At 58.9% G+C, this 55,045-nt stretch carries 58 protein-coding genes and 3 tRNA genes (1 of these 61 cut by a window edge); 30 read left to right on the top strand and 31 right to left on the bottom strand.

Going from position 1 to position 55,045, the window contains the following annotated elements:
• Window positions 1-78: 78 nt before the first annotated feature.
• Window positions 79-303: a DUF1127 domain-containing protein gene (locus I9182_RS07900; RefSeq protein WP_209504538.1), complete on the top strand. Its 225-nt coding sequence runs from the start codon at window positions 79-81 to the stop codon at window positions 301-303.
• Between the two features lie 370 nt (window positions 304-673).
• The gene (locus tag I9182_RS07905; RefSeq protein WP_209504539.1) at window positions 674-964 is read left to right on the top strand and encodes a DUF1330 domain-containing protein; all 291 of its coding nucleotides are present in this window, start codon (window positions 674-676) and stop codon (window positions 962-964) included.
• A 4-nt stretch (window positions 965-968) separates the two neighbouring features.
• Here I9182_RS07905 and I9182_RS07910 read toward each other — a convergent pair whose 3' ends face one another.
• Window positions 969-3,365: a UvrD-helicase domain-containing protein gene (locus I9182_RS07910; protein ID WP_209597802.1), complete on the bottom strand. Its 2,397-nt coding sequence runs from the start codon at window positions 3,363-3,365 to the stop codon at window positions 969-971.
• A 180-nt stretch (window positions 3,366-3,545) separates the two neighbouring features.
• On the opposite strand from I9182_RS07910, the gene I9182_RS07915 reads away from it, so the two are divergent.
• The 4 genes from I9182_RS07915 to I9182_RS07930 all read left to right on the top strand — a co-directional run bounded on the left by I9182_RS07915 (window position 3,546) and on the right by I9182_RS07930 (window position 10,542).
• Window positions 3,546-5,321 carry a diguanylate cyclase gene (locus tag I9182_RS07915; RefSeq protein WP_209597804.1) on the top strand — a complete coding sequence of 592 codons (1,776 nt, stop codon included), beginning with the start codon at window positions 3,546-3,548 and terminating at the stop codon, window positions 5,319-5,321.
• Between the two features lie 39 nt (window positions 5,322-5,360).
• The gene (locus I9182_RS07920; protein WP_209597806.1) at window positions 5,361-6,488 is read left to right on the top strand and encodes an alpha-hydroxy acid oxidase; all 1,128 of its coding nucleotides are present in this window, start codon (window positions 5,361-5,363) and stop codon (window positions 6,486-6,488) included.
• 154 nt (window positions 6,489-6,642) lie between these two features.
• Window positions 6,643-10,080 (top strand): pyruvate carboxylase, encoded by a 3,438-nt coding sequence (locus tag I9182_RS07925; RefSeq protein WP_209597809.1) that lies wholly within the window; start codon window positions 6,643-6,645, stop codon window positions 10,078-10,080.
• 78 nt (window positions 10,081-10,158) lie between these two features.
• Window positions 10,159-10,542 (top strand): MAPEG family protein, encoded by a 384-nt coding sequence (locus tag I9182_RS07930; RefSeq protein ID WP_209597811.1) that lies wholly within the window; start codon window positions 10,159-10,161, stop codon window positions 10,540-10,542.
• Window positions 10,543-10,557: 15 nt separating this feature from the next.
• Here the strand turns inward: I9182_RS07930 and I9182_RS07935 are convergent, their stop codons facing one another.
• Window positions 10,558-10,710 (bottom strand): hypothetical protein, encoded by a 153-nt coding sequence (locus I9182_RS07935; RefSeq protein WP_209597812.1) that lies wholly within the window; start codon window positions 10,708-10,710, stop codon window positions 10,558-10,560.
• Window positions 10,711-10,860: 150 nt separating this feature from the next.
• On the opposite strand from I9182_RS07935, the gene I9182_RS07940 reads away from it, so the two are divergent.
• The 3 genes from I9182_RS07940 to I9182_RS07950 all read left to right on the top strand — a co-directional run bounded on the left by I9182_RS07940 (window position 10,861) and on the right by I9182_RS07950 (window position 11,985).
• Window positions 10,861-10,935 (top strand) — tRNA-Gly (locus tag I9182_RS07940).
• Window positions 10,936-10,968: 33 nt separating this feature from the next.
• Window positions 10,969-11,043, top strand: a tRNA-Gly gene (locus tag I9182_RS07945).
• An 81-nt stretch (window positions 11,044-11,124) separates the two neighbouring features.
• A complete protein-coding gene (locus I9182_RS07950) occupies window positions 11,125-11,985 on the top strand; it encodes a GNAT family N-acetyltransferase (protein WP_209597814.1) in 861 nt (286 codons plus the stop codon).
• Here the strand turns inward: I9182_RS07950 and I9182_RS07955 are convergent.
• A complete protein-coding gene (locus I9182_RS07955) occupies window positions 11,982-12,221 on the bottom strand; it encodes an Lrp/AsnC ligand binding domain-containing protein (RefSeq protein ID WP_209504547.1) in 240 nt (79 codons plus the stop codon). The two genes, I9182_RS07950 and I9182_RS07955, sit on opposite strands and share 4 nt — an antisense overlap.
• Before the next feature lie 154 nt (window positions 12,222-12,375).
• Here I9182_RS07955 and hisB point away from each other — a divergent pair, with 154 nt between their 5' ends.
• Window positions 12,376-12,963 (top strand): imidazoleglycerol-phosphate dehydratase HisB, encoded by a 588-nt coding sequence (gene hisB / locus I9182_RS07960; RefSeq protein ID WP_209597816.1) that lies wholly within the window; start codon window positions 12,376-12,378, stop codon window positions 12,961-12,963.
• Window positions 12,964-13,602, top strand: a complete 639-nt coding sequence (gene hisH / locus I9182_RS07965) for an imidazole glycerol phosphate synthase subunit HisH (protein WP_209504549.1) — start codon at window positions 12,964-12,966, stop codon at window positions 13,600-13,602.
• Window positions 13,603-13,605: 3 nt separating this feature from the next.
• Here hisH and I9182_RS07970 read toward each other — a convergent pair whose 3' ends face one another.
• Entirely contained in the window at window positions 13,606-14,007 is a 402-nt protein-coding gene (locus I9182_RS07970; protein ID WP_209504550.1) for a DUF2147 domain-containing protein, read from the bottom strand.
• A 134-nt stretch (window positions 14,008-14,141) separates the two neighbouring features.
• Here I9182_RS07970 and hisA point away from each other — a divergent pair, with 134 nt between their 5' ends.
• On the top strand, window positions 14,142-14,861 hold the full coding sequence (gene hisA, locus I9182_RS07975; protein WP_209597819.1) for a 1-(5-phosphoribosyl)-5-[(5-phosphoribosylamino)methylideneamino]imidazole-4-carboxamide isomerase: 720 nt from the start codon (window positions 14,142-14,144) through the stop codon (window positions 14,859-14,861).
• Window positions 14,862-14,865: 4 nt separating this feature from the next.
• On the opposite strand, the gene I9182_RS07980 is transcribed toward hisA, so the two are convergent.
• A complete protein-coding gene (locus tag I9182_RS07980; protein WP_245220427.1) occupies window positions 14,866-15,312 on the bottom strand; it encodes a DUF302 domain-containing protein in 447 nt (148 codons plus the stop codon).
• A gap of 117 nt (window positions 15,313-15,429) precedes the next feature.
• Between I9182_RS07980 and hisF the strand changes: the two genes are divergently transcribed.
• From hisF to I9182_RS07995, 3 genes are all read left to right on the top strand, one after another.
• Window positions 15,430-16,191 carry an imidazole glycerol phosphate synthase subunit HisF gene (gene hisF / locus I9182_RS07985; protein ID WP_209597820.1) on the top strand — a complete coding sequence of 254 codons (762 nt, stop codon included), beginning with the start codon at window positions 15,430-15,432 and terminating at the stop codon, window positions 16,189-16,191.
• A complete protein-coding gene (locus tag I9182_RS07990; protein WP_209597821.1) occupies window positions 16,188-16,505 on the top strand; it encodes a phosphoribosyl-ATP diphosphatase in 318 nt (105 codons plus the stop codon). Before hisF ends, I9182_RS07990 begins: the two co-directional genes overlap by 4 nt.
• A 69-nt stretch (window positions 16,506-16,574) precedes the next feature.
• Window positions 16,575-17,147: a hypothetical protein gene (locus I9182_RS07995; RefSeq protein ID WP_209597822.1), complete on the top strand. Its 573-nt coding sequence runs from the start codon at window positions 16,575-16,577 to the stop codon at window positions 17,145-17,147.
• Here I9182_RS07995 and I9182_RS08000 read toward each other — a convergent pair.
• The 4 genes from I9182_RS08000 to rlmB form a co-directional block, all read right to left on the bottom strand.
• On the bottom strand, window positions 17,144-17,614 hold the full coding sequence (locus I9182_RS08000) for a CoA-binding protein (protein WP_209597823.1): 471 nt from the start codon (window positions 17,612-17,614) through the stop codon (window positions 17,144-17,146). The genes I9182_RS07995 and I9182_RS08000 overlap by 4 nt on opposite strands.
• A gap of 196 nt (window positions 17,615-17,810) precedes the next feature.
• Window positions 17,811-18,269, bottom strand: a complete 459-nt coding sequence (locus I9182_RS08005) for a YHS domain-containing (seleno)protein (protein ID WP_209504556.1) — start codon at window positions 18,267-18,269, stop codon at window positions 17,811-17,813.
• A 98-nt stretch (window positions 18,270-18,367) separates the two neighbouring features.
• On the bottom strand, window positions 18,368-18,538 hold the full coding sequence (locus tag I9182_RS08010; RefSeq protein WP_348540323.1) for a hypothetical protein: 171 nt from the start codon (window positions 18,536-18,538) through the stop codon (window positions 18,368-18,370).
• Window positions 18,539-18,664: 126 nt separating this feature from the next.
• On the bottom strand, window positions 18,665-19,435 hold the full coding sequence (gene rlmB, locus I9182_RS08015) for a 23S rRNA (guanosine(2251)-2'-O)-methyltransferase RlmB (RefSeq protein ID WP_209504557.1): 771 nt from the start codon (window positions 19,433-19,435) through the stop codon (window positions 18,665-18,667).
• A 116-nt stretch (window positions 19,436-19,551) separates the two neighbouring features.
• Between rlmB and I9182_RS08020 the strand changes: the two genes are divergently transcribed.
• Window positions 19,552-19,635 (top strand) — tRNA-Tyr (locus I9182_RS08020).
• A 231-nt stretch (window positions 19,636-19,866) separates the two neighbouring features.
• Here I9182_RS08020 and I9182_RS08025 read toward each other — a convergent pair.
• From I9182_RS08025 to I9182_RS08045, 5 genes are all read right to left on the bottom strand, one after another.
• Entirely contained in the window at window positions 19,867-20,388 is a 522-nt protein-coding gene (locus tag I9182_RS08025; RefSeq protein WP_209597824.1) for a DUF2478 domain-containing protein, read from the bottom strand.
• 70 nt (window positions 20,389-20,458) lie between these two features.
• Window positions 20,459-21,124 carry an NnrU family protein gene (locus tag I9182_RS08030; RefSeq protein ID WP_209597825.1) on the bottom strand — a complete coding sequence of 222 codons (666 nt, stop codon included), beginning with the start codon at window positions 21,122-21,124 and terminating at the stop codon, window positions 20,459-20,461.
• A gap of 106 nt (window positions 21,125-21,230) precedes the next feature.
• On the bottom strand, window positions 21,231-23,297 hold the full coding sequence (locus I9182_RS08035; RefSeq protein WP_209597826.1) for an ABC transporter permease subunit: 2,067 nt from the start codon (window positions 23,295-23,297) through the stop codon (window positions 21,231-21,233).
• Complete coding sequence (locus tag I9182_RS08040; protein ID WP_209597828.1) at window positions 23,294-24,343, bottom strand: betaine/proline/choline family ABC transporter ATP-binding protein; 1,050 nt, start codon at window positions 24,341-24,343, stop codon at window positions 23,294-23,296. Before I9182_RS08040 ends, I9182_RS08035 begins: the two co-directional genes overlap by 4 nt.
• A 10-nt stretch (window positions 24,344-24,353) precedes the next feature.
• Window positions 24,354-25,304 carry an ABC transporter substrate-binding protein gene (locus I9182_RS08045; RefSeq protein WP_209504562.1) on the bottom strand — a complete coding sequence of 317 codons (951 nt, stop codon included), beginning with the start codon at window positions 25,302-25,304 and terminating at the stop codon, window positions 24,354-24,356.
• Between the two features lie 418 nt (window positions 25,305-25,722).
• Here I9182_RS08045 and I9182_RS08050 point away from each other — a divergent pair, with 418 nt between their 5' ends.
• Together I9182_RS08050 and I9182_RS08055 are read left to right on the top strand one after the other, a co-directional pair.
• Window positions 25,723-26,385, top strand: a complete 663-nt coding sequence (locus tag I9182_RS08050; RefSeq protein ID WP_209597830.1) for a DNA-3-methyladenine glycosylase I — start codon at window positions 25,723-25,725, stop codon at window positions 26,383-26,385.
• Between the two features lie 42 nt (window positions 26,386-26,427).
• Entirely contained in the window at window positions 26,428-27,114 is a 687-nt protein-coding gene (locus I9182_RS08055) for a hypothetical protein (RefSeq protein WP_209504564.1), read from the top strand.
• Here the strand turns inward: I9182_RS08055 and I9182_RS08060 are convergent.
• Window positions 27,111-27,524 (bottom strand): cytochrome c, encoded by a 414-nt coding sequence (locus tag I9182_RS08060; RefSeq protein WP_209504565.1) that lies wholly within the window; start codon window positions 27,522-27,524, stop codon window positions 27,111-27,113. The genes I9182_RS08055 and I9182_RS08060 overlap by 4 nt on opposite strands.
• Window positions 27,525-27,621: 97 nt before the next feature.
• On the opposite strand from I9182_RS08060, the gene I9182_RS08065 reads away from it, so the two are divergent.
• Window positions 27,622-28,059, top strand: a complete 438-nt coding sequence (locus I9182_RS08065) for a DMT family transporter (protein ID WP_209597831.1) — start codon at window positions 27,622-27,624, stop codon at window positions 28,057-28,059.
• On the opposite strand, the gene I9182_RS08070 is transcribed toward I9182_RS08065, so the two are convergent.
• Together I9182_RS08070 and I9182_RS08075 are read right to left on the bottom strand one after the other, a co-directional pair.
• Window positions 28,043-28,729, bottom strand: a complete 687-nt coding sequence (locus I9182_RS08070) for an ABC transporter ATP-binding protein (protein WP_209504567.1) — start codon at window positions 28,727-28,729, stop codon at window positions 28,043-28,045. The genes I9182_RS08065 and I9182_RS08070 overlap by 17 nt on opposite strands.
• Window positions 28,722-30,017 carry a lipoprotein-releasing ABC transporter permease subunit gene (locus I9182_RS08075; RefSeq protein ID WP_209597834.1) on the bottom strand — a complete coding sequence of 432 codons (1,296 nt, stop codon included), beginning with the start codon at window positions 30,015-30,017 and terminating at the stop codon, window positions 28,722-28,724. The genes I9182_RS08070 and I9182_RS08075 overlap by 8 nt, the downstream gene beginning before the upstream one ends.
• A gap of 50 nt (window positions 30,018-30,067) precedes the next feature.
• Between I9182_RS08075 and I9182_RS08080 the strand changes: the two genes are divergently transcribed.
• Both I9182_RS08080 and I9182_RS08085 read left to right on the top strand, forming a co-directional pair.
• Window positions 30,068-30,355, top strand: a complete 288-nt coding sequence (locus tag I9182_RS08080) for a hypothetical protein (RefSeq protein ID WP_209597836.1) — start codon at window positions 30,068-30,070, stop codon at window positions 30,353-30,355.
• Window positions 30,356-30,372: 17 nt separating this feature from the next.
• On the top strand, window positions 30,373-30,732 hold the full coding sequence (locus I9182_RS08085) for a hypothetical protein (RefSeq protein ID WP_209504570.1): 360 nt from the start codon (window positions 30,373-30,375) through the stop codon (window positions 30,730-30,732).
• A gap of 128 nt (window positions 30,733-30,860) precedes the next feature.
• Here I9182_RS08085 and proS read toward each other — a convergent pair whose 3' ends face one another.
• A complete protein-coding gene (gene proS, locus I9182_RS08090; RefSeq protein WP_209504571.1) occupies window positions 30,861-32,201 on the bottom strand; it encodes a proline--tRNA ligase in 1,341 nt (446 codons plus the stop codon).
• 169 nt (window positions 32,202-32,370) lie between these two features.
• Here proS and I9182_RS08095 point away from each other — a divergent pair, with 169 nt between their 5' ends.
• The 5 genes from I9182_RS08095 (at window position 32,371) to I9182_RS08115 (ending at window position 38,156) form a co-directional block, all read left to right on the top strand.
• Window positions 32,371-33,735, top strand: coding sequence for an FAD-dependent oxidoreductase (locus I9182_RS08095; protein ID WP_209504572.1), 1,365 nt, complete (start codon window positions 32,371-32,373; stop codon window positions 33,733-33,735).
• Window positions 33,735-34,709 carry an isopenicillin N synthase family oxygenase gene (locus I9182_RS08100; protein WP_209597838.1) on the top strand — a complete coding sequence of 325 codons (975 nt, stop codon included), beginning with the start codon at window positions 33,735-33,737 and terminating at the stop codon, window positions 34,707-34,709. The genes I9182_RS08095 and I9182_RS08100 overlap by 1 nt, the downstream gene beginning before the upstream one ends.
• An 89-nt stretch (window positions 34,710-34,798) precedes the next feature.
• A complete protein-coding gene (locus I9182_RS08105) occupies window positions 34,799-35,872 on the top strand; it encodes an AI-2E family transporter (protein WP_209597840.1) in 1,074 nt (357 codons plus the stop codon).
• Window positions 35,873-36,562, top strand: coding sequence for a DnaA/Hda family protein (locus I9182_RS08110; RefSeq protein ID WP_209597842.1), 690 nt, complete (start codon window positions 35,873-35,875; stop codon window positions 36,560-36,562).
• 49 nt (window positions 36,563-36,611) lie between these two features.
• Window positions 36,612-38,156 (top strand): Ppx/GppA family phosphatase, encoded by a 1,545-nt coding sequence (locus tag I9182_RS08115; protein ID WP_209597844.1) that lies wholly within the window; start codon window positions 36,612-36,614, stop codon window positions 38,154-38,156.
• Between the two features lie 12 nt (window positions 38,157-38,168).
• Here I9182_RS08115 and I9182_RS08120 read toward each other — a convergent pair whose 3' ends face one another.
• The 6 genes from I9182_RS08120 to scpA all read right to left on the bottom strand — a co-directional run bounded on the left by I9182_RS08120 (window position 38,169) and on the right by scpA (window position 43,631).
• Window positions 38,169-38,543: a hypothetical protein gene (locus tag I9182_RS08120; RefSeq protein WP_209597846.1), complete on the bottom strand. Its 375-nt coding sequence runs from the start codon at window positions 38,541-38,543 to the stop codon at window positions 38,169-38,171.
• 37 nt (window positions 38,544-38,580) lie between these two features.
• The gene (locus I9182_RS08125; RefSeq protein ID WP_209598091.1) at window positions 38,581-39,582 is read right to left on the bottom strand and encodes an endonuclease/exonuclease/phosphatase family protein; all 1,002 of its coding nucleotides are present in this window, start codon (window positions 39,580-39,582) and stop codon (window positions 38,581-38,583) included.
• A gap of 4 nt (window positions 39,583-39,586) precedes the next feature.
• On the bottom strand, window positions 39,587-40,267 hold the full coding sequence (locus tag I9182_RS08130) for a molecular chaperone DjiA (protein WP_209597848.1): 681 nt from the start codon (window positions 40,265-40,267) through the stop codon (window positions 39,587-39,589).
• A gap of 45 nt (window positions 40,268-40,312) precedes the next feature.
• Window positions 40,313-40,801: a GNAT family N-acetyltransferase gene (locus tag I9182_RS08135; protein WP_209597850.1), complete on the bottom strand. Its 489-nt coding sequence runs from the start codon at window positions 40,799-40,801 to the stop codon at window positions 40,313-40,315.
• Window positions 40,798-41,400: a VOC family protein gene (locus tag I9182_RS08140; protein WP_209597852.1), complete on the bottom strand. Its 603-nt coding sequence runs from the start codon at window positions 41,398-41,400 to the stop codon at window positions 40,798-40,800. The genes I9182_RS08135 and I9182_RS08140 overlap by 4 nt, the downstream gene beginning before the upstream one ends.
• Before the next feature lie 104 nt (window positions 41,401-41,504).
• On the bottom strand, window positions 41,505-43,631 hold the full coding sequence (gene scpA / locus I9182_RS08145; RefSeq protein ID WP_209504581.1) for a methylmalonyl-CoA mutase: 2,127 nt from the start codon (window positions 43,629-43,631) through the stop codon (window positions 41,505-41,507).
• Between the two features lie 168 nt (window positions 43,632-43,799).
• Between scpA and I9182_RS08150 the strand changes: the two genes are divergently transcribed.
• Entirely contained in the window at window positions 43,800-44,246 is a 447-nt protein-coding gene (locus I9182_RS08150) for a DUF4174 domain-containing protein (protein ID WP_209597853.1), read from the top strand.
• 76 nt (window positions 44,247-44,322) lie between these two features.
• On the opposite strand, the gene I9182_RS08155 is transcribed toward I9182_RS08150, so the two are convergent.
• Window positions 44,323-46,368, bottom strand: coding sequence for an acetyl/propionyl/methylcrotonyl-CoA carboxylase subunit alpha (locus tag I9182_RS08155; protein WP_209504583.1), 2,046 nt, complete (start codon window positions 46,366-46,368; stop codon window positions 44,323-44,325).
• A 116-nt stretch (window positions 46,369-46,484) separates the two neighbouring features.
• Window positions 46,485-46,688 (bottom strand): hypothetical protein, encoded by a 204-nt coding sequence (locus tag I9182_RS08160; RefSeq protein WP_209504584.1) that lies wholly within the window; start codon window positions 46,686-46,688, stop codon window positions 46,485-46,487.
• A gap of 650 nt (window positions 46,689-47,338) precedes the next feature.
• On the opposite strand from I9182_RS08160, the gene I9182_RS08165 reads away from it, so the two are divergent.
• A complete protein-coding gene (locus I9182_RS08165) occupies window positions 47,339-48,490 on the top strand; it encodes a DcaP family trimeric outer membrane transporter (protein ID WP_209504585.1) in 1,152 nt (383 codons plus the stop codon).
• Between the two features lie 86 nt (window positions 48,491-48,576).
• On the opposite strand, the gene I9182_RS08170 is transcribed toward I9182_RS08165, so the two are convergent.
• The 3 genes from I9182_RS08170 to I9182_RS08180 all read right to left on the bottom strand — a co-directional run bounded on the left by I9182_RS08170 (window position 48,577) and on the right by I9182_RS08180 (window position 51,195).
• Window positions 48,577-48,930: a hypothetical protein gene (locus I9182_RS08170; protein ID WP_209504586.1), complete on the bottom strand. Its 354-nt coding sequence runs from the start codon at window positions 48,928-48,930 to the stop codon at window positions 48,577-48,579.
• A gap of 133 nt (window positions 48,931-49,063) precedes the next feature.
• Window positions 49,064-49,549 carry a DUF6497 family protein gene (locus I9182_RS08175; protein ID WP_209597855.1) on the bottom strand — a complete coding sequence of 162 codons (486 nt, stop codon included), beginning with the start codon at window positions 49,547-49,549 and terminating at the stop codon, window positions 49,064-49,066.
• A gap of 113 nt (window positions 49,550-49,662) precedes the next feature.
• The gene (locus tag I9182_RS08180; RefSeq protein ID WP_209597857.1) at window positions 49,663-51,195 is read right to left on the bottom strand and encodes an acyl-CoA carboxylase subunit beta; all 1,533 of its coding nucleotides are present in this window, start codon (window positions 51,193-51,195) and stop codon (window positions 49,663-49,665) included.
• A gap of 183 nt (window positions 51,196-51,378) precedes the next feature.
• On the opposite strand from I9182_RS08180, the gene I9182_RS08185 reads away from it, so the two are divergent.
• Window positions 51,379-52,599, top strand: a complete 1,221-nt coding sequence (locus I9182_RS08185) for a multidrug effflux MFS transporter (RefSeq protein ID WP_209597859.1) — start codon at window positions 51,379-51,381, stop codon at window positions 52,597-52,599.
• A 47-nt stretch (window positions 52,600-52,646) separates the two neighbouring features.
• Window positions 52,647-54,047, top strand: a complete 1,401-nt coding sequence (locus tag I9182_RS08190; protein WP_209504590.1) for a helix-turn-helix transcriptional regulator — start codon at window positions 52,647-52,649, stop codon at window positions 54,045-54,047.
• Window positions 54,048-54,119: 72 nt separating this feature from the next.
• On the opposite strand, the gene I9182_RS08195 is transcribed toward I9182_RS08190, so the two are convergent.
• Entirely contained in the window at window positions 54,120-54,359 is a 240-nt protein-coding gene (locus I9182_RS08195) for a YdcH family protein (protein WP_209504591.1), read from the bottom strand.
• Between the two features lie 255 nt (window positions 54,360-54,614).
• A protein-coding gene (gene betA / locus I9182_RS08200; protein WP_209597861.1) for a choline dehydrogenase crosses the window boundary here: on the bottom strand, window positions 54,615-55,045 show its 3' portion. Its footprint extends 1,228 nt past the window's final position; 431 of the gene's 1,659 nt are visible here — the last part of the coding sequence; its start codon lies off the right edge, out of view; the stop codon is at window positions 54,615-54,617.

A 55,045-nucleotide genomic window follows, 5' to 3' on the forward strand; every position in this document is an offset into this window, starting at 1 on the left:
ATTGCAGCATTTGCCTATCTTCAATCTCAAGCAAGGGCCGGACGATACCGGCAAGACAAAAAGATACGGATGATGAGCATGGCAGTCGCAAGCACGCATACAGCAGTAAAGAACGCACCGGCGTTCGGTTTTGGCGCAGTTCTGGAAAACGCAAAGACCCGGTTCGTGCGCTACCGCCTGTACCGCCAGACCGTCAATGAACTGTCCGCTCTGTCGAACCGCGAGCTGGCCGATCTTGGCCTGCACCGCTCGATGATCCGCCGTGTTGCGCTGCAGGCGGCAAACGAACAAACCGCGCGGTAAGCGCGACACGTATACTGAGATCAGGCCCTTCCTCCTCCCTTAGGGTCTGTAATCAGCGGCAACGTCTTCCTCCTCCCTGACGTTGCCGCACCTTATACCGGCCTCAACCTGCCGGACACGGATACATCGGGGCGTCCTCCTCCCTGCCTTGATGTTGAAAGCGCGCGGCGATGTCTTCCTCCTCCCTGACATCGCCGCGTCTTCCTCATACCGGGTTCAAACCCGGGCTCGCATACATCAGGGCTCTCCTCCTCCCTGCTCTGATGTTGACAAGACGGCGGTTCCCTCTCCTCCTCCCTGGGAACCGCCGTTTTTTGTTTTTCGGACACTGGTGTAGGATGGCGTCCTGACTTCTGATGCGGAGGATGCCATGGCCGCCTATTTCATTGCACAGATCAACATTCACGACCCGGACGGGTACCAGGCCTATCTGGCGGGTTTCATGCCGATCTTCGACCGCCACGGCGGTCGCCTGCTGACGGTCTCATCCAAACCGGTCGAACGGATCGAAGGCGATTGGCCCGAAGGCGGGATTGTGTTGATGGAGTTTCCGGATCTTGCAGCAGCGAAAGCCTGGAAGGACGACCCGGATTACATTGATCTGGCGAAGATCCGACAGGCCACCGCAACCACCAATCTGGTTCTGGTCGACGGGATATGACGGTTCAGAACGGGACGTCATCCTTGTTGGTCAGAAAACGCGAGACCACTTTCTTGATACCCGCCTTGTCAAAATCGACCTCGACCTTGTCGCCTTCGATCCCGATCACCGCGCCATAGCCGAATTTCTGGTGAAACACCCGCTCGCCCAGCGTGAAACTGGCCAGTGCGGTGGCGTCGATCACCGTGTTGCGGCTTTCGCGGGGTTGCGACATGCCATATTGGCCCTGCCGCGCCTGCAACCGTCTCCAGCCCGGCGAGTTATAGACATTGGCTTCGGCCGCGCGGGTTTCTATGCCCGCCGTCTGATGACCGCCGCCATAAAGGCCCGGAGGTGTCAGCACATCGACATGGTCCTCGGGCAACTCGTCAATGAAGCGCGAGGGCATGGAATTCTGCCATTGCCCAAATACCCGCCTGTTGGCGGCGAAGGAAATCGTACAAACCTCTTCGGCACGGGTTATGCCAACATAGGCCAGACGGCGTTCTTCCTCGAGCCCCTTGAGGCCGGTTTCGTCCATCGACCGTTGCGAGGGGAACAGCCCGTCTTCCCAGCCCGGCAGGAAGACGACGGGAAACTCCAGCCCCTTGGCCGCGTGCAGGGTCATGATCGAGACCTTGGCCCCGTCACCGTCCTGTTCATTGTCCATGACCAGGCTGACATGTTCCAGAAACCCTTGCAGGTTCTCGAAATTGTCAAGTTGGTTGACCAGTTCCTTGAGGTTTTCCAGACGCCCCGGCGCTTCGGGGGTCTTGTCGTTCTGCCAATGGGCCGTGTAGCCGGATTCGTCGAGGACGATCTGTGCAAGCTCAATATGCGTATGCTCGGGCGCGCCATAGCGGATCGGCGAAACCCCGTCATCAATAACCGTGTCATCATCGACTTCAATCCGGGGACCGCGTGTCATCGCATTCCACCGGGCCAACCCGTCGATCAATTCGCGCAGGGCTTTGCCGCCCTTGCCCTTAATCAGCCCGTTTTCGACTGCAATCCGCGCACCTTCGACCAGAGACACGCCATTCTCACGCGCCACAATCTGAATGGTCTGCTGCGCCTTGTCGCCCAGTCCGCGTTTCGGCGTGTTCACGATCCGCTCGAAGGCCAGATCATCTTCGGGGCTGACCACCAGCCGGAAATAGGCCATGGCATCGCGGATCTCCATCCGCTCGTAGAAACGCGGGCCGCCGATCACCTTGTAGGGCAGACCGATGGTCAGGAACCGGTCCTCGAAGGCGCGCATCTGGTGGCTGGCGCGCACGAGAATTGCCATCTCATCAAGGTTCATCGGACGGATACCGCGCGTCCCGCCCTGCATGGCGTCGATTTCCTCTCCGATCCAGCGGGCCTCTTCCTCGCCATCCCAATGACCGATCAGGTTGACCTTGTGGCCGTCTTTGGCATCGGTCCAAAGCTCTTTACCCAAGCGGCTTTCGTTGCCCCGAATGACGTTCGATGCAGCCGCCAGAATATGCGGGGTCGAGCGGTAGTTCTGCTCCAGCCGCACCACATACGCACCGGGAAAGTCCTTTTCGAACCGCAGGATGTTGCCGACCTCGGCCCCGCGCCAGCCATAGATCGACTGATCGTCATCGCCCACGCAGCAGATGTTCTTGTGTCCACCGGCCAGCAGGCGCAACCACAGGTACTGGGCGACGTTGGTATCCTGATACTCATCCACAAGGATGTAGCGGAACCAGCGCTGGTATTGTTCCAGAACATCCGGGTGGGTCTGGAAAATCGTGACCATGTGTAGCAGCAGGTCGCCAAAATCCACCGCGTTCAGCTCGCGCAGGCGAGTTTGGTACTGAGCATAAAGCTCAATGCCCTTGTTGTTATAGGCCCCGGTATCCGCCGCAGGCACCTTGTCGGGCGTCAGCGCCCGGTTTTTCCAGTCATCGATAATTCCCGCCAGCATTCGTGCCGGCCAGCGTTTGTCATCGATATTGGCAGCCCGAACCAGTTGCTTGAGCAGGCGCAGCTGATCGTCGCTGTCCAGAATGGTGAAGTTCGATTTCAGATCGACCAGTTCCGCGTGGCGGCGCAGCAGTTTGACGCAAATGGAATGGAAGGTGCCCAGCCATGGCATTCTTTCGGCGGGTTGACCCAGCAGGCGGCCCACTCGTTCCTTCATCTCGCGCGCGGCCTTGTTGGTGAAGGTCACCGACAGAATCTCGTTCGGGCGCGCGCGCGCCGTGTTGAGCAGATGCGCAATCCGGGCCGTCAGCGCCTTGGTCTTGCCGGTCCCCGCCCCGGCCAACATCAGAACCGGGCCGTCCAGATGTTCGACCGCGTCACGTTGCGCCGGGTTCAGCTCATCCAGATAGGGCGAAGGGCGCACGGCCATAGCCCGCGCCGACAGGGATGCGCCTTCGAAGGCGTCCATTTCGTCAAAACTGCTCATGACCCCAAACTACGCCGGATGGAGGCCGAGGGAAAGAGTTTGTTCACGGCTTGTTCGCGGAGTTTTTTCACGTCTTTTTGCATTCAATTCTAAACAAAGATGCCGCTGCCCTGTGGGGCTGTTAACCCTCTGTCAAGTCCTGGCCCGGATGCTGACCCCATTGCTGCGGGAGTGGAACAGATGGAAGCGAAGGAACTGACGGGCGGGTCGTCACGGCTGAGACTTGTGGGCGTTACCCTGATTCTGATCGCGCTGACAGCGGCAGCGGGATGGGGCATCTATGCGGCCCCTGCCCCGGTTGTGGACCGCATGTTGGAATCGGATTTGCGAAAAGACGCCATGCAGCTAAGCCGTCAGGTCGAAAGCCATCTGGACGATCTGGATGCAACGTTTCGGTACCATGAGCTGCACGAGCATGACGCGGAATTCCTGATGCTGCTGCCCGAAACCTCGGACATCTACCGGTTCAAACTGTTTGATGCGTCCGGTCAGGTGTTCTGGTCGACCCGTGCCAGCGATGTGGGGGCGGTGAATACAAAACCGTACTTTCAGTCGGTCGTCGCCGCCGGAAGCATTTATTACAATCACGCGGAAAAACCCGCGGCAGAGGTTGACTCGATCGACAATGACCCAGCCGGACATGCAGGCCCAAACACCCGACATGTGGCCGAGGTTTATACACCAATCGTCAGGGACGGCGTTTTCCTTGGCGCTATCGAATTTTATTCGGACATCACCAATCTCAGAACCCTGTTCATCACGCGCGTGCGCCTGTCGCTGGCGTTGCTGAGCAGTGTCGCGTTGCTGGCGCTGGCCACGGTCATCCTGATCGTCCACCGCACCAACCGCCGTCAGATGCGTGATCTACACAAGCGCGCCGTGAAAGAACGCGAACTGATGGGAGAGCAGCTTCGCCTGGCGCGTGAGGTGCGCCTGCTGGGCGAGTTGAACGAGTGGCTGCAATCAAGCCGCTCACTGGATGAGCTTTTCGACATGGTAGCGCGCTTTATGACCCATATACTGCCTAAGGCCGAGGGGAGCGTGTACGTCTATTCCAACTCGCGCGATGTGCTGGACGGGTGTGCCAGCTGGAACGGGGGAACGCATAAATCCCATATCCATCCGGAAGGATGCTGGGGTTTGAGGCGCGGCCGGACTTACGAGTTCGGTGCATCCGAGATCGATTTTGTCTGCGAACATGCCGAACCGCATGACGGGCGGCCCTATTTCTGTTTTCCCATTCTGGCCCACGGGGAAACCGTTGGTCTGTTGCATCTGCGCGCGGCTGAGGGGCGAGAGGCCTGTTTCCACAAAAGCCGCAAGCTGGCGCAGCTGTGCGCCGAACAGATCAGCATGGCAATCGCCAATGTCCGTATGCGCGATCAGCTGCATGACCAATCGGTGCGCGACCCGCTGACCGGGCTGTTCAACCGCCGCCACATGACCGAGACATTGCGCAAGGCCATCAGCCGCAGCCAGCAGACCGGTGCGGCGCTGAGCCTGATTGCTGTGGACGTGGATCACTTCAAGAAATTCAACGACACGCATGGTCATGACGCCGGAGACATGGTGTTGCGCGCGGTCGGCGCGGCGCTGGAACAGGGCTGCGACCGGGACGAGATCGCCTGCCGCATCGGCGGTGAGGAATTCATGCTGATCCTGCCCGACAACAGCCCCGAAGATGCCATGACCCGGGCCGAGCAGTTTCGCCAGTCGGTCGAGGCGGTCATTGTCCGCTATGGCGAAAAGGCCCTGCCCCGTATCACAATCTCGGTCGGGGTCGCGCATTACCCCGCCCACGGCACCATGCCGCAGGATCTGATGCGTGCCGCGGATGATGCGCTGTATGTCGCCAAGGACAAGGGGCGCAATCAGGTTCACGTCGCCGCCGGGGCGCTGGAGCAGGCCAGGCGCGTTCCCGCAACGGGTAAACGCCCATCGCCGGAAGTCGCTTGAAAACCTTGCCGAATCGCCCCGCAGGTCCGATCAATCCTTATGGACCTGCACAGTACCTATCCCGGTATTCCCGATCTGAAACGCCGCGCACGCCGTCGGCTGCCGCACTTCGTATGGGAATACATCGACAGTGGCACCGGGATAGAAACGACGCGGCATCGCAATCGAAAGGCGCTGGATGATGTCCGTCTGAGCCCCTCGATCCTGCATGGGGAACTTGAATTCGATACGTCGGTGAAATTCTTGGGCGGCACCTGTCCTTTGCCCTTCGGTATTGCGCCGATCGGGATGTCCGGCCTGGTTTGGCCCGATGCGGAGCGGTTGCTGGCACAGGCCGCCGCCAAGGCAGGCATTCCCTATTCGCTGTCGACGGTGGCCAGTCAGAGCCCCGAAGACCTGGCCCCCTATCTGGGTGAGACCGCGTGGTTCCAGCTGTATCCGCCAAGGGACCCAGATATTCGCATGGACATGCTGAACCGGGCCCGCCGGGCGGGATTTCGAACTCTGGTTCTGACCGCTGACGTCCCTGTCGCCTCACGCAGGGAACGGCAGACGCGCTCGGGCCTGCGGCAGCCGCCGAAACTGACACCGCGCCTGCTGGCACAGATCGCCCAAAGACCTGCATGGGCCCTGGGCATGCTGCGCAGCGGCGTTCCGCACATGCGCACACTGGACAAGTATATCGATGACCCTGGTGATCTGCCGCCGACGGCCCATGTCGGATACCTGCTGCGAACCTCGCCGGATCTGGATTACGTCAAATGGCTGCGCGATCATTGGGATGGACCGTTCGTCGTGAAAGGCATACTGCGCCCCGAGGACACAGACAGGCTGGAACAGGTGGGTGTGGACGCCCTGTGGGTGTCGAATCACGGGGGCCGACAGTTCGATGCAGCCCCGGCCAGCGTCGAGGTTCTTCCCGCAATCCGGAGCACGACCCGCCTGCCGCTGATTTTCGACAGCGGTGTCGAAGGCGGGCTGGATATCCTGCGTGCGCTTTCGCTGGGCGCAGATTTCGTCATGTTGGGACGCGCATTTCTGTACGGTCTTGCGGCACTTGGCGCAAAAGGCCCCGCGCATGTGATCGATATCCTGAGGCAGGATCTGCACGCGAATATGGGTCAGATGGGACTGGCCGATCTGTGTCAGTTTGAGACGAAATGCTAAATTATTGATGCTGCAACGCGGCATCCCTATAAGTGTGCCGAGGCCAAAGGGCGTTTGCGAGCGATAACATGCCGGTTCTACCCAGAAGAACGGATGTACCTGTGCGTATTCTCCGCCCATTAAGACGCCCAAACACCAAAGACCGGGACCTGATATGACAGACTTCAACAAGATCCTGATCGCCAATCGCGGCGAGATTGCCATCCGCGTCATGCGCGCAGCAAACGAGATGGGCAAACGCACCGTCGCTGTTTACGCTGAAGAAGACAAACTGGGCCTGCACAGGTTCAAGGCGGATGAGGCCTATCAGATTGGCGAGGGCATGGGTCCGGTCGCGGCGTACCTGTCGATTGACGAGATCATCCGCGTGGCCAAGCATTGCGGCGCGGACGCGATCCATCCGGGCTATGGCCTGCTGTCCGAAAACCCGGATTTCGTGGATGCCTGTGTCAAGAACGGCATCACCTTCATCGGCCCCCGGGCCGAGACCATGCGCGCATTGGGTGACAAGGCCAGCGCGCGGCGCGTGGCCATTGCGGCCGGTGTGCCTGTCATTCCGGCCACCGAGGTCTTGGGTGATAAGATGGACGCGATCCGCAAGGAGGCCGCCGAGATCGGATACCCGCTGATGCTCAAGGCGTCCTGGGGCGGCGGCGGACGCGGGATGCGCCCGATCCAGTCGGAAGACGAGCTGGAAGAAAAGGTTCTGGAAGGCCGCCGCGAGGCTGAGGCCGCCTTTGGCAATGGCGAGGGTTATCTGGAAAAGATGATCACCCGTGCCCGCCATGTCGAGGTTCAGATTCTGGGCGACAAGCATGGTGAGATTTATCACCTTTATGAACGCGACTGTTCGGTCCAGCGCCGGAACCAGAAGGTCGTCGAACGCGCCCCTGCCCCTTACCTGAGCGAAGAACAGCGCGCCGAAATTTGCGAACTGGGCCGTAAGATCTGCGCCCATGTGAATTACGAATGCGCAGGCACTGTCGAGTTCCTAATGGATATGGAGACCGGCAAATTCTACTTCATCGAGGTGAACCCCCGCGTACAGGTCGAACACACGGTCACCGAAGAAGTCACCGGGATCGACATCGTTCAGGCGCAGATCCTGATCGCCGAGGGCAAAACGTTGGCCGAGGCCACCGGCGCCGCCAGTCAGGCCGAGGTGCATCTGAACGGTCACGCACTGCAGACACGGATCACCACAGAAGACCCGCAGAACAATTTCATCCCCGACTATGGCCGGATCACCGCTTATCGCTCGGCCACGGGCATGGGCATTCGTCTGGATGGCGGAACCGCGTATGCGGGCGGTGTCATTACGCGGTATTACGACTCGCTTCTGACAAAGGTCACCGCCTGGGCGCCGACGCCCGAGAAGGCGATCAGCCGGATGGACCGCGCCCTGCGCGAGTTCCGTATTCGCGGCGTCAGCACCAATATCGATTTCGTCATCAACCTGCTGAAGCACCCGACCTTCCTGTCGAATGAATACACCACCAAATTCATCGACACGACGCCGGATCTGTTTGCCTTCAAGCGCCGCCGCGACCGGGGCACCAAGGTTCTGACCTATATCGCCGATATTACGGTGAATGGTCATCCCGAAACCAAAGGCCGCCCCGAGCCGCGCGCCGACCTGAAAGTCGCCAAGCCCCCCGCGCAGAAGGCCGAGCCGCGGATGGGCACGCGCAACCTGCTGGAGCAGAAAGGCCCGCAGGCCGTGGCGGACTGGATGAAAGCGCAGCGGCAGCTGCTGATCACCGACACCACCATGCGCGACGGGCACCAGTCGTTGTTGGCGACCCGGATGCGGTCGATCGACATGATCAAGGTGGCGCCAACCTATGCCGCGAACCTGCCGCAGCTGTTCTCGGTCGAGTGCTGGGGCGGTGCGACGTTTGACGTGGCCTACCGGTTCCTGCAGGAATGCCCCTGGCAGCGTCTGCGCGATCTGCGCGAGGCGATGCCGAACCTGATGACGCAGATGCTGCTGCGGGGCGCAAACGGGGTTGGGTACACCAATTATCCCGACAACGTGGTGCAGGAGTTCGTGCGCCAGGCATCGAAAAACATCGACGTCTTCCGCGTCTTCGACTCGCTGAACTGGGTCGAGAACATGCGCGTTGCGATGGATGCTGTAATCGACAGCGGCAAGATCTGCGAGGGTACCGTTTGTTATACCGGCGATATTCTGGACCCTGACCGCGCCAAGTATAACCTGAAATACTATGTCGGAATGGCCAAGGAGTTGCGCGACGCAGGCGCGCATGTTCTGGGTCTGAAGGATATGGCGGGCCTGCTGAAACCGGCCTCGGCCAAGATTCTGATCCGGACGCTGAAGGAAGAGGTTGGACTGCCGATCCACTTCCACACCCATGACACGGCCGGTATCGCCAGCGCGACCATCCTTGCCGCCTCTGAGGCGGGAGTGGACGCGGTGGATTGCGCGATGGACAGCTTCAGTGGCAACACGTCCCAGGCAACGCTGGGCACTGTGGTCGAGGCGCTGCGCCATACCGACCGTGACACCGGGTTGGACATCAAGGCGATCCGCGAGATCAGCGATTACTTCGAGGCTGTGCGTGGCCAATATGCGGCCTTCGAATCAAGCCTGCAGGCCCCGGCGTCCGAAGTGTATCTGCACGAAATGCCGGGTGGTCAGTTCACCAACCTCAAGGCACAGGCACGCAGCCTGGGTCTGGAAGAGCGCTGGCACGAGGTCGCGCAGATGTACGCCGATGTGAACCAGATGTTCGGTGATATCGTAAAGGTAACGCCCTCGTCGAAGGTTGTTGGTGACATGGCGCTGATGATGGTCAGTCAGGGCCTGACCCGCGAGCAGGTCGAGGATCCGGCGACAGATGTGGCCTTCCCCGAATCGGTCGTCGATATGATGCGCGGCAATCTGGGCCAACCTCCGGGCGGATTCCCGAACACCATCATCAAGAAAGTGCTGAAGGACGAGGCCCCCAACACCCAGCGCCCCGGCAAGGACGTGCCTGCCGTCGATCTTGAGGCCACCCGCGCCGAGTTGTCCAAGCAGTTGGAAGGCAAAGAGGTCGATGACGAGGATCTGAACGGGTACCTGATGTATCCCAAGGTGTTTCTGGATTACATGGGCCGTCACCGGATTTACGGCCCGGTCCGCACCCTGCCCACGCGCACCTTCTTCTACGGCATGGAGCCCGGCGAAGAGATCACGGCCGAAATCGACCCCGGCAAGACGCTGGAAATCCGGTGTCAGGCCATTGGCGAAACGGATGAAAAGGGCGAGGTCAAAGTGTTCTTCGAGCTCAACGGCCAGCCGCGTGTGATCCGGGTGCCGAACCGGATGGTCACATCAACCACTCAGGCGCGCCCCAAGGCCGAGGTCGGCAACCCCGATCATGTCGGGGCGCCGATGCCGGGTGTTGTGGCCACTGTTGCCGTGACCGCGGGCCAGCAGGTCAAGGAAGGTGACATGCTGCTGACCATCGAGGCGATGAAGATGGAAACCGGCATCCATGCCGAGCGTGATGCGACCGTCAAAGCCGTGCATATCCAGCCCGGCGGCCAGATTGACGCAAAGGACCTTCTGATCGAACTGGAATAAGACGGAAAACAACCTAATGTTCATCAGGCCGTGTGGGAGACCGCACGGCCTTTTTCTATGATTGAGCGGAGACCCATTATGCTTGCAATCACCCCGATCTATGCGGCCCTGATCGCAATTCTCTACGTCGCACTCAGCGTCAAAGTGATCCTGCAACGACGCAGCGACAAAATCTCGGTCGGGGACGGCGGCAGCAAGCTGATGATCAAGGCGATACGGACACACTCGAACTGCGCCGAATACGCCCCGATTTCCCTGTTGCTGATTGCTATGGTCGAGTTGCAAGGCGCGGCCGGAATATTGGTTCATCTGCTGGGGCTGATGTTGCTGGCGGGGCGTCTTTTGCACGCGTACGGATTTGGACGGACACCACAGATCGTCATCCTGCGGCAGGCCGGCATGAGCCTGACATTCCTCGCCATTCTGGGTGCGGCCTTGGCAAACCTGATTCTGGCGCTTTAGGCCGTCTGGCGGGTGTTACCCTGCCAGAACGGTTGTTTCGATCTGCGGTGCGCCCAGCAGAACCGGTGTGAACCGGTCATGTTCATGCCGGTCCGGTTTCAGGATGGCAGCCCCGATCAGAATCATCGCAGCAAGCATCACGATCTTCAGGTCCGCAACGGATATCATGACGGCACCTCCCGCCTGTGTTTTATTGATTTGCAATACGGGTTGAACGGGTCACGGGCCGGATTCCGTCGAAAAGATTTTTCCCGCTTTTTGTGTTTTTCCGCTTGCAGCCCCGCGTGGGAATTTATACATCCCTCCTCACTCAACGGCGCGGGCGTAGCTCAGGGGTAGAGCATAACCTTGCCAAGGTTAGGGTCGGGCGTTCGAATCGCCTCGCCCGCTCCATTGAGAGGTCTTCGGACCACATATGTATCTGATGCGGGCGTAGCTCAGGGGTAGAGCATAACCTTGCCAAGGTTAGGGTCGGGCGTTCGAATCGCCTCGCCCGCTCCAGATACCAAACGTTCCGAACATGCTGGTTCTTTGCACCGCGTTGCGGCATCCTGAATGCAATTCACAACACGGGATTTCTGCATGTCTGAATATATTATACGCCCCTTGACCGCTGATGAGTTGCAGGAGGCCGTGGATTGGGCCGGGCGCGAGGGGTGGAATCCGGGCCATCACGATGCCTTGTGTTTTCGCAGCACCGAACCTGACGGGTTCCTGGGTGGTTTTCTGGATGGCGAAATGATCGCGTCTGTCTCGGCGGTGAATTATGACGATGATTTTGCCTTTTTGGGTTTCTACATCGTCAAGCCGGAATACAGACACCATGGCCACGGGCTTGAGATTGCGCAGCATGCGCTGGCCCATTGTACCGGGCGCAACATGGGTCTGGATGGCGTGGTCGAGCAGCAGGACAACTACCGGAAATCCGGGTTCACCTTTGCCTATAACAACTACCGCTTTTCAGGGCGGATTGCCGATATCCTGCGCGCGCTGGCACCGACCGCTGGTGTTGACGTGCTGAGCACGGTTTCTGATGCGTTAAGGGACTATGACCGTCAGCTTTTCCCAGCCCGGCGCGATGCGTTCCTGCATGGTTGGCTGAGCGCAAGCGGCCATGTGTCCCGCGTGTTTCTCGAAGACGGGCAGATCAAAGGCTATGCCACGCTGCGCCCCTGTCAGACCGGATACAAAGTCGGGCCGTTATTTGCGGACCGCGCCGACATTGCCGAAGCGCTGCTTGCAAGCGTGTTAAAGGCTCTGCCCGAAGATCAAAGCGGGCAAGAGGTGTTCATCGACATGCCACAGCCCAACAACGCCGCCTTTGCATTTGCCGACAGGCTGGGGCTTGTGAAAGTGTTCGAAACGGCCCGGATGTATTCCGGCGATCAGCCGGATATCGACCTGAGCCGCATCTATGGCGTGACAACGTTTGAGTTGGGTTAGAACGCCTTGAACGTCATCGTCGTCAGCGAGCGTTCGATATCGGGAATCACCAGCAGGTGTTCGTTGATGAAATGGCCCACATCCTCGGTTTCGGGGATGTAGAGCTTGAGCATCAGATCAAACTCACCGCTGGTGGAGTAAAGCTCTGAGTGTATTTCGCGCAGGGCGATTTCCTCGGCGACCTTGTAGGTGGTGCCGGGTTTGCAGCGGATCTGGATGAATACGCAGGTGGACATGGCTTGGCCCTGTTGGTTCATGTTGTCTGCAAGCTGACATGGTGCCGGGCCGGGTGCAATCCCTTGCAACAGTTTGCAGCGATTGCAACGCATGGTCTGGATCAACCCGCCCCACCCCGTCTATAAGCGCGCCTGTAGCAAAAGGATTTCGCCCATGCGCACCGCTTCGATCAGCCGCAAAACCGCCGAAACCGAAATTTCGGTCTCGGTCAATCTGGATGGCACCGGCACCTATGACAATCAGACCGGCGTCGGGTTCTTTGACCATATGCTGGACCAGCTGGCGCGCCACTCGTTGATCGACATGACGATCCGCGCCAAGGGTGACTATCACATCGACGATCACCACACGGTCGAGGATACCGGCATCGCGCTGGGGCAGGCTTTGACACAGGCCCTGGGCGACAAGAAGGGTATCCGGCGCTATGGCGAATGCCATCTTCCGATGGATGACGCGCAGGTGCGCTGTGCGCTGGACCTGTCGGGCCGCCCGTTCCTGATCTGGAATGTCGATCTGCCGACGCAAAAGATCGGAGCGTTCGACACCGAACTGGTGCGCGAGTTTTTTCAGGCGCTCAGCACCCATGGCGGCATCACCCTGCATATCGACCAACTGCACGGCTTCAACAGCCACCACATCGCCGAGGCCGCGTTCAAGGCTGTTGCGCGCGCGTTGCGCGACGCCGTCGAAACCGATCCGCGCAAGGCGGATGCGATTCCGTCGACCAAGGGCGCGCTGTAAATGCTGACAGCCATCATCGACTATGAAAGCGGCAATCTGCATTCAGCGGAAAAGGCGTTTCAGCGCATGGCGCAAGAGGTCGGCGCTGGTGACGTTGTTGTCACCTCGGACGCGGATGTGGTTGCGCGCGCGGACCGACTGGTTCTGCCCGGTGATGGTGCCTTCCCGGCCTGTGCTGCCGAGCTGCGCGGCCATAAGGGTATTTATGACGCGATGGTCGAGGCGGTCGAACAGAAGGGCCGCCCGTTTCTGGGCATCTGCGTTGGCATGCAACTGATGGCAACCAAAGGCCATGAATACACCGAGACCGATGGTCTGGGCTGGGTGGCAGGCGACGTCGTTCGGATCGAACCGTCAGATGCCGCGCTGAAAGTGCCGCATATGGGCTGGAACGATCTGGTTCTGGAAAGCGATCATCCAGTTTTCAACGGGGTGAAATCAGGCGATCACACCTATTTCGTCCATTCCTACCACTTTCGTGTAAACAACCCGGCACAGCGGTTGGCTTATGTGGACTATGGGCAAGACGTCACGGCCGTGATTGGCCGCGACACGATGGTTGGGATGCAGTTTCACCCCGAGAAAAGCCAGGATGTTGGCCTGCGTATGCTGGGCAACTTCCTGACCTGGAAGCCCTGAGGCTTACTGAACCCGCGTCCAGGTTTGACCGCGGCAGATCAGACCGCCCGCCACGCATCCCTTGACGGTCAGTTTGTTCTGGCCGTCCAGCGACATTTTCGAGTTGTAGGTTTTGTCCCGGTCCGGTGCCCAGATCTTGCCGCTGTCATAGCTGCCGCCCCCTTCGGGGACCATGTCCCAGATGATCTTTTTGCCAAGGTTCTCATATTCCAGCTGCTGGTTACCATCGGCGTCGAACGCGCTGTCGATGGTGCCGCAGATCGCACTGCCGCATTCGGAAATCGTCACATGCAGATAGCCACCCGTGTCGCCCGGCGCTGTTTTCCACAGGCCGTCAACCGGATCGTCGGCAAAAGCAGCTGTAGCAAGCAGCATCAGGCCCGCTGAAAGAGTAAAAGTCTTCATGATCTTCTCCCTGTTTTGTGGGCAGTCTGACCCGCTAATGGGCGGCGGGCAAGAATGACCCAGCGTCGCGTTGCATCCCCTGCCCTGCTTGTGCGATATCCCGCGCGTGTAACAGTGATATAGGGCCGCCCGACATGATCCTCTACCCCGCCATCGACCTCAAAGACGGCCAGGCCGTACGCCTGCTGCGTGGTGAAATGGACAAGGCCACCGTGTTCAACGAAGACCCGGCCGCTCAGGCCCGCGCCTTTGTCGAGGCGGGGTGCGAATGGCTGCATTTGGTCGACCTGAACGGCGCATTCGCAGGCGAGCCGGTCAACGCAGCACCGGTTGAGGCAATTCTGAAAGCGTGCAAGGTTCCTGCGCAACTGGGCGGTGGCATCCGCGACATGGCCACGATCGAAAAATGGATCGAGAAGGGGCTGGCGCGGGTCATTTTGGGCACTGTCGCTGTCGAAAACCCCGATCTGGTGCGCGAAGCAGCCAAAGCTTTTGCCGGCAAGGTCGCCGTCGGCATCGATGCACGCAATGGCATGGTGGCCACCAAGGGCTGGGCCGAAGAGACCAATGTTCAGGTCACCGATCTGGCCCGTAGTTTCGAAGACGCGGGCGTTGCGGCAATCATCTACACCGATATCAATCGCGACGGTGCCATGCAGGGCCCGAACATCGAAGCGACCGCAGCCCTGGCACAGGCCGTTTCCATCCCTGTGATCGCCTCGGGCGGTGTAAGTTCGCTGGACGACCTGATCGCCCTGCGCGATTGTGGCGTTGCGCTGAACGGCGCGATTTCAGGCCGGGCGCTTTATGATGGCGCAATTGACCTGGCCGAGGCCATCCGCGCCCTGTCGTGATCGGTTATTGCGCGGCTGCGGCGGTCAGCTTGGCCAGTGCACCGCGCATCTTTTCGATGACCGGAGATTTGTCGACATCGTTCAGGTCGTCCAATGTCTCTTTCGGGTCTTCATAGATCAGCCAGACCTGACCATTGGCATCTTCGTACGCCTGCACCTTGAGAGGCAGAAACAGCCCGGCGCGCGGGTCGATCTGTATGGCTGGCGTACCCAGCGCAGGGTTGCCGAAAATCAACACCTGATTGGCCGGAATGGGTGTGCCAATCTTTTCCGCCCCGGCCGCGTGGTCAATGCGGGCAAACACGGTTGCGCCTGCATTTCCGACGGCAACTTCAAGCGCGTCCAGCGCCTCGGCCACGGATTTGTCGGATTGAACCTTGATCAGATCATCAGCCATAGCGGTCAGCGCGCCTCCGAACGAAAAAACACAAGCCAGTATCAGTCTACGCATATCGATATTCCTTCTGTGAAATTCACCCCAGTTTTCACAGAATTGAGATCTCTCACAATCACAAGTCTGGCATCGGCAAGGCTTTGCCGCTAGAGGTGCGCCCACAAAGGATATCCTATGCTGAAAACCCGGATCATTCCCTGCCTTGATGTTGCCGATGGCCGTGTGGTCAAAGGTGTGAATTTCGTGGGCCTGCGCGATGCGGGCGACCCGGTGGAATCGGCCAAGGCCTATGATGCAGCCGGTGCAGACGAGATCTGCTTTCTCGACATTCACGCGACCCATGAGAATCGCGGAACCATGTTCGATGTGGTGCAGCGTACGGCGGAACAGTGTTTCGTGCCGTTGACCGTGGGCGGTGGGGTGCGAACAAAAGACGATGTGCGCGCCTTGCTGCTGGCGGGGGCGGACAAGGTCAGCTTCAACTCGGCCGCGGTTGCCAATCCGGACGTGATTGCCGAAGCGGCAGATCAGTTCGGCAGTCAGTGCATTGTCTGCGCCATCGACGCCAAGACAGTCAGCCCCGGCAAGTGGGAAATCTTCACCCATGGCGGGCGCAAACCCACCGGCATTGATGCGGTTGCCTTTGCAAGAACCGTGGTCGCCAAAGGGGCCGGTGAAATCCTGCTGACTTCAATGGATCGCGACGGCACCAAATCCGGGTTCAACCTGCCGCTGACCCGCGCCATTTCCGACGCGGTGGATGTGCCCGTGATCGCCTCGGGCGGTGTTGGCACTCTGGACCATCTGGTCGAGGGTGTCACCAAGGGCGGTGCAAGCGCCGTATTGGCGGCATCGATTTTCCATTTCGGCGAATACACCATCCGCGAGGCCAAGGAACATATGGCCGCCGCCGGCATCCCCATGAGGCTGACATGAGCATTCTGCACGATCTGGCCGCCACGATCGAGGCACGCAAGGGGGCTGATCCCGATAGCAGCTGGACGGCCAAGCTGCTTGCGAAAGGCCCTGAGAAATGCGCCGAGAAATTCGGTGAAGAGGCCATAGAGGCCATCATCGAAGCCGTAAAAGGGGATCAGGTTAAGCTGACCTCGGAAGCGGCGGACGTGTTGTATCACCTTCTGGTCATGCTGGCCGCGCGGGACGTGGCGCTGGATGATGTTTTAGCCGAGCTGGATCACCGTCAGGGCACCAGTGGTATCGCCGAAAAAGCTGCCCGCCCCAAAGGGTAAGGTCCGGGTTCCGCACCGACGCCCGGGCCGTTATACTCGGATGCCAGACTGAGAGGGCGAAGGCGCGATATGATCCGAATTCTGATGCTTGTGGCAACCGTTGCCATCGTCGCGGGGTGTTCCGCGCCGCCGCCTTCGACTGGGGATGAGGTGCAACGGCTCGCCTCGGAGATTCAGGGCCTTGGCCCGGATATCGACCCAGAGGAGGCCCGACGCGCGGCGGGAATCGCCTACGCCTATACCGCTCAGCTGGTCGAGGAATACCAGATCACGGACCCGCCCCTAATCCATAACATGAAGGTCAACAAAGGCCTGCGCCCGCGTGGGCTGTGCTGGCACTGGGCCGAGGATATCGAACGGCGGCTGAAACAGGAAAACTTCCGGACGCTGGAGCTGCACCGTGCCATAGCAAACGCGGACAACCCGACGCGGATCGACCACAGCACCGCAATCATCAGCCGTAAAGGCGCGACGCTGTATGATGGCGTCGTACTGGACCCGTGGCGTTATGGCGGCGTGTTGTTCTGGTCTCCGCTGGTCGAGGATACCCGGTATGACTGGGTCCCGCGCGACGTGGTGCTGGAAAAGCGGCGGAAGGAACAAGTGGCGCGGTTGAAACCTTACGTCCCCGCCAAACCCTAAAGCTTGGACGAGATGATCCCGGTCGAAAATCCGCCCATGCGCAATTCGCCAAACAGGCGCTGATATTCGATCTTGGGGCAGCGGTTCATCACCACATCCACGCCACGGGCCTGGGCCTTTGCCGCCGCTTCAGGGTGTTCCACGCCAATCTGCATCCAGATCGTACCAAGCGACGGGAAAGCGTCCAGCGCCTCATCCACAATGGGTGGCACAGCCTCGGACCGCCGGAAAATATCCACCATGTCCACAGGCTCGGAGATCTCTGACAGGTTGCCGCGAACCGTCTGACCAAACAGGTCTTTGCCCGCGTGGCCCGGATTGACGGGAATCACCTTGATGCCTTTCAGCGACAAATAGCGCGCCACGTAATAGCTGGGTCGCACCGGGTTCATGGAAACACCGACAACGGCCACCGTCTTGGTGCGTTGCAAAATGGCCTTGAGGTACTGATCGGAATAGTCTGGCATGCCCTATCCTTAACAGGGTTCCAAAAAGAAAAAAGCGCCCAAGAATGCTTGGGCGCCAGTTGTTGGAACGAGGGACAGTGAAATGACCCGCGGCAGTTCCGTTCCGCGGTCACTGTGACATTTAAGCATGGCTTGATTAAAAAAAAGAGGGCGAGCGTATTTTTGTGATGACTTTTCACAATTTTCTGAAGGTTGCCTACTTTCCGTAGAGAATTGCGGGCCAGTTTTCCTCTGCCATCGCAATGTAACCTGCCCGATCCTGCTGCCAGATTTCCTCGACCTCGGGCGAATGCGTCAGATAAAGGCGCCCGTCGACCACCTGCCACGCCTTGGGATCCGTGCTTTTCAGCACGCCCATCGCCATCCCGTACGAGCAATAGCCACCGAACTGCGGCGCAAAAGCGCGCGGATTGCCTTCGAAGAGCTCACGATTTGCCTGCGATTTGAAATGCCACCGGGCACCTTTCCACATGACCGCATTTTCGGGCACCCCTTTTAAGGGCGCGTCGCTGTCAAAAAAGGACACAGGATCATATCCCGCCAACGCCACACCGTCAGTGGCGTAATACACGGGGTTGTCCTGCGCCAATACGGCAGGGGCAAGCAACACAGTGCTCAGCGAGCAAAGAAGAGTACGTCGGTTCAGCATCGTCATATTGGAATCTGCATATTCAAGACCATCAAAATGCAACTTTTGGCGCTTTTCGAAACCCCTGTTGACAAGGATGTGAACGCGTGCCCGCCAGTTGAAACTTAGTCAAAGATGTCTTCGATCACGTCCCAGGCTTCGTCGAACACGCGCGCCAGCATGGTCTTATTCCTCTTTTTGCGCTTTGTTTTCCGCGGGGCGGCATGAGACACAGCTACGCGCACCGGTTCGGGTTTAAGTACTTTCCGAGCGGGCAACATCTTCAGGTCGTGCAACGGTGCCCCACAGCTGGAGCAGCTAAGCTCGTGCCGTTCCTTGCCTTTCAGGATCAGGGCAGCCCGGGTGCCGCAATAGCAGCAGGTCGCGATTTTGGCAGGACCGGGAATGACGCTCTCCTTTTTTTAGGGTCGCGATGCATATAAGGCGATTGCCGCGGCATTTGAGACGTTCAGCGAACCAAATCCCCCGGCTGCGTCAATTTTAACCAACTGATCCACGGTTTCCTTTGTCTTCTGCCGCAAGCCCGGACCTTCCGCACCCAGCACAAGCGCGACGGGGCGGTCCCGGCCAGTGCCCAACGCGCCTTCGATTGTCACATCGGCTTCTCCGTCCAGCCCAAGGACCAGAAAGCCCATGCTCTGAAGCTCGACAATCGCGTCCGCAAGGTTGCGCACCCGCAGATAGGGCTGCCGCTCAAGCGCGCCGCTGGCGGTTTTTGCCAGTGCACCGGTCTCGGGTGCGGAGTGGTGGCGTGTGCCGATCACCGCACTGGCCCCCAGAACTTCGGCCGAGCGCAGAATCGCCCCAACATTGTGCGGGTCTGTGACCCGGTCCAGCAGAATGACGCGAGGGTTTTCGCGACCGATGCAGTTATCGGCCAGACTGCCCCATTCCAACGGCTTGACCTCCAGCGCTGCGCCTTGATGCACTGATCCAGTATCGATGGGTGCAGAGAACTTGCGCGGGTCAACTATTTCGGCCTCGATCCCAGCAAATTCAACAGCTTCCGCCAGTTTGTCACACGCATTCCGCGTCACCATCAGGCGTAGTTTTTGCCGTTTCGGGTTCATCAAAGCGTCGCGAACCGCGTGCAGGCCAAACAGCCAGACTGTTTCCGCAGCAGCTGCTTTGCGCGCCTGTTCCTTTTCGACGACCCATTTGGGTTTCTTCATTTCAAGGGCCTCCGGGCCGGGAATTCGGTTTCCTGCGCCAAAGGGAAATTTTCCTGTTGACGCTCCTTTGGTGCGCTAGTAATCACGCCTCCACGTCAGGTGCAACGCCTGACAGTGGGCGACAGGCCGCAAGGTGTGGCAGGGGACTGTAACTCCCTCGCGGAGACGCACGCCTGGTTCGATTCCAGGGTCGCCCACCATCTTTCCAACATATTCCGAAGATGGTCCGGACGCGTGTCCCGCGCTGCGTTATTCTCTGGCAGCTGTGTCATTGCTGTTGGTCTGCCGCCATTCTCAGATGCGGCAGCCCTGATCCGTTTTACAGATATTAACCCGGCGCTAACCCGACCGGATTGTGAACGAAGGGGGCCGCGTGGTCTTCGCCAACTCATGTCATGACGTTCAGATCAATGCGCCGGTCGATTGCGCACCTATTCCGCAGCCGGGCGCATCTGCGCTATGCGGTTGAACCACGCCTCGATTGCATCCAGATCCGCCGGGAGGGCTTCCGCTGCGCCTTCGGCGAAAGCGTTGAACTTTCCCGCGTTCAACCCGTTCACGCCGACCAGCACCGGAATATCCAGCGCCAGCGCTTCGCCGATCACCGGACGGAACCCCCGCCCATCGGATTCATGCTTGCCGAATTTGTTGATAATCAACAGGTCCGGTGCGTTCGCAAGCGAGGCGGTCACATACCCAACCGCCTGTTCCAGCGCTGCGGGGTCCAGACGGCAGCCGCGCGACTGCGAGCCCAGCGATTGCGAGATACGGATGGTATCCCCATCCGGCAACACGCGGACATCCATGTCGCATTTGCTGCTGTCGGTACATTCCGTATTCGTCTGGACGACACCGGCCAGTTTCGCGCCGGATGCCAGCAGACGCTCAGCAACAGCGCTCAGCAAGCGATCCGTCGCGCCGCGGTCGGTGGTGGTGACATAGGCCAGATGCATCTTGGACCTCTTGTAATTCGATTGTGACGTTTCAAATAGCACGCAAGGCGCAGCCCGACCACTCCCCCAGTCAAGGAAGCGGCGACAGACCAATCACAGGTGCGTGCAGGTGAAGAAGAACCGCATAAGCGGCCAGTGCGGTCAGCCAGACCCAAGGGCGTGGCCAGGGTCGCGGTGAGCGCAGTGAGAACCGCGCCGTATTTCGGGACAACCGAACCCATTCAAAGCCCATCTCACGCGATTTACGCCTGTCGATCAGGATCGTGCCCATAACAGAAAATCCGGCAAACAGGCCAAACAGGATCACATGTGACAGGCTTCCATTGGCCAGAAGATGCGCCAAAGACCACAACAGCAGCGAAGCAAGGATCGGGTGGCGGGTGGTGCGCAGAATACCGGGGTGTTCGGGGTCAAAGGGCCTTTTGCCCATCCCTCCGAAAGAAAACGGATTCTGGATCGCAAGCCCGGCCACAGCCAGCCAGCACACCACTGGCATGATCAGTATCGGCACCCAGCGCAAGACTGCGAACGGTGGAATGACCTCGACATGGGGGGCGTTTGCCGCGGTGACAATCAGCCAGACCAGCACGGCCAAAGACAGAAGTGAATAGGCAGCGAAATACCCCCAGCGCCCGAGCGTGCCGATCAGCCAGCCCCGCACGGTGGGCCGTACAGGAATTGCATGGCTGAGTAGGAAAGCGATGAGTGCTGCAAGAAACAGGCCCCAACCGGTCATGATGTTCTCCAAACGTGTTGGGGTCGGTCTAGACTGGGAGGACAGCGACTTCCTTGCCCGAAATCAAGTTGGGTCGCAGGGGCGGACGCACCGCCCCTGCCCTGTATTACAGCCCAAGCGCCGCGCGGCGTTCTTCGGCAAAGCCCTGAACGATGCGGTCGGCGATCAGTGCCAGAATCGCCATCGCGGCCCCGGCAGATATGCCCAATCCTACATCCGCCTGACCCAGCGCCAGATAGATCGACTGGCCCAGACCAGTGGTCCCGATCAGTGCCGCGATGACCAGCATGGCAAACGCATAAAGGATGGTCTGGTTCAGCCCCAGCAGAATGGTCGGCGCCGCATAAGGCGCCCGCACATCGCGCATGATCTGCCACTCAGTCGCACCGCTTGAGATTGCGGCCTCCATCATCTCATCCGGTGTATTGACCAACCCGTGCCGCGTGTAGCGGATCATCGGGACAATCGCATAGGCACAGATGGCCAAAAAGGCCGAGAACTCACCAATCTGGAACACCATCAGCACCGGAATCAGGAACACGAACAGAGGGATTGTCTGCAACATGTCGCAGATCGGACGGACCACGTTCCACACCGGCTGCCAAACCGCGCTGGCAAGACCGATCAGCCCACCTGCCAAAGCGCAGGTAAACACCGCTGCGCCGCTGAGATAAAGCGACAGCAGCGCCCTTTCCCACAGGCCTGAGACGAGGATGGTGCAGAGCAGCCCCACGCAGAGCGCGGCCAAGCGCCAGCCCCCGGCGACCCAACCCAGCGCGGCAGCGCCGGTCAGGACAAAGGGCCACGGCAGGTTCGCGATACCGGTTTCCAGCATTCCGATCAGGATCAGAACGACCAGCCCGCCAGTCAGCCGCCCCCGCCACGCCATCAAAAGCGCAATCCCGGAACCGGCCGCGAACAGGCCATAGCTCATGCTCGACGTCCACTGGAAACCCCATGTGAAGGGCAGCACCGCCTGATCCAACCCGATCCGCAGCGGCAGCAGAACATAGAACAATGAGTTGTTCTTGAGGGCGTCCAGCCACTGGCCATTGGCCTGCGTGAATGCGGTCAGGCCACTGTCCACGGCTTCGGCCATCGGGTCCAGCAGGGTCAGTTCCGTAGGGTTTGGCAACCACGCCCAGAAGGCCGCTGTGAAGACAACAGCAAAACCCAGCATCGCCCAGACAACACGGCTGTCATAGCGTTTACGCTCGGTCGCCAAAGTACCGCTCATCCGGTCGATCACCACGGCAAAGACCACGATAACCAGACCCGCCATCAGCGATTCGCCAAACTGCGCCTTGCGCATGGTCAGCAGAACCTCCCAGCCGATATCGTTGAACCCACCGATGACGGCGGCGATGATAACCATCGACAGAGCAGCCATCAGACATTGGTTCACACCGACCATGATCTGAGTGGTGGCGGCAGGGATTTCGACCTGGAACAGTTGCTGGAACCGCGTACCGCCGGACATGATGGCCGCCTCTTTGATCTCGGGCTCTACCCGTTCCAACCCCAGCATCACGTTGCGCGCCATGGGCGGTGCGGCATAGATGGCCGAAGCAATCAGACCAACAACAGGACCAAATCCAAACAGCAGCAGCAGCGGTGTCAGATAGGCAAAGGTCGGCACCGTCTGCATGATGTCCAGCACGGCCTGTACAAAGGTTTTCACCTTTGGCAATTCGTTGGCGAGGATGCCGATGCCGCCCCCAATGACCAACGCCACAGGGACAGAGACGGCAACAAGCGCCAGCGTATTCATGCTTTCGGCCCAATAGCCCGAGGCCAAAACAAAGCTGAGGCCCAGAAAGCCAAGTGCGGCCATGGACAAGCCGCCCAGATACCAGCCCAGTGCGGTCACGATCCCGATCAGGATGGGCCATGGCGTTTTGCCCAGCACGAAATTCGCCCAGTTCATTGGGTGGGTCATCAGGTCCGAAAACAGCCGCATTGCCGGTTTGATCAGGTTCAGAAACCAGTCCAGAAACGCGCCAACCCATTGGGTTGCAGGCAATTCCCACGCGGCGGGCCATTTGACCAGCCACGGGGCGACACCCTCGAGCGCAAGGCAAACTGCACCGACGACAACCGTTATCAGGGCGGCCTTCGCACCTGCCGTCAACTGCGCACCACGCCGTGCCGGAAGGTCGGTTATGGCGGTCATGTCTCGTCCACCTGAAGAGCTGCGGCCAGATCGGACGGATGCACCGTGCCGACGACATTACCTGCCTCATCCCGTACGGGCACGGGTTCATACAGCTCCATGCAATGCGCAAGGGCTGCGTCCAGCGTCATCGAGGTGGTGAGGCCGGGATCATCCGGGCCACATTCCGCCTCGCTCCGCATCACCGAGGCGACCTTGGCGTGCTGACCTTTGGCGACATCCTTCGAGAATTCGCGCACGTAATCATCCACCGGGCGCAACACGATATCTGTGGGCGTTCCGATCTGAACAATCTTGCCGTCGCGCATGATGGCGATGCGGTCGGCCAGCTTCAGCGCCTCTTGAATGTCATGGGTGATGAAGACGATGGATTTCTTCAACGTTGCTTGAATGCGCAGGAATTCATCCTGCAACTGGCGACGGATCAGTGGATCAAGCGCCGAGAACGGTTCGTCCAGAAACCAGATGTCAGGGTTTACGGCAAGACTGCGGGCGATACCCACCCGCTGCCGCTGCCCGCCGGAAAGCTGTCGCGGGAAGCTGTCTTCGCGCCCTTCCAGACCGACCAGCGAGATCACTTCCTGCGCGCGTGCCAGCCGTTCCTTTTTGCCCACGCCCTGAACGCGCAGAGGATATGCGACGTTTTCAGCAACGGTCATGTGGGGGAACAGGCCGAAATGCTGGAACACCATGCCCAGTTTTTTGCGGCGCAACTCTGTCAGCGCCTTCTTTGAGGCTCCGATGACGTTTTCGCCGTCCACCCGAATCTCGCCGCCCGTGCCGGGCAGCAGCTGCGAGATGCAGCGGATCAGCGTGGATTTGCCCGAGCCCGACAGGCCCATGATGACAAAAAGCTCGCCCTCCTGAACCTCAAAATTGGCATCCTGAACAGCGGGGATCAGCCCCTGTTCGCGAAGGGCGGCGGCAGCCTTGTCGGCGTCATTCCCTGACCGAGACAGCGCGTCGGTCAGGGCTTTGTCAGCGCCGGGGCCAAACACCTGCCAGAGATTCCGGCAGGCGATGGCTGGCATGGTCGTGTCCGTCACTTACGCGGGCTCACTGGGTTGCCGCGTCAACAACCGGACGCCACTTGCCTTCGTTTTCGGCCATCCATGCGGCGACAACTTCTTCGACCTTTCCACCGTCAACGTCGATCGCGCCCATCATCGGCTGCTGGTCTTCAACCGCCAGTTGATAATTGGTCAGGATTTCAAAGGCTGCTGGCCATTTCTCCTCCATTCCGCTCCAGCCAGCTTTGAAGATGCGCGAGGGCGAGAAGTCGCAGTCATTGACAGCGTTCGGATTCGGGCCCCAGGCCGGATCACTAAAGCACGCCTCTTCACCGGCGGGCAGTTCAACGAATTGAACGTCGTAGGCCGACATCGCCCAATGCGGCTGCCAGAAGGTTATCAGCAGTGGCGATTTGCGTTCGGTCGAGGCGCGCAATTCCGCGATCAGCGCCCCTTCGGACCCTGCTGGTACGGCTTTGAACGGCAATTCCAGACCGGTCATGCGATCCGCGCCTGGAGTACCCCAATCGGCCGGGTAGTCGACCAGACGACCACCGGGCAGAGTTTCCGCCGTCGCAAAGACCTGCGCGCAATCTTTCAGCGCTTCCCATGCGGGCAGGCCCGGGCACAGATCGGCCACATGCGCCGGGTATGCGATGCCTTCCTTGGCATCCAGACCCAGATCACCGATTTCGACCACAGTACCTTCACCGATTTTCTTGGCGTATTCATCGGAAACGTTGGAAGACCAGATTTCCAGTGTCGCGTCGATGTCGCCATCGGCCAGCGCCTGGAACTGGTTCATCATGCCCGCGGTCACATATTCGACGTTATAACCGGCTGCCTTGAGCATCTCACCCGCCACATGCGTAGTCACGTGCTGGCCGGTCCATTCGTTGATCGCCAGTTTGATCGGTTCATCCACGGCACCCATATCCGCCGCCTGCGCTGCGCCTGCAACGCTCAGAGCCATTAGGCTTACACTTAGTTTTTTCATGGACTTAACTCCCTGTCATATTTGTTTTGCCCATCCCGGCAAGGATTTTCCCGCCGTTCTATCTGTCTGATGACAATGCCATGCCGCAGCATGCACAAATTTGGCTGGAAAAGAACAGTGATCCGTTTCCAAATTGTGGAAAAGATCTTGCGGCCAGTTTGTTTCCCCCTCCCGGTTCTCTTTATGCATCCAACCCGGCTTGCCCTTGTTCCATTTCGCTAAGACGGGACGTTGACTGACGAGTCAATCAGAAAACATTTTGCCACCTTTTGTCGAGAACTTCTTTCAAAAATCCGCATTTTTCTGCGAATCCTGTTATTCGGGGGACTGCCTCAAATCTGGAAAAGGTCAGATTTTTCGTTGCCAAACAAGAACAAAAGATAAACATTCAATGTCGGGCAACATCAAGGTTAGACAGATGCGAACGTTTGACGAAATCTTTGAAATCGCAGCCGTGCGCCACGGCGGTCCAGAAGCACTGGACGCAAAACTGAGCAAACCGAAAACCCCCGCGGAACTGGCAGCGATGCCTGAGGACCGCTGGCTGTCGGTCATCACGAAATGCATCTTTCAGGCCGGTTTCAACTGGAAAGTCATCGAAAACAAATGGGACGGGTTCGAAACAGCCTTTGACAGGTTCGACGTGGGGCGATGCGCGTTCATGGATGATGAGAAGTTTGACACCCTGTTGCAGGATACGCGCATCGTCAGGAATGGAACCAAGATCGCGGCTGTACGGGATAACGCTGCGTTCCTGCTTGAGCTGCGCGAGGAAGGCGGCGTGGGTAAAGTGCTGGGCGGCTGGCCATCTGATGACTACGTCAATCTTCTGGCCATGTTGGCCAAACGCGGGGCCCGACTGGGCGGCGCTTCAGCGCAATACGCGATGCGGTTTGCCGGGCGGGACAGTTTCATTCTGTCCCAGGATGTCACCGCCCGCCTGATTGCCGAAGGTGTGATCGACAAGCCTGCCACCTCGAAGAAAGCGATGGAGGCGGTTCAGAACGCCTTTAATACATGGATGGGTCAGTCCGGGCGATCACTAACGGAAATCAGCCGGGTTCTGGCCATGAGTCTGTGAAAACGGTTTGCGGAATACCCGCAGCGGAATAAGATTCAACTTATGGTTCTGCGTGTATTCTTTGCTTCTCTTTTGTTGCTGGCCGCCTGCGGTCGTGAGTTGACCGAGCAGGAGCGCGATTTTGCGGAGACCATTCAGGGGGGAACCCTGAATCTGGATCACATCCGTCTGGTCGAAGGTGCCCCGGTTACCAACGTGACGTATTTCCGCGAAGAACGCCCGCGACTGGCCTGCCGCGAGCGCATTCTGCCCCCGGTGGACCCCGGGCCGGTGACGGGCAAACCTGCCGCCGTGGCCCTGTTCAACAAAGTCTATTTTACCCGCGACTGGTATCTGGAGGACTATATGTCCGACTTTCCGGATCAGATGAACCTGCTGGCCGCGATGCTTTTGGCCCACGAGCTGACGCATGTCTGGCAATGGCAGAATCGCCGGACCACCGGTTACCACCCCCTGCGCGCTGCAGCGGAACATGGGGGCCGGAGGGATCCATATCTGTTCGACCTCGAAACCTCTCCCGATTTTCTGACCTACGGATTCGAACAGCAGGGCGCGATCGTCGAGGAATACGTGTGCTGTCGCGCGCTGGCCCCTCAGGCCAAGCGCACCAAAAGACTGCATGACATGCTGGGTGCCCATTTTGATCTGTCACCCTTGCCGGAACAGGGGCGCGAGCGCCCGGTCCTGATCCCGTGGAGCGAAGCCAGGATCGAGGGGATTTGCAGTTAGTTCCGGGCGCGCTGCAGGGTTTCCAGATATGCCACCAAATCAACTATCGGCTGGCTGGTCAGGATCGGCTGACCTTCCGGTGTTTTCATGGATGTGTCCTGCCCGTCGAAATAAGGGCCATAGACCGGCATCGGGCTGCCATGGCTGACCAGTGGGTCCCTGCCGTCGATGCGGGCAACAACGCGGGCGGTCGGAAACACCCCGCTTTCGCCGGACAATGCGGTCAGATCGGACGGCTGAACAACCAGCACGCTGGCCATCGGCCCCTGCCCCGTTGCGTCAATCCCGTGACAGGTCGCACAGTAATGCAAATAGAGTTCCTCTCCGGTCGCCGCATCCTGCGCCCAAGCAGCCTGTGTGGCAGCAGCCGAAACCCCGAGAACCAGCATACCGATCGTTGCCTTGAACATCGTATCCTCCTGTCACGATTGACATTTGCAGGGTTGCCCGACAGGCATATGGGCGCAATGATCCAGATCAACGAAACAGGTGCAGAGGGTTCGGGCAATGACACAATATGCAGCCATCATGCTGGCCGCCGGATTTGGAATTCCGATACTGGCTGCTCTTAACGCGGCCCTTGGCAAGGTCATCGGATCACCAACAACGGCAGCCGTGGTGCTGTTTGCAATTGCCCTGGCCGCCTCGGCGCTGACCATGCTGTTGTTTCCCGGTATTGCAGCCTTGTCCAAGGTTGCACAGGCCCCAAAACACCTGTTGCTTGCAGGTGTCCTGATTGCTTTCTATGTGTTGTCGATCACCCATGTCGCCCCGCATTTCGGTGTGGGAAACGCCGTGTTCTTTGTCCTGTTGGGGCAATTGATCAGTGCAGCGGCTATCGATCACTTCGGCCTGTTCGGCGCGCAGGTGGCACCCCTCACCCTGATGCGGGCGTGTGGTATCGCCGTCATGGCCATCGGTGTTGCGATCACTCAACTGGCCTGAGCACGCCGCCCTCAAGCCGGACCATGCGGTCCATGCGCGCCGCCAGTTCGAGATTGTGGGTTGCAATCAACGCCGACAATCCCTCGCCCCGCACCAGTGTCATCAGCGCATCGAACACCTGATCCGAAGTTTCAGGGTCCAGATTGCCTGTCGGTTCGTCGGCCAGCAAAACACGTGGCGCGTTGGCAAGTGCCCGGCAAAAGGCCACGCGTTGCTGTTCACCGCCCGACAGCGCCGCAGGGCGGTGGCTGGCGCGCGGGGCGACGCCCACACGGTCCAGCAAATCCAACGCCCGTGCCTGGGCTGCTTTTTCAGACGCGCCATTGGCCAGTTGCGGCAATGTGATGTTTTCCAGCGCCGTAAACTCGGGCAGCAGGTGATGGAACTGATATACGAACCCGATATCCCGCCGACGCAACGCCGTTCTGGTTCGGTCGCCCTTGCCGTTCACATTCTGCCCCCCGATTTCCACGGTTCCATCGTCAGGCCGATCCAGCAGACCGGCGATGTGCAGAAGCGTTGATTTGCCCGCACCTGACGGCGCAACCATGGCCACGGCTTCACCCGCGCGCAGTTCCAGATCGACCCCGCGCAGAACCTGTACCTCACCCGGTGTGCCTTTGAGGTAGGTCTTGGTCAGACCGTTCAGTCGCAAGGTGACATCATTCATAGCGCAGCGCCTCGACCGGGTTCAGCCGCGCCGCGCGGCGGGCAGGGAAATAGGTGACGACGAAAGACAGACCCAGCGACAAGCCCGTCGCCTTGAGCACATCGCTCAGATGCAGCTCGGCCGGCAGGGCGTAGATGCCACGGATCGACGGATCCCATACGCCGCCGCCCATCACGTAGTTCACGAATGAGAAGATCGGATCAATATAGATTGCAAAGAGGCATCCCAGGATAACCCCCATTGCAGTGCCGATCAGGCCGGTGAACGCACCGCAGATGAAAAAGACGCGCAGAACCGATCCTTCGCTCAGGCCGATTGTGCGCAGGATTCCGATATCGCGCCCTTTGTTCTTGACCAGCATGATCAGGCCAGAAACGATGTTCATCGCAGCAATCAGAACGAGGATCGACAGGATGATGAACATCACATTATCCTCAACCTCGAGCGCGCGCAGAAAGCCACCGGATGCGTCCTGCCATGTCCAGATCTGGCTGCGCTCGCCCGACGCCTCAAGAATGGGAACCAGGATCGGGCCAAGATCTTCGGGCTTGTCCACCATCACTTCGATCTCATCCGCCACACCTTCACGGTTGAAAAAGCCCTGCGCCTGCGAAAACGGCATGTAGACGCGGGTGCGATCGATGTCATAGCGACCGGCTGAAAACACATAGACAACGCGATAGGCATTCACGCGCGGCGACGTGCCAAAGGCGGTTTTGACCCCGTTGGGCGAGGTCAGTTTGACCACATCCCCGACAGTGGCCCCGATGCTGCGGGCCACACCCGATCCAATGGCGATGACATCCTCACCCGTCTGGAAGTCCGACAGGTCCCCCGCCGCCTGTTCCGCCTGCGCGATACCCGGCAGGTCGAGCAGATCGTCGGGTCGGATGCCAAACACCTCGACCCCGCTGCTGCTGTCGCGATTGGTGATCAGCACCTGCCCCTTCACCAGCGGTGCGGCGCGTTCAACACCGGGCACCTGCGCTATGCGGTCGGTGCGTTCGTTGTAATCGGCAATTGTCCGATCCACTCGACCCTGAGCGTCAAATTCACCCGAGGAATAGACCGTCACATGCGCATTGGCACCCAGAATGGTGCCGACAAATTCAGAGCGAAAACCTGAACGAACAGCGAGCGTAGCGATCAGGGCAAACACGGCAAGTGTGATCCCGATCAGTGATATCCATGTCATCACGCTGACGCCGCCTTCGGCCCTGCGCGCGCGCAGATACCGCCAGGCGATCTTCCATTCAAAAGGGGCAAAGGGCGGGGGTGTCTTGGCCATGCCTGCTCCGGGCTTTCTTGTTTGCGGCGACCCTTTCGGCATTTCGCCCAATGGTCAAGCTGGTTGTCACTCTGAACTGGTTTCTCAGCCTGAATGAGCCGAATCATTCCCGTACATATCCAAAATACGTGTGCGAAACAGGTGTCTTCCAATTAGGGCGCTACACCATGGGTTGTGAAGCGCATCACAGACAGAAGGTGATTGTTTCAGGTATGAAGTTAATCATCGCGCATCGTGAGCCACTGAATCGTAAAGGCAACAATAAGCGCGAAATTTTATTACTCTTTTTGATTATTTTCAGAAACTTTGCCACCCTAACCATGGGGGAACACATTTAAAGAGCGGGGGTCGCTCAATGAATTTACGAATTTCAACCAGTGGCGCGGGTGCAATTTCGACCCGTCAGGCTTCAACAGAATTGGATTGTGAAACCGCAGCCTTGCTGCGCGCGGCCATCCGGCCGATCTTTGTCACTGCGGCAAGCTGGGGCAATTTGGCAGACATCCTGAAAGACAAAGGATATCGTCTGGTTTTCCGTCAAGGCCGTTTGTGTATCACGGATCGGGCAACCGATGCGCGGATTTGCGGATTGCGCTTTCTGGATATCGAGTTTCGCGAACTGATCAGCCGCCTTGGCCGCCCGATAGTTGTGGCGACAGGTGACGGAGCCAACGGAGACGTCCTGGCCGAGCGTCCGACGTCGGATCAAAACTGAGAACCTGCCGACTGACGCGGTCAGCATTCAGGTAGCTTAGGAAGGGCCGCCAGATCTGAGCTTCCGGCACCCCTTCCAGATCATGGGGCGTGTTTCAACGCCTGCTTAATGCAGCAACGGATGGTCGCTCAGGCGATCTGCTGGTAAATCTCAGCAACTTTGGTAACGGCCGCCTCGGGGCTCAGTTCCTCGCTTTCGCCGGTACGGCGGCAGGTCAGTTCAACCACACCATTCTTCAGACCACGCGGGCCAACCGTGATGCGCCAGGGCAGACCGATCAGGTCCATCGTGGCGAATTTGCCGCCTGCGCGTTCGTTGCGGTCGTCATAGAGCGGCTCCAGACCCAAAGCTGTCAGCGCCGTGTAGATCTTGTCACAGGCTGCATCGGCTTCTTCATCGCCCTGCTTGAGGTTGACGATACCGCAATGGAACGGGGTCACACCCTCGGGCCAGATGATGCCTTTGTCGTCATGGCTGGCCTCGATGATTGCTCCTACAAGGCGGCTGACACCGATGCCATGACTACCCATGTGAACCGGAACCGGTTTGCCATCCGGGCCTTGGACAGTTGCACCCAAGGGATCGGAGTATTTGGTGCCAAAGTAGAAGATTTGGCCCACCTCGATGCCGCGCGCCACGCGGCGGCGTTCTTCGGGTATCTGGTTGAACAGCGCTTCATCATGGGTTTCATCAGTGCGCGCGTATTTTGAAGTGAACTCTTCCAGAATGGCCTGACACTGTTCGCGGTTGTCATAATCGATGTCACGGTCGCCAAAGGTCAGATCAGTAACAGCGCTGTCATAGAAAACTTCGGATTCACCGGTATCGGCCAGAACCAGGAACTCATGCGTGTCATCGCCGCCGATGGGGCCTGAATCGGCGCGCATCGGAATCGCCTGAAGTCCCATCCGTTCATAGGTGCGCAGATAGCTGACCAGATGGCGGTTGTAGGCGTGCAGCGCATCTTCCTTGGTCAGGTCGAAGTTGTATCCGTCCTTCATGTAGAATTCGCGGCCCCGCATCACGCCGAAACGCGGGCGGATTTCATCGCGAAACTTCCACTGGATCTGGTAAAGCGTCAGCGGCAGGTCTTTGTAGCTGTTCACGTGGCCGCGGAAAATATCGGTCACCAGTTCTTCGGCCGTGGGCGTGAACAGCATGTCCCGGTCATGCCGGTCCTTCATCCGCAGCATCTCCTGACCGTAATCGTCATAGCGCCCGGATTCACGCCACAGATCCGCCGACTGGATAATGGGCATCTGGATCGCGATATGACCGGCCCGCGCCTGTTCCTCGTGGACGATGTTTTCCAGCTTGCGCAGCACTTTGAAGCCTAGCGGCAGCCAGGAATAAATCCCGGCAGAGGCCTGCTTGATCATCCCGGCACGCAGCATCAGCCGGTGGCTGACGATCTGAGCCTCGGACGGGTTTTCCTTGAGAACGGGCAGAAAGTAACGGCTCAGGCGCATGGACGGACCTTCAAAGGTAAGAATTCGACTGGACAGGTGATTATGCCAAAGCCCCGCCGGGGGCAATCGCGCATTGGTGTTTTTCCGACCTCGCGGCAGTCGGTTTTTTGATTGACCCGCCAATCGGGAATCCCAATGGTAGCGGAAACGCAAATTCCATGAGGCGCCAATGCAGACCATTCAGGAACCCGCACGCCAAATCCCCGTCATTCATCAAACCGATGTTCTGGTCGTCGGTTCCGGCCCCGCCGGGTTGGCCGCAGCGCTTGCAGCGGCACGTGCGGGGGCCGAGGTATCTTTGATTGATCGGTTCGGTTGCATGGGTGGCAACATCACGGCGGTCGGCGTCGAAGGATTTGCCTGGTACCGGCACGAGCAAACCGTCGAGGCAGGCGGCATCGGGATGGAGTTCGAAACCCGCGCCAAGGAGATGGGGGCCGCCGTTCCCGAAAGCCAGTCGCTAAGTTATGAGTTGGACAGCGAAGGCTTCAAACTGGTCGCCGACAAGCTGGTCGAAGAGGCGGGCGTGCACCCGATGCTGCACCGACAATTCGTCGCGCCGATCCTGGATGGAGACCGGATCACCGGCGTCATCACAGAATCCAAGGCCGGGCGCGAAGCGATTTTGGCCAAGGTCGTCATTGATGCCACCGGCGACGCGGATGTAGCCCATCGTTCGGGCGCGCCGACCCACAAAACTCCGCGCGAGGACATGATGGCGGCCTCGGTCATGTTTCACCTGGCGGGCGTCGACAAGCGGGCCTTTATGGAAGGTGTAAAAGCTGACCCGCAGACCTACAAGGACTGGGGCGGCGGGGGCGAGTGGAACATTGAGACCAGCGGTAAAGAGGACGACATGTTCTCACCCTTCGTGCACAAACCATTCCAACAAGCGATCGATCAGGGGCTGATCCCACCGCATCTGAACACCATCGCAGGAACCTGGGGCGCGATGCATGACACGGGCGAGCTGACCTACATGAACCTCATCCATCTGGCCGAGATCGATGGCACCGACCCCGACAGCCTGACGCGCGGCGAGATTGAAGGCCGCCGCCAGACCATGCTGGCCATCGAGGCGCTGCGCCGGTTCATGCCCGGTTGCGAAAACGCGCGTTTGCGGAATTTCGGGATGACCATCGGCATCCGCGACACCCGCAAGATCGATGCCGTTTACAACATGACCGAAAACGATGCCCGCCATCAGGGCCGGTTCGAGGATACGATAGGTATCTATCCCGAGTTCATCGACGGCTATGGCATTCTGATCCTGCCAACTACGGGGCGGTATATGCAAATCCCCTATCGGTCGATGCTGCCCAAGGGCATCAAAGGTCTGCTGGTTGCAGGACGCTCACATGGCGCGGACCGGGTGGCGCATGCCGCAACGCGAAATATGGCCTGCTGCGCCGTCATGGGTCAGGGCGCGGGCATTGCCGCTGCGGTCTCACTGAAAAGCAATCAGGAGCTGGACCAGCTGAATCTGGCACCGGTTCGCGCTGAACTGCAACGCCAGGGGGTGAGGATTCATTGATGGACAGTATCCCAACGATTGATATCGCGCCTTTGACTGCACCAGGAACCGCAGCCTATGACACAACGGTCCGGCACATCCTTGCGGCCTGTCAGGGGATCGGCTTTTTGTCGATCACCGGGACTGGCATATCCCAGCAAACCGTGGATCAGGTGCGTCAGATCACCCGACAGATCTTTGCCGTCGATGACGCACGAAAATGGGATCAGGCCATCACCCGCGCCAACTATCGCGGCTATATTCCCATGGGGTTTTTCACACCCAATGATGGATCGGGCAAGGCCGACAAATACGAAGGCTACAAACTGCATCACGAGGTCGCGGCTGACGATCCGGTGCGTGAGGATTGCGCGTTATACGGGCCAAACATCTGGCCTGGCGACGTACCCGGTGCGAAAGAGGTCATTCTGGGTTACTGGCGGCAACTGGATCGCGTCACCGATCTGTTGCTGGGCGCGTTAGAGGCAGGGCTGGATCTGAAATCCGACGCGCTGCGCAGTGCATTCCGGGCCCCGATGACCAACATGACCCTGCTGCATTACCCGCCTCAGGCCGAGGATGAGGCGGGCTATGGCATCCATCCGCACAAGGATACCGACGCCTTGACCATCATTGCCCCCGATCCGGTGGGCGGGCTTGAGGTGCAGACCCGCAGCGGTGGCTGGATCTCGCCCGATTGCCCGCCCAGTGGTTTCGTGGTGAATATCGGTGACATGCTGGAGCTGTGGTCGGGCGGGCGGTTGAAATCCACGCCCCATCGGGTTGTGAACCGGTCGGGGCGGGAACGGTACTCTTTTCCCTATTTCGCGGTGCCCCGTCACGACGTCGTCGTCGCGCCTTTGCTGCCGCCCCTGCCCGGCTTTGACCGTCCGGCGGTTCATTGCGGTCACTGGTCGGCCGAGATTTGGCGCACCAACTGGCCCGACGAAACCGCCACCGAAGACACCCCGGAATTGGGAACGTTGCGCGGCTGACCCCTGTAAACGCAAGCGCCATGAACCGCTTGCATCATGGGCTTTGATGCGCCAAGAACACCTGCAAGGGCCTGAACAAGGGGATCGCCATGGCTTTGCCGGTTAAGGATCAGCTGAGATACTGGAGCATCGCCGCTGCGGTTTTCGCGTTGATCCTGTGGGCCCTTGGCGATGTCTTGTTGCCTTTTGTCATCGGTGGGGCCATTGCCTATTTCCTGGATCCGGTCGCTGACCGGCTGGAGCGGCTGGGCCTGTCGCGTATGGCCGCTACGGCGGTCATCACGGTCGTCGGTGTTCTGGGGTTTGTACTGGCAATTCTGATGGTAGTTCCTGCGCTGATCACCCAGTTGTTGGATCTTGTCGATGTACTGCCTGATCTGTTCAAACAGTTGCGCAGTTTCATAGAAAAACAGTTCCCGTCCTTGCTTGACCGGGAATCGAGCACGCACGCGATGCTGGTGTCCTTTGGCGAAACGCTGAAATCCAAGACCGGGGACGTTATGCAGACGGTGCTGACCTCGCTGGGTTCCGCGATCAACATCGTTGTTCTGTTGGTCATTGTGCCGGTTGTGGCCGTCTACTTGCTGTTGGACTGGGACCGCATGACCGCCCGCATCGGAGAGCTGCTGCCACGTGACCACGCCCCCATCATCAGGCGGCTGGCGGGTGAGATCGACGCGGTTCTGGCCTCGTTCGTGCGCGGCATGGGAACGGTCTGCTTGATCCTTGGCACCTATTACGCAGTCGCACTGATGCTTGCTGGTTTGCAATTTGGTCTGATTGTGGGCTTTATCGCGGGTCTGGTCACATTCATTCCCTATCTGGGCGCCCTTATCGGAGGCTCGCTGGCCATCGGGCTTGCGCTGTTTCAGTTCTGGGGTGACTGGGCTCATATCGGGCTGATCGCGGGTATCTTTGCCGTTGGGCAGGTCACCGAGGGCAATTTCCTGACACCCAAGCTGGTCGGCAGCTCGGTTGGGCTGCACCCGGTCTGGTTGCTGCTGGCCCTGTCGGTCTTTGGCGCGCTGTTCGGCTTCGTCGGCATGCTAATCGCGGTCCCGGTCGCTGCAGCATTGGGCGTGCTGGCCCGCTTTGCCACATCGCTATACCTCGACAGCAGATTGTACACTGGTCTTGAAGGTCTGGATCAGGAAACCGAGTAAATGGCCCGACAACTCAGCTTTGATCTGCCCGCCAAAACTGCGCTCGGGCGAGAGGACTTCTTTGTGTCACCGGCCAATGCGCTGGCCGTGGCAATGATCTCGGCCACGTCCTGGCCCGGCAACAAACTGGTGCTGAGCGGGCCTGCCGGTGCGGGCAAAACCCATCTGGCCCATGTCTGGGCCGCTGAAACCGGCGGGTGTATCCTTCAGGCCAGCGATCTGCGATATGACGATGTGCCAGACCTGGCGCGTATGCCGATTGCGGTCGAAGACGTGCCTTTGATCGCCGGTGATCTCGAGCAGCAAAAAACGCTGTTCCACCTGCATAATCTTGTACTGGCCGAAGGGCACCCCCTGCTGATGACCGGCCGTCTTGCGCCAAAATTTTGGGCGTTGCCGTTGGCCGATCTGCAAAGCCGGGTCGAAGGTGCGCATCACGTCGCGCTTGACCCGCCCGACGACGCATTGCTGGGCGCAGTTCTTGCCAAGCTATTTGTTGACAGGCAGCTTAACCCCGGCCCCGATGTCATCGCCTATCTTGTCAAGCATATGGACCGGCGATTCGAAAGCGCAGCCGACGTTGTAACCCAACTGGACCAACTGGCCCTGGCGGAAAAACGCGACATCACACGCACGCTGGCCATTCGCGTACTGAACACGGCCCCGGATGAGGTCGAGACCAATGATTGACCCGCTGACGTCAATTTCGCATCCTCAAAAAGAACAATCTGGAAGGCACATGGATCAGACCGTCGAAACCGATATCCCGGACTGGGGAACAATCGGAAAGCCTCTGTTTGACAAACCGGACGCACGGGCGCTGTCGCGCGTCGGGGTTGTCGATGTCGGGTCGAACTCGGTCCGGATGGTCATTTTCGACGGGGCGGCCCGATCACCGGCTTATTTCTACAATGAAAAGGTCATGTGCGAACTGGGGGCGGGCCTGTCCGAAACCGGACGGCTGAACCCGCGTGGCCGCGAACGCGCCCTGGCGGCATTGCGGCGCTTCCAGCACCTGGCAATGGATCTGGACTTGCCCGGTTTGCATGTTGTCGCCACCGCTGCTGTGCGCGAAGCCTCGGATGGGCCCGAGTTCTGCGATCAGGTGCAGGCTGAAACCGGTTTGCAGGTGGCCATCATTGACGGTGACGAAGAAGCCCGCCTGTCGGCACAGGGTGTCCTGTTGGGATGGCCCGGAGCTTATGGGCTGATCTGCGATATCGGCGGATCGTCGATGGAATTGGCCGAAATCGGCGGTGGTCAGGTCGGCCGCCGCGTGACCTCGCCGCTTGGGCCGCTGAAACTGCGTGACATCAAAGGCGGGCGACGTGCGCGAAAAGCGCATATCAAGGAAACGATGGAAGATCTGCGCAATCAGATGGGCCAGCAGCGGGATCGTTTGTTTCTGGTCGGCGGCAGCTGGCGCGCCTTTGCGCGGCTGGACATGCTGCGGCGGGGCTATCCGCTGAACGTGCTGCATGAATACCGCATGACCACCAAGCAGGTGCGCGAGACGATCAAATACATCGAAAAACACGACAGTGAAAAGTTGCGTGCTCAGGCGGGCGTGTCCAGCTCGCGCATGGCGCTTATCCCTTACGCGATGGATGTTCTGGCACGGCTGATCCGTACGTTCAAACCCAAAGATATCGCCATCTCAAGCTATGGTATCCGCGAGGGGTTGCTGTATGAGCAGATGCCGCAGGAAGTGCGCGACCGCGACCCGCTTATCGAAGCCAGCCGGTTCTCGGAAGCCAAGGACGCCCGCCTGCCGGGATTTGGCAGCAACCTCTATGATTTTGTCATCCCGCTGTTTAGATCGGCACCGCCCAGCAGAGTGCGCCTGATCAAGGCGGCCTGCCTGCTGCACGATGTAAGCTGGCGCGCGCATCCCGACTATCGGGCCGAGGTGTGTTTCGACAACGTCACGCGCGCCAATCTGGGTGGCCTGAAGCACTCCGAACGTGTTTTCATCGGTTTGGCACTGCAACACCGTTATCGCAACAAACGGGAAGGAAACCGGTTCTCTCGGCTTTACGAATTGCTGGATGAAAAAAGCCAGAAACAAGCTGAAATTCTAGGCAAGGCCATGCGCTTTGGCGCGATGTTGTGGATGCACAACGATGCCAATATGGGGCAGCTCAAGTTTTTCCCAAAAAAGCGAGAACTGGAACTGTATCTACCCGAATCCGCTGCCCCCCTGTTCAGCGAAGTGGCTGAAGCCCGGTTCAGCGCTTTGGCAGCAGCACTGAAATCTCAGACTCGCGTGATTATCAGGGGCTGACCTTTAACCAGGTCAGATGTCTGTGGGTCCTTCTGGCACCTCGATATCCCGCTTTTCGGGCTCGGATGGCTCTTGGGTCGGTTTTCTGCGGATAATGATATCGCCATTGTGCAGGATCTCGGGCGGTTCATAAACGCTCCAGTCCTTGACCTCGGCCGCCAGTTCAGCAAGCGCTGGGCCCATCTGCTGCAAGAAGGACTGCATCGCCGGGCCAAGCTCTTCCGCAAGACCCAGCAAGTTTTCCAATGCCGGTTCCATTTCCTTGCGCAAACCTTCGAAAAACAGTTCGGCCCCCTGTTCCATCAGGGATTTTTCGCTGTCTTCCTGTGCCATGGAGGGCGCAGCAAGGAACATGGAGATCGTGCTGATCAGCAATATGCGTTTCATACCTGACATATAAGGCCCGTGTGGCAGGCTGGAAAGGTCACAGTTCAATATCCAGCGTGACTGGAAAATGATCGGAGGCCGTCAAAAGCGCCTGTCGCAATTCCGGTTCAGCCCAACAGGCGGCATCCTGAAACGGGTGCCAGATACGCCAGGACGGGCGATTTGCTTGCAGGTCCGTGGTAATCATTATGTAATCCAGCAAAGCGTCCAGAAATTTGCCTTCCTCCGGACGGGCAAAGCGCGCAGTGGCAGGCACCGGCCCGGGCCGAAACCTATAGGCTGTGACGGCGTTCGGGTCGAACAATCCGGCTTGCAGCAACACCTCGACCGACGAGCGGCCAAAGAGGTGCTCAAACTCATCCAGCCCGGGGCCATCGTTCAGATCGCCCAGCAAAATGACGGGCTGTTTTTGCGCAACATGCCATTCGACGCGCCGTGCAAGCCAGATCGCTTGCGCCAGCTGTTTGCGGCGATTGGCAATCGAAATCCGGATTGCCTCATCCCGCGATTCGGCACCGTGCGGTGCCTTGGATTTCAGATGTGCCCCGATCAGACGAATGTTGTGCCCCGCTTGCGTCGTCACCGCCAGTTCCATCGGCGGTTTGGAGAACCGCACGACATCCTCGGTCGCATCAATGTCGAGGTCGATTTTGAATACACCATCGAACCGGGGGGCTGTGGCATCTGCAATATCTCCCTTGGGATCGTGGTGAACACTCAGCACCGTTCTGTCATAGAGCAATGCCAGTTCCTGATGTGTGTCGTTTGCATAGCCCATCACCGCATCAGACGTGCGCAAGTCGAACGCTTCGGAAAAGGCTTGCAGGGCCCGAACCGTGTTCTGGTGTCTGCCGGTGTTGGGCGCCTCGACAATCAGAATCGCATCAGCGTCAATCGCGGTCAGAACCTTGGCAATCGCTTCGACCTGCTGCGCTTTGGTGACGTTGTGCCTGCCGGACCAACTGTCATCGACGATCAGCCTGTCTTTCTGGTCGAACAGATTGGCGAACCATTCGATATTATAGGTCGCCAGCCGCATCTGATCAGGCCCGCGCGCCGTTGATTTCATCCCAGGCGCGATTGATATCGATCATCTTTTTCTCGGCCAACCGGATCGCCTCTTCGGGGACACCCCGGGCCATCATGGCGTCGGGGTGCGTTTCCCGAACCAGTTGCCGCCAGACCTTGCGAATATCGGGCAGCGGCATGTCATGTGGAACGCCCAGTACCGTGTATGGATCGTTTGGCGCATCCGGGACAAAACGCGCCCGCAGTGCTTTGAACTGCGCGTCAGTTTGTCCGAAGATTTGGCTGACATCTTCGAGAAATGCGTTTTCGTTCGGATGATAGAAACCATCCGCCATCGCGATGTGAAAAAGCCCCTCCATCAGGTCACACAGGGTTGTACTGTCTTCCGAGAACATGCGTGCGATTTTGCGGGCGTAGTCCTGATATCCCGCCACGTCCGTACGGGCCATGTTGAAGACGCGGGCTGCACCTTCCTCATCTTCGCGCGCGATCTGAAACACGTCGCGAAAAGCGGTGACCTCATCACGGGTCACCTGACCGTCTGCCTTGGCCATTTTGGCACCCAGTGCGATGACCGCAATCGTAAAGGCCACGGACCGTTCCGGTGGCGAGCGTAGTTTTTCAAAAACTGCGGTCAGGCTTTCGCCTTGGGCAAGCGCGCTCAGCGCATCGGATATGCGGGTCCAGATCGACATGACCGCACCCTAGCGTCACAATTCAGGACTGTCAGGTCCAACAGGTCATTCAGCACCAAGAATTTTCTGCATCAGCACAAGGTCCAGTCGCTGGCCGAATTTGAAGCCGACTTCGGGCATCAGCCCGACTTTCGAATAGCCAAGTGCGGCATGAAACGCCTCGGCCCCCGGATTGGCCGAGGATATGCCCGCGACCAGAACATGAACGCCTTGGGCTTGCGCAATATCCTGAAGCGCGGACATCAACGCACGCCCCACCCCTCTGCCGCGCGCGTCCGGTAACAGCTGGATCGTATGTTCGCATGTTTGCGCATAACCGGGCCCGGTTCGGAAAGGGCCATATGTGGCAAAGCCGATAACGTGGCTGTCGTGCTCGGCAACCAGATAACCAGGCACGCGTGCCTTGATATCTTCGGCAATCTGGGCGGCGCTGCGCTCGTCCGTCGTGAAAGTGACCAAAGTGTCCCGGATGATCGCGTTGGTGATCCGGGCAATGGCGGGTGCATCTGACGCTGTGGCCGGGCGTATGTTCATTCCAGCACCCGAAGCCCATGAGGTGTCTCGATCTCTGCCTGCAAAGCGGCGGGGCCGGAATCGAATACCACATGATCCAGCTCACCCAGTTGACGGGCTAGTGTCAGGGCGTCGGGGTGGTAGACAACCAGACGCCGCAACCGGCACGCGCTGTCCTGCAACATGTTTGCCGGGTGCAGGTCGCCCTGCCATTCGATAAGGGCGGGAAACAGATTGTCGAACGGCAAACGCCCCGTTGGCGGAACCGCCATGCGCCATTGCAACGCGCCGCGGGTCAGATCGATGGGCTCTCCGGTGCCATCGGGGAAGATCGACAGTGTGGCCACGATATCCTCGACCCGGCATATCCAGTTCGTCAAACGCGGTCCGCCCTGAAAATTGTCCAGATCGAACCATCGCGGCCTGCCCGGAGGGTGCGCCTGCGGATCGATGGCAATCGCTTCCAGATAGAGCCCGTCCCTGAGCCCCAGCAGCCTGTTATGTGTCCCGAATTTTTCGTGTTTCCCACCGGGTTGCAACGCAACGCCAAGCGCCTGTTCGATATGCGCAGACGCTTCTTCAAGCGTTTCGCCCGCGACGGCCAGATGATCGAGTAACATGTGCGCCCTCCTGCGAAAAACGACCGGACCCAAAGGGATCCGGTCGCATGTTTTCGCCATTGGCACAGGATCACAAGAGCTTTCGTTGAAAGTCTTGCCTTATGTCAGGGCCGCGCTTCGCGGATCAGGCGCAGAATGTCCTGAGCGGCCTCGGGAATGTTGGTGCCCGGACCAAAGATAGCCTTGACCCCATGGTCATACAGGAACTGATAATCCTGCTGCGGGATCACCCCACCACAGATCACGATGATATCGTCGGCCCCTGCTTTCTTCAGCTCTTCCACCAGCTGGGGTGCCAGCGTTTTATGCCCCGCCGCCTGCGAGGAAATGCCGACCACGTGGACGTCATTGTCGACGGCATCCTGAGCCGCCTCAGCCGGTGTCTGGAACAGCGGGCCAACGTCAACATCAAAACCGATATCGGCAAAGGCTGTGGCGATAACCTTGGCACCGCGATCATGCCCGTCCTGCCCCATCTTGACCACCAGCAGACGGGGGCGGCGGCCCTCGGCCTCAGCAAAGTCTTCAATGGATTTCTGGATCGCGGCAAAGCCTTCGTCGCCCTCGTAAGCAGCGCCATAGACACCGGCCAGGGTTTTCACCTCGGCGCGGTGGCGGCCGAATTCTTTCTCCATTGCCATGCTGATCTCTCCTACGGATGCACGGGCGCGGGCGGCTTCGACCGCAGCGGCCAGCAGGTTTCCGCCCTCCTGGGCGGTCTTGGTCAGGGCGTCCAGCGCGGCTTGGCACGCGGCTTCATCACGGGTTGCGCGAATGCGTTCCAGCCGCGCCACCTGCGCCTCGCGTACGGCGACGTTGTCGACATCCAGAATGTCGATCGGGTCTTCCTGTTCCTTGCGGTACTTGTTGACGCCAACAATCACTTCGTCGCCCCGGTCAATCATGGCCTGACGACGGGCCGCGCTTTCCTCGATCCGCAGCTTGGGCATGCCCGAGGCAACCGCCTTGGTCATGCCACCCATCTCCTCGACCTCTTCCATCAGGGCCCAGGCTTTTTCGACCAGTTCATTGGTCAGGCTTTCGACATAGTAGGAACCGGCCAGCGGATCGACCACATCAGTTACACCGGTTTCTTCCTGAAGCACGAGCTGCGTGTTCCGCGCGATGCGGGCCGAGAAATCGGTGGGCAGCGCAATTGCCTCGTCCAGAGCATTGGTATGCAGGGACTGGGTGCCCCCAAGAACTGCACTCATCGCTTCATAGGCGGTGCGGATGACATTGTTGTAAGGGTCTTGTTCCTGAAGCGATACACCGGAAGTCTGGCAATGGGTGCGCAGCATTTTTGACCGTTCGGATTTCGCGCCGAACTCGGTCATGACCCGGTGCCACAGCGTGCGCGCGGCGCGCAATTTGGCGATCTCCATGAAGAAATTCATGCCGATGGCAAAGAAGAAAGACAAACGACCAGCGAACTTGTCCACGTCCATCCCGGCCTCAGTCGCTGCACGGACGTATTCACGCCCATCAGCCAGCGTATAGGCCAGTTCCTGTACAAGGTTCGCCCCGGCCTCTTGCATGTGATAGCCCGAGATCGAGATCGAGTTGAACTTGGGCATCTCGTTCGACGTGTATTCGATGATGTCCGAGATGATCTTCATCGACGGTTCGGGCGGGTAGATATAGGTGTTGCGCACCATGAATTCTTTCAGAATGTCGTTCTGAATGGTGCCGGACAGGACAGATTTGTCGTGACCCTGTTCTTCACCCGCAACAATGAAACTGGCCAGAATCGGAACAACCGCACCGTTCATGGTCATCGAGACCGAGACCTTGTCCAACGGAATGCCGTCGAACAGGATCTTCATATCCTCGACACTGTCGATGGCAACGCCTGCCTTACCGACATCGCCAACAACGCGTGGGTGATCACTGTCATAGCCGCGATGTGTCGCCAGATCGAAGGCAACCGAAACGCCCTGCTGGCCCGCCGCCAGATTGCGCCGGTAGAACGCGTTCGACTCCTCGGCGGTTGAGAAACCCGCATATTGGCGGATCGTCCATGGACGCCCGGCATACATCGTGGCCTTAACACCGCGAGTAAACGGGCCAAAGCCCGGCAACGACCCCATATGCGGCAGATCGGCGGTGTCTTCCTGGGTGTAAAGCGGTTTGACCGCGATGCCTTCCAGCGTTTCCTTGGTCAGGTCGTCCAACGGACGTCCGCGCAGCTCTTTCTCGGCAAGCGCTGTCCAGTCCTTTGTGTCGGTCATTTCGATTTCCTCTCGTCAATACGGATGGCGGCCGCTGAAAGCGTCCGCGCCAAGGTCCTGCACTTGGCCTGATCATCCAGGCGCAAGCGCGAAAATGTGGTCACCCGGCGCAAATCGCCGGTCGCAATCGCGGGCACAGGGGCTATATTCGATAGAACAGGAGGCCACATGATACGCACGCTTGCCTTTGTTTTCTCGGCACTAATCCCTCTGGCTGCCCTGGCGGCAGACGGAACCGCGACGTCTGATGACAGTTTTGTCCGCCCGGTGGGTGAAAGTGAACTCAGCGAGTTTTTGTGGGTAAAACGCCCCATCGTGGTTTTCGCTGACACACCCGCCGATCCGCGGTTCCAGCAGCAGATCGATATGCTTGTCGCAGAAGAAGCAGCCATGCGCGACCGTGATGTCATCGTGCTGACAGACACGGACCCGTCTGCCCGGTCTCCGATCCGGACCAAGCTGCGGCCGCGTGGATTCCAGATGGTGTTCGTCGACAAGGACGGCGTGGTCAAATTGCGCAAACCCAGCCCGTGGAGCGTGCGTGAGATTGGAAGGTCTATTGACAAGACCCCCCTGCGCGAACGCGAGATTCGCGAACGGCGCGAAGGGGGCTGAACGCTTTCGCCATGCCCTAAGGCCCCGGTGCGATGCGCCGGGAACTTTGGGTTGTATGTCGAAAGCGCCAACATGGTCACTCGAACTCGATGATCACGTCGTCCACAGCAAGGCTGTCACCGGGACCTGCATTGACCTTGGCGACCACGCCCCTCTTTTCAGCGCGCAGGATGTTTTCCATCTTCATCGCCTCAATTGTGCATAGCGCCTGACCTTCCTGCACTTCCTGCCCCACTTCGACGTCAATCTTCACGACAAGGCCGGGCATCGGACAGAGCAGCATTTTCGAGGTATCTGGTGGCAGTTTTTCCGGCATCAGCTTGGCCAGTTCCGCCTGACGCGGACGGCGTACATGCACTTTCAAGTCCGCGCCGCGATTGCGAACGCGGAAACCGCCCGAGATCTTGCCGATTTTCAGAACCAGCGGGCTGCCATCCACGTCCAGAACCGCAAGTTGATCGCCCGGCGTCCAGTCCGACGCGACACGCAGGGACGATCCGTCGTCAAACTTGACCGTTGACCCTTCTTTGTCGGCATTGACCTGCACGGCGAAATCCTGCCCCTGCAATGTCACAACCCAGCGCTTGCCTACTTTGCGTTCGTGATTGTCCATCCGGCCCGACACGCGGGTGCGCCGGATTTCGGCGACGCGGTGCATCGCGGCGCAGGATGCAGCAATCCGGCGCAGATCCACTTCGGGCAACGTTACGCCCTCGAACCCGTCTGGATATTCTTCAGCGATAAAGGCCGTTGTCATGTCACCGCTGACAAACTTCGGGTGATCCATCACTGCCGACAGGAACGGCAGGTTGTGACCGATGCCTTCCACTTCGAAACTGTCCAACGCCACGCGCATCGCTTCGATTGCTTTTTCGCGGGTCGGGGCCCAAGTGCAGAGCTTGGCGATCATCGGGTCGTAATACATACTGATCTCGCCGCCCTCGTAGACGCCGGTATCGTTACGTACGGCGGTTTCGCCTTCGGGGGCTTCACCCTGCCATTTACCGTTGACCAGCAACGGACCGGCCGCGGTTTCCTGCGGCGGGCGATACCGGGTCAGACGACCGATCGACGGCAGGAAGTTGCGATACGGGTCTTCCGCATACAGACGGTTTTCAATCGCCCAGCCGGTCAGGGTCACGTCATCCTGTGTTATCGATAGCTTTTCACCCGCTGCGACACGGATCATCTGCTCGACCAGATCGACGCCGGTGATCAGTTCCGTGACAGGGTGTTCCACCTGCAGGCGCGTGTTCATTTCGAGGAAGTAGAAGTTCTTGTCTCCGTCCACAATGAACTCGACCGTACCAGCACTCGCGTAGTTCACGGCCTTGGCCAGAGCGACAGCCTGTTCACCCATCGCCTTGCGGGTTTCGGGATCAAGGAAGGGTGACGGCGCCTCTTCCACCACTTTCTGGTTCCGGCGCTGGATCGAGCATTCACGCTCGCCCAGGTAGATGCCATTTCCGTGACTGTCGCACAGAACCTGAATTTCGATATGGCGCGGCTGAGTTACGAATTTTTCGATGAAGATCCGGTCATCTCCGAACGAGTTTGCGGCTTCGTTCTTGGACGACTGAAAGCCTTCGCGCGCCTCTTCATCGCTCCACGCGATGCGCATGCCCTTGCCACCGCCACCGGCGCTGGCTTTGATCATGACCGGATAACCGATGTCGTTCGAGATCCTGACCGCCTCGTCCGCGTCCTCGATCAGCCCCATGTAACCCGGAACCGTCGAAACTCCGGCCTCCTGTGCGATCTTCTTCGAAGTAATCTTGTCGCCCATGCTTTCGATTGCACCGACAGGGGGTCCGACAAAGGCGACACCTTCGGCCTCGAGCGCCTCGGCGAACTTCGAATTTTCCGACAGGAAGCCATAGCCGGGATGAACCGCCTGCGCGCCGCTTTGACGGATGGCATCCATGACCTTGTCGATCACAATGTAGGACTGGTTCGCCGGGGGCGGACCGATATGCACGGCTTCGTCGGCCATCGACACATGCAGCGCGTTCTTGTCCGCGTCCGAATAAATGGCAACGGTGCCGATACCCATCTTGCGGGCGGTCTTGATGACCCGGCAGGCGATCTCGCCCCGGTTGGCGATCAGGATCTTATTGAACATGAAACGTCCTTTGGCTTGGTGTTCCGGAAACGCAAAACGCCGCCGCAGGGTACGATCCCCACGACGGCGTGATGCGCAATGATGGCTGAGGCGCCAGGCGCCCCGAAGGATATGCGTTAGTTACAGTTGTTCTGCGTCTTGCAGTACAGCACGTTGCCCGCTGCACCGACGGCCGCGCCAAACAGCGGGTCGGCATTGAGGACCGCGGCCCCCACAGCCCCTGCACCACCGCCGAGGAGTGCCTGTTCGCCCGTGGTGTCACCGCACGCGGCCAGACCCGCACAGGTCGCCGCAACAAGGATGAGTTTCGAGAATCGCATTGTGTCTGCCCTTTTAGTTTTCTTGGTTCGTTTGGGATCAGATGCGCGAAATGGGGCCTGTTATTCAATATCAATGCAGTTGCAGGCAGGTTTTGTGCAGGTTTTCGCTTCTCTTTGGCCGTGGGAGCCAAAAAGAAAAACGCGGACAGGTCTATGTGGGGAACACAAGCCTGCCCGCGCAAGGAAGGGGTACGGAATAGTAAGTGCATGTGCGGCGCAGGCAAAGTAGAGCCGCACGGCCTATTCAGTTTGCACGGCACAATCCGTTGGGCAATCACAGTATTGTTTCCCGACGACAACTCGGCTGGTTTCTGCCCAAGCCGCAAAAGGGCGCGCAACTTCGTGCCGACAGCATTCAAGTGAATTACCAGCGCGAAAGCCCCATTCACCGTCACAGTTTCGTTACAAAACGGGCCGCTGCCGATGCTTTCTGCGGTTGCAGCATCACGAATCGCCGCCACTCCACCGGCGGAGGAATTACGGCGCAGCAGAGCGTTAGATGACAGGTTCAAGACGCTGTGATTCAAGAAGTCGAAAAAGGCACATTTTCTTGAGAAATCAGATAGTTCTATTCCCTTTCTCGTGATTTCCAAAGATTTCTGCTGCGTGAAACGGTCCCTGGGCACACTCGCACTCAAAGGAACACCCACATGACTATGACTAGAAAAAAGGCACTCCTGCTCGCTGCCTCTGCGCTCAGTGTGACCGGCACGTTTGCTGTCGCCCAGGACGCCCAGACCCAAGCCGAACTCGACGCTTTGCGCGCCCGGGTCGAGGCGCTGGAAGCCGACAAAAGCGGCCCCGCCAACGGAGATTTCCGCATCGGCAACACCGTTCTGGACGTTTACGGATACGTGAAGGCCGATTTCTTCTATGACTTTGACTACGATCAGGGGGATACGGCGTTCGTGAATGTTATCGGTGAACCCTCGGCCGCGACAGACGGCACCTTCGGGGCAACCGTTCGCCAATCGCGGATCGGACTGCGTACCACCACCCCAAGCGGGATCGGTGACATTGGCGGACAGCTTGAGCTTGACCTGTTCGGTTCCGGCGGCACGGCTGAATTGCGCATTCGCCATGCCAACATCACCATCGGCGATCAGTTCCTGATTGGTCAGTACTGGACCAACTTCCAACCATTGGACACCTACCCGACCACTGTCGAATTCAACGGCCCGGTGGGTATCGCATTCGCTCGTGTCCCACAGCTGAGATACACCGGACAGCTTGGCAGCAATGCACAGTTTGCGGTCTCGATCGAAGAGAACGTCAGCGGGTCGAATTCCGATGATCCCGTCCTGACGGCCTCGGCGGAATATAACGACGGTACGTACATTGCCCGTGGTGCCGTTTTGTACGGTAAAGCCAATTCCGGCAATGTCGAAGTGGATCAAACCGGCTTTACGCTTTCGGGCGGCATCCGCCCCTGGCAAGGCGGGTTGTTTCAGGTCAACTACGTCACAGGTGAGGCACTTGGCCCGTACCTGATCGGTCTCGGCGATGCCATTGTCGGTGGGCAGGCCAACGATGTGGATGGCTACACCGTGGAATTCAGGCAGGACCTCGGCGCAAAGTGGAATGTCGGTATTGCTTACGGTCGTGAAGACTATGATCTGCCAACCTCGACCGGGACGCTGTCCTTCACCGAGCTGGAAACGATCCATGTCAACGCGTTCTACAAGGCGACGGACAGTCTGACGCTCAGCGCCGAATACATCTATGGCGAGCGGAATGACGCGCCCACCGGCAGAACCTTTGACGGCAGCCGCGTTCAGCTTGCAGCCCAGTTGAACTTCTGAGACCACACATAAATCCTGCCCGGTTTCGGGCAGGATTTTCCCGAAACTGGCAGTGATCGGATTATGTGCGGCAGCGAATGTCACAATCAGTCCATCCCGTCGATGATGTCCGGGAAGGATGCGCGCGCAGCGTTTACGTCGATAACGAGCAAGGCATCATAACTGGCCGGATCAAAGGGGTCTTCTGCCGGGATGACTTCGCGCCCGAACAGCCAGCTCAAACGCCCAGCATCCAGATTGCCCCGTTCGAACGGCTGGTCGCCGAAATGGGCCCAAAGGGCTTCCATGAACGCACTATCAGCGCGCCTGTCCGCAGGTTTACGGTCCCGAAACCGCTCGCGCCGCGTTAACGGTGTAGCGCCCTTTGGGTTGGCGCGACGAATGGTGAACTGAAAGTCAGTGCCTGAAAGGCGACCGGGGAAACCACGATGCTTCAGCATGAAAGGCCCTCTTGTGTCATACTTGCAGACAAAAGCAATTCGAGCCCGAAAAGGGATGGGTTCATGATGCGCACCTCCAAAGCCGCACAGTTGGTCTGAGACGCTTTGCACTCATGGATACCTGCGGTCATGGTCAAAGCCCCTCCCAGATACACTGGGACTGCTCCAGCCGGTAAGCCTCAAAAAACTGGGTCGCATCAGGGGCGGCATCACCAAACTCTACCGGGCGATCGGACAAAGAGATCACGACCCGCACCGGATGCAATTCATGCTGCGCGACATATGGAACGGCCAGAATCTGGCACAGGTGCTCCATATCCTTCGACGCAACATCATACCCGATCCGTCCCACTGACGCGCCTATTCTGGGTGCGATAAAGCGAAAGCGCAGCCAAAGCTCGCCTGGATTGTTGTCCAGCAGGACATCGCTCAGTTGCACTGGCTGGCCCGACGGAACCGGCAGCAAAGTATCGGAGTCTGCAAAAGCAGGATGGCTGAAGGCGAGAGCAACCAGACAAATGGCGCGACCCCGGACCCACCAGCGGCGAGCTCCTCCTTCCGGGGTCGCGCGCGCAGTACGATTGGTCTGCGCGGTTCTATGTCTGACGGGTCGGATCATTCAACTATTTGCCGGTTTTTGTCAATTCCGCCTCAATTTGAGGGCGTTTTAGCCTCAGAGCCGCTGTGGCAGTCTAAGATTGAGCGGCGCGGGCCACCCCGCCCCCAGAAGGATCACAGCGGGATATTGTCGTGCTTTTTCCAAGGGTTCTTCAGCTGTTTGCCGCGCAAGCTGGCAAATGCCCGGGATACACGACGGCGGGTCGAATGCGGCATGATCACCTCATCGATGAAGCCGCGCTCGGCTGCCACGAAGGGATTTGCAAATCGGTCTTCGTAATCCTTGGTGTGAGATGCGATCTTGTCCGCATCCCCCAGATCGGCGCGGTGAATGATCTCGGTCGCCCCTTTGGCCCCCATGACCGCAATTTCGGCGGTGGGCCACGCATAGTTGAAATCACCGCGCAAATGCTTGGAGGCCATAACGTCGTAAGCACCACCATAAGCCTTTCGGGTAATCACCGTCACCTTCGGCACGGTTGCCTCGCCATAGGCAAACAGCAACTTGGCCCCATGTTTGATGACGCCGCCATATTCCTGGCTTGTTCCCGGCAGGAAGCCAGGAACATCGACCAGTGTCAGGATCGGGATTTCGAAGCAGTCACAGAAGCGTACAAAGCGCGCAGCCTTGCGCGAGGAGTCGATATCCAGACACCCGGCCAGCACCATCGGCTGGTTTGCGACGACGCCTACGGTCTGACCTTCCAGCCGGATGAACCCGGTAATGATGTTCTTCGCAAAATCTTCCTGAATTTCATAGAAATCGCCCTCGTCCGCCACTTTGGCGATGAGTTCCTTCATATCGTAGGGCGTGTTCGGATTTTCTGGCACAAGAGTGTCCAGCGAAGCCTCGATCCGGCCGGGTTCGTCAAAGAACGGGCGCACGGGCGGCTTTTCGCGGTTGTTGAGGGGCAGGAAATCCACCAGGCGCCGCACCTCGGCCAAAGCTTCGACGTCGTTTTCGAACGCGCCATCAGCGACCGAGGATTTCTTGGTATGGGTCGAGGCCCCCCCCAGTTCCTCGGCAGTCACCACTTCGTTGGTTACGGTCTTCACCACATCCGGGCCGGTCACGAACATGTAAGAGGTGTCTTTGACCATGAAGATAAAGTCGGTCATCGCCGGGCTGTACACCGCACCACCCGCGCAGGGCCCCATGATTACGCTGATCTGCGGCACCACACCCGAAGCCATGATATTGCGCTGGAACACTTCGGCATAACCCGCCAGCGAAGCCACACCTTCCTGGATGCGCGCGCCGCCCGAATCGTTAATTCCGATCACCGGGGCACCGTTCTGGACCGCCATGTCCATAATCTTGCAGATCTTCTGAGCATGGGTTTCCGACAGCGATCCGCCAAAGACGGTAAAATCCTGGCTGAACACATAAACCATGCGCCCGTTGATCGTGCCCCAACCGGTGACAACACCGTCGCCCGCAGGCTTTTGTTTTTCCATCCCGAAATCGGTGCAGCGGTGGCTGACAAACATGTCAAACTCTTCAAAGCTGCCCTCGTCCAACAGCAGTTCGATCCGTTCACGCGCGGTCAGTTTGCCGCGTGCGTGCTGGGCATCGATCCGTTTCTGCCCACCGCCCAGACGCGCGTTATCGCGGCGGCCTTCCAGTTCGGAAAGAATGTCTTTCATGACGACTATCCCCTTATAAATTTGACGGGACCCTACCTGTTTGGGCCGCTCATCCAAAGCTATTTTCGGCAAATTTGCAAAATTTCAGCAACAGTAATTTGGATAATTGCAAAACTGCGAATTCTCGCAGGCAATTTTGCGAATGGCTGGCATTCCGTAAATCCACGGCTATACATGTGAACCATGCAGTTCAGCTCTGACGCGGTCCACCGCACACCACCCACATTGGCGACGCTTGTTTTACTCTCGGGCCTGTCCGCCCTGAGCATGAACCTGTTTCTGCCCAGCCTGCCAAACATGGCCGAGTATTTCGAAACCGATTACAAGGTCATGCAGCTGTCGATTGCGCTTTATCTGCTGATCAATGCCATTCTGCAAATTCTCATAGGTCCAATTGCGGATCAGGCAGGACGCAGACCAGTTTTACTGTGGGGCCTTGGCCTGTTCCTGATGGCGACCCTTGGGTGCATCTTCGCCCCCAATGCCACGGTTTTTCTGGCGTTCAGGATGTGTCAGGCGGTAGTGGTCGTCGGTATGGTTCTCAGCCGCGCAGCGGTGCGGGATATGTACGATCAGGATCAAGCTGCCTCGATGATCGGTTATGTGACGATGGGCATGGCCGTGGTTCCGATGATCGGCCCTGCCATCGGCGGCTTGCTGGAAGTGAGTTTTGGTTGGAAAGCGAATTTCTGGCTGCCCTTTGCCGTGGGTCTGCTGACTATGGCACTGACCTATTCGGACTTTGGGGAAACATCGGCAAAAAGCGGTAAAACGCTTGTCCAGCAATTCAAGGAATATCCCGAACTTCTGACCTCGCCACGGTTCTGGGGATATTCACTGGCTTGTGCCTTCTCATCGGGTTCGTTTTTCGCCTATCTCGGCGGCGCACCTTTCATCGGCACCGAATTGTTCGGGTTGAGCGCGGCACAGGTTGGCATTTATTTTGGCGCACCTGCGGTTGGGTATTTTGTTGGTAATTTCATGAGCGGACGTTTTTCAGTGCGGTTCGGTGTGAACCGCATGGTGCTATGGGGAAGCCTGCTCAATGCGTTTGGCGTCGCTGTGTCGGCATTGCTGTTTCTGGCCGACCGTGGAACCGCACTCAGTTTCTTTGGGTTCATGACATTTGTGGGCGTCGGCAATGGCATGGTCATCCCCAACGCAACCTCGGGCGCGCTATCAGTGCGCCCTCAACTGGCTGCAACCGCCTCGGGCCTGAGTGGCGCCATCATGTTAGGTGGCGGCGCCGGGCTGAGCGCGTTGGCAGGTGCCCTGCTGACACGTGAAACCGGCGCGATGCCGCTGCTTTGGCTGATGCTGGCAACAGCCGTTCTGGCAATCGTCGCAATTTCAACTGTCGTACGAAGAGAACGGCAATTGGGCTGTAATCGCTTGCCCCAATGACTTTGCAAAGTTAACCTCGGAGATTGGAAAACTTGCAAAGGCACCCAATGGCCACCCAAAAGCTCTATGCCGGCGCGAAACTGCGCGAAATGCGAACGCGCCTGACCCTGACGCAGCGTGAATTTGCCGCCAAACTGGGCGTTTCATTGCCCTATCTGAATCAGATGGAAAACAACAACCGGCCGATCTCGACTACGGTTGTGCTGGCTCTGGCGCAGGAGTTCGGAATGGATGTTACCGAACTCAGCACAGGTGACAGCGAACGTCTTGTTTCAGACATGCGCGAGGCGCTGGCCGATCCTGTTTTTGCCGACATACAGCCCCCTCTGGCCGATCTGCGCCTGACGGCATCCAACGCCCCCGCCCTGGCGCGCGCGTTTATCGAATTGCACAAAACCTACCGGCAGACGCATGAACGACTAGCCTCGCTGGACGAGGCTTTGGGGCGTGAAGATGCGCGTATTCAGGCCAGCCCGTGGGAAGAAGTGCGCGATTTCTTCCACTATTGCGACAACTACATCGACGCCGTGGACAGGGCCGCAGAACTGTTTGCCAACCGCGCCGACGGGCCTGGTGGTATCCGACAAGCCGCCCTGAGTAGCCTTTCAGAGCGCGGAATTCAGGTGGTTTTTTCAGATATGGGCCCTTTGCGCGCTTATGATGTCGACAGCAAAATTTTGCGCCTGTCCTCCCGTGCAGCGCCGCAGACGCAGGTGTTCCAGCTTCTGTTGCAGGTCGCGCTGATCAGTCAGGACCAGTTGCTGGAGGCGACCCTGGATTTCGCCAAATTCCAAAGCGACGAAGCCCGCGCCATTGCCAAGATCGGTCTTGCCAACTATTTCGCTGGTGCCTCTCTGATGCCTTATACCGCGTTTTTGACCGCCGCTCAGGAAGAGCGTCACGATCTGGAGCTGCTCAGCAACCGGTTCGGGGCGTCGGTCGAGCAGGTTGCACATCGGCTGTCGACACTACAGCGTCCCGGCGCCAAGGGCATCCCGTTCTTCTTCGTTCGGGTTGATCAGGCGGGGACGATCACCAAGCGGCACTCAGCCACACGCCTGCAATTTGCGCGCTTTGGTGGGGCTTGCCCGCTTTGGAACGTGCACCGGGCCTTTGAAACGCCCGGGCATTTCCTGCGGCAGCTGGCGGAAACACCAGATGGCGTTCGCTATATCTCGCTGGCGCGGGATGTCTCAAAATCGGGGGGCTCGTTCGGTGCGCCCGTCAGACGGTACGCCATAGCGCTGGGATGCGAGGTCCGTCATGCCCCGGCGCTTGTTTATGCCGACAACCTCGACATCAACAATGCCAGCGCCTACGAGCCCATCGGTATCTCCTGCCGCATCTGCGAGCGGCAAACATGTCACCAGCGTTCGGTTCCGCCGCTGGAACGTCGTCTGAGCATCGACACCCATATTCGCGGCACTCTGCCCTATGAAGTGACCTGATCTTAGTCTGATTTATTATCCCACCGCAGTCGCGTCTCTGGTCACGACGGGGGCAGAGCCCCCGCCAGTGGTTTAAGCCTTGGACAGGATCGCCCAGATCTCATCCTTTAGCGCGGCGCGTTTTTTGCGCAGATCAACCTCGGCCAGCTCCTCCATGGGTTCGACATTGGTTTCGGCGCGGTGTACTTCGCGGTTGACCTCATGATACTCATCGGCCAGCCGGGCAAAATGCGCATCCGACTGCTTGAGCTGGCTCATCAGTTCAACTTTGTCCGGAAACTCTTCGGCCAGTTCATGCGGGGTGTGAGACATCTCTGTTCGCTCCTTCATATGTCGTTGCAAATCAGTGATAGAAGCGTGATCGGGCTTTCGCTTTGACCCGGATCAACTAGCCGTAATAATCCCGCGAATTTCAAAACAACGCCACGCGCCATCCTGCCGTGCAGGGGGCAAGTTGTTCTGAAACGTGGCTCAGGCTTATCTGGACAGGAACACTGAACTTTTTGCCAGCATACCCCCGGCAAGCGCCGAAAATTTACACATTCAACCGGGGGCAGTTCAGAAGGATTAACGCTGAGCGGTTGCCCAGCCGGGGTGAATCCACGGGCGGTCATTGGCCTTGGGCAACGGGTCTTTGCCCAGCAAAGAATCCGATACTTTCTCGCCAACCATGATCGAGGGGGCGTTGAGATTGCCGTTGGTGATCTGCGGGAAAATCGAACTGTCTGCGACGCGCAGCCCATCCACGCCGATGACGCGACCCTCGGGATCGACCACCGCACCTTTGTCATCCGCACGCCCCATCCGGCAGGTGCCGCAGGGGTGATAGGCGCTTTCGGCATGTTCCGCGATAAAGGCGTTCAGCTCTTCATCCGTTTGCACAGCGGCACCCGGCTGAATTTCCTTGCCCGCATAGGGTTTGAAAGCGTTTTGCCCAAAGATTTCGCGGGTCAGCCGGATACAAGTGCGGAAATCTTCCCAATCTTCTTCGTGACTCA

The organism is Ruegeria sp. HKCCSP351, assembly GCF_017872535.1.
In the GTDB taxonomy this organism is placed as follows: domain Bacteria; phylum Pseudomonadota; class Alphaproteobacteria; order Rhodobacterales; family Rhodobacteraceae; genus Ruegeria.

Coding starts and splice junctions, on each gene's coding strand:
- I9182_RS08160 (WP_209504584.1), bottom strand. CDS start 46,688: ATGCGATTCTCGAAACTCATCCTTGTTGCGGCGACCTGTGCGGGTCTG.
- scpA (WP_209504581.1), bottom strand. CDS start 43,631: ATGACCGACACAAAGGACTGGACAGCGCTTGCCGAGAAAGAGCTGCGC.
- I9182_RS08080 (WP_209597836.1), top strand. CDS start 30,068: ATGGTCAAGCTGGTTGTCACTCTGAACTGGTTTCTCAGCCTGAATGAG.
- I9182_RS08165 (WP_209504585.1), top strand. CDS start 47,339: ATGACTATGACTAGAAAAAAGGCACTCCTGCTCGCTGCCTCTGCGCTC.
- I9182_RS08070 (WP_209504567.1), bottom strand. CDS start 28,729: ATGAATGATGTCACCTTGCGACTGAACGGTCTGACCAAGACCTACCTC.
- I9182_RS07955 (WP_209504547.1), bottom strand. CDS start 12,221: ATGTCCACCTGCGTATTCATCCAGATCCGCTGCAAACCCGGCACCACC.
- I9182_RS07900 (WP_209504538.1), top strand. CDS start 79: ATGGCAGTCGCAAGCACGCATACAGCAGTAAAGAACGCACCGGCGTTC.
- I9182_RS08095 (WP_209504572.1), top strand. CDS start 32,371: ATGCAGACCATTCAGGAACCCGCACGCCAAATCCCCGTCATTCATCAA.
- I9182_RS07910 (WP_209597802.1), bottom strand. CDS start 3,365: ATGAGCAGTTTTGACGAAATGGACGCCTTCGAAGGCGCATCCCTGTCG.
- I9182_RS08130 (WP_209597848.1), bottom strand. CDS start 40,267: ATGTCGATCTGGACCCGCATATCCGATGCGCTGAGCGCGCTTGCCCAA.
- I9182_RS07990 (WP_209597821.1), top strand. CDS start 16,188: ATGAGCATTCTGCACGATCTGGCCGCCACGATCGAGGCACGCAAGGGG.
- I9182_RS08135 (WP_209597850.1), bottom strand. CDS start 40,801: ATGAACATACGCCCGGCCACAGCGTCAGATGCACCCGCCATTGCCCGG.
- I9182_RS07930 (WP_209597811.1), top strand. CDS start 10,159: ATGCTTGCAATCACCCCGATCTATGCGGCCCTGATCGCAATTCTCTAC.
- I9182_RS08155 (WP_209504583.1), bottom strand. CDS start 46,368: ATGTTCAATAAGATCCTGATCGCCAACCGGGGCGAGATCGCCTGCCGG.
- I9182_RS08195 (WP_209504591.1), bottom strand. CDS start 54,359: ATGTCTCACACCCCGCATGAACTGGCCGAAGAGTTTCCGGACAAAGTT.
- I9182_RS07995 (WP_209597822.1), top strand. CDS start 16,575: ATGATCCGAATTCTGATGCTTGTGGCAACCGTTGCCATCGTCGCGGGG.
- I9182_RS08105 (WP_209597840.1), top strand. CDS start 34,799: ATGGCTTTGCCGGTTAAGGATCAGCTGAGATACTGGAGCATCGCCGCT.
- hisB (WP_209597816.1), top strand. CDS start 12,376: ATGCGCACCGCTTCGATCAGCCGCAAAACCGCCGAAACCGAAATTTCG.
- rlmB (WP_209504557.1), bottom strand. CDS start 19,435: ATGAAGAAACCCAAATGGGTCGTCGAAAAGGAACAGGCGCGCAAAGCA.
- I9182_RS07950 (WP_209597814.1), top strand. CDS start 11,125: ATGTCTGAATATATTATACGCCCCTTGACCGCTGATGAGTTGCAGGAG.
- I9182_RS08185 (WP_209597859.1), top strand. CDS start 51,379: ATGCAGTTCAGCTCTGACGCGGTCCACCGCACACCACCCACATTGGCG.
- I9182_RS08150 (WP_209597853.1), top strand. CDS start 43,800: ATGATACGCACGCTTGCCTTTGTTTTCTCGGCACTAATCCCTCTGGCT.
- I9182_RS07980 (WP_245220427.1), bottom strand. CDS start 15,312: ATGCGTAGACTGATACTGGCTTGTGTTTTTTCGTTCGGAGGCGCGCTG.
- I9182_RS08120 (WP_209597846.1), bottom strand. CDS start 38,543: ATGAAACGCATATTGCTGATCAGCACGATCTCCATGTTCCTTGCTGCG.
- I9182_RS08085 (WP_209504570.1), top strand. CDS start 30,373: ATGAATTTACGAATTTCAACCAGTGGCGCGGGTGCAATTTCGACCCGT.
- I9182_RS08025 (WP_209597824.1), bottom strand. CDS start 20,388: ATGCATCTGGCCTATGTCACCACCACCGACCGCGGCGCGACGGATCGC.
- I9182_RS08190 (WP_209504590.1), top strand. CDS start 52,647: ATGGCCACCCAAAAGCTCTATGCCGGCGCGAAACTGCGCGAAATGCGA.
- I9182_RS08115 (WP_209597844.1), top strand. CDS start 36,612: ATGGATCAGACCGTCGAAACCGATATCCCGGACTGGGGAACAATCGGA.
- I9182_RS07970 (WP_209504550.1), bottom strand. CDS start 14,007: ATGAAGACTTTTACTCTTTCAGCGGGCCTGATGCTGCTTGCTACAGCT.
- I9182_RS08180 (WP_209597857.1), bottom strand. CDS start 51,195: ATGAAAGACATTCTTTCCGAACTGGAAGGCCGCCGCGATAACGCGCGT.
- I9182_RS07935 (WP_209597812.1), bottom strand. CDS start 10,710: ATGATATCCGTTGCGGACCTGAAGATCGTGATGCTTGCTGCGATGATT.
- I9182_RS08075 (WP_209597834.1), bottom strand. CDS start 30,017: ATGGCCAAGACACCCCCGCCCTTTGCCCCTTTTGAATGGAAGATCGCC.
- I9182_RS08060 (WP_209504565.1), bottom strand. CDS start 27,524: ATGTTCAAGGCAACGATCGGTATGCTGGTTCTCGGGGTTTCGGCTGCT.
- hisH (WP_209504549.1), top strand. CDS start 12,964: ATGCTGACAGCCATCATCGACTATGAAAGCGGCAATCTGCATTCAGCG.
- I9182_RS08175 (WP_209597855.1), bottom strand. CDS start 49,549: ATGATCCGACCCGTCAGACATAGAACCGCGCAGACCAATCGTACTGCG.
- I9182_RS07920 (WP_209597806.1), top strand. CDS start 5,361: ATGGACCTGCACAGTACCTATCCCGGTATTCCCGATCTGAAACGCCGC.
- I9182_RS08050 (WP_209597830.1), top strand. CDS start 25,723: ATGCGAACGTTTGACGAAATCTTTGAAATCGCAGCCGTGCGCCACGGC.
- I9182_RS08110 (WP_209597842.1), top strand. CDS start 35,873: ATGGCCCGACAACTCAGCTTTGATCTGCCCGCCAAAACTGCGCTCGGG.
- hisF (WP_209597820.1), top strand. CDS start 15,430: ATGCTGAAAACCCGGATCATTCCCTGCCTTGATGTTGCCGATGGCCGT.
- proS (WP_209504571.1), bottom strand. CDS start 32,201: ATGCGCCTGAGCCGTTACTTTCTGCCCGTTCTCAAGGAAAACCCGTCC.
- hisA (WP_209597819.1), top strand. CDS start 14,142: ATGATCCTCTACCCCGCCATCGACCTCAAAGACGGCCAGGCCGTACGC.
- I9182_RS08045 (WP_209504562.1), bottom strand. CDS start 25,304: ATGAAAAAACTAAGTGTAAGCCTAATGGCTCTGAGCGTTGCAGGCGCA.
- I9182_RS08065 (WP_209597831.1), top strand. CDS start 27,622: ATGACACAATATGCAGCCATCATGCTGGCCGCCGGATTTGGAATTCCG.
- I9182_RS08100 (WP_209597838.1), top strand. CDS start 33,735: ATGGACAGTATCCCAACGATTGATATCGCGCCTTTGACTGCACCAGGA.
- I9182_RS07925 (WP_209597809.1), top strand. CDS start 6,643: ATGACAGACTTCAACAAGATCCTGATCGCCAATCGCGGCGAGATTGCC.
- I9182_RS08035 (WP_209597826.1), bottom strand. CDS start 23,297: ATGACCGCCATAACCGACCTTCCGGCACGGCGTGGTGCGCAGTTGACG.
- I9182_RS08170 (WP_209504586.1), bottom strand. CDS start 48,930: ATGCTGAAGCATCGTGGTTTCCCCGGTCGCCTTTCAGGCACTGACTTT.
- I9182_RS08125 (WP_209598091.1), bottom strand. CDS start 39,582: ATGCGGCTGGCGACCTATAATATCGAATGGTTCGCCAATCTGTTCGAC.
- I9182_RS08055 (WP_209504564.1), top strand. CDS start 26,428: ATGGTTCTGCGTGTATTCTTTGCTTCTCTTTTGTTGCTGGCCGCCTGC.
- I9182_RS07915 (WP_209597804.1), top strand. CDS start 3,546: ATGGAAGCGAAGGAACTGACGGGCGGGTCGTCACGGCTGAGACTTGTG.
- I9182_RS08140 (WP_209597852.1), bottom strand. CDS start 41,400: ATGTTACTCGATCATCTGGCCGTCGCGGGCGAAACGCTTGAAGAAGCG.
- I9182_RS08005 (WP_209504556.1), bottom strand. CDS start 18,269: ATGACGATGCTGAACCGACGTACTCTTCTTTGCTCGCTGAGCACTGTG.
- I9182_RS07905 (WP_209504539.1), top strand. CDS start 674: ATGGCCGCCTATTTCATTGCACAGATCAACATTCACGACCCGGACGGG.
- I9182_RS08030 (WP_209597825.1), bottom strand. CDS start 21,124: ATGACCGGTTGGGGCCTGTTTCTTGCAGCACTCATCGCTTTCCTACTC.
- I9182_RS08000 (WP_209597823.1), bottom strand. CDS start 17,614: ATGCCAGACTATTCCGATCAGTACCTCAAGGCCATTTTGCAACGCACC.